Raw genomic sequence first — 48,405 nt, 5'->3', positions numbered from 1 at the left:
CAGGCCCTGAAACTGCTCGCCGACGAGCAGATCATCGAAAGTATTCAGGGCAGCGGCTCTTATGTAAAAAAAGAGGAGCGCGTCAATTACGATATTTATCAGCTCACCGGCTTTTACGAAAAGCTGGCGGATCGTCATGTCGATACGCACAGTGATGTCAAAATATTTGAAGTGGTGAAAGCCGATGCGCGGCTGGCGGCAACATTAGCGGTTGGCGTGGAAGATAAGGTCTGGCACGTTAAGCGCGTGCGTTTCATCAAGCAGAAGCCGGTGAACCTGGAGGAGACATGGATGCCGCTGGCCATGTTTCCCGACCTCACCTGGGAAGTGATGGAGAATTCGAAATACCACTACGTTGAGCAGATCAAAAAGCTGGTTATCGATCGCAGCGAGCAGGAGCTGATGCCGATCATGCCGTCAGAGGAGGCGATCGCCGCGCTGTCGCTCGATCCGGCAAAGCCGATCCTGGAAAAAGTCTCCCGCGGGTTCCTGAAAGACGGACGGGTGTTTGAATACAGCCGCAACGTGTTCAATACCGACGACTACAAGTTCACTCTCGTCGCCAGACGCAGGCAATAAAAAAGGCCGCTTTACAGCGGCCAACCATGTCGAAACGGACATTTTTATACTTCATCGCTCCCCGTTCGGGGAGCAGAGAGGACTTACTTAATGATGGATTTCAGTGCTTCGCCGATATCCGCCAGGCTGCGAACGGTCTTCACGCCTGCGGCTTCCAGCGCAGCAAACTTCTCATCAGCCGTACCTTTACCGCCGGCGATGATCGCGCCCGCGTGGCCCATACGCTTGCCTTTCGGCGCGGTCACGCCCGCGATGTAACCGACAACAGGCTTGGTTACGTGTTCTTTGATATAAGCAGCCGCTTCTTCTTCCGCGCTACCGCCGATCTCACCGATCATCACGATCGCTTCGGTCTGAGGATCTTCCTGGAACAGCTTCAGGATGTCGATGAAGTTAGATCCCGGGATTGGGTCACCGCCGATGCCCACGCAGGTGGACTGGCCGAAGCCGTAGTCGGTGGTCTGCTTAACCGCTTCATAGGTCAGGGTACCGGAACGGGAAACGATGCCCACTTTGCCCGGCTTGTGAATGTGGCCAGGCATGATGCCGATTTTGCATTCGCCCGGAGTGATCACGCCTGGGCAGTTCGGGCCGATCATGCGCACGCCTGCTTCGTCCAGCTTCACCTTCACGGTCAGCATATCCAGGGTCGGGATGCCTTCGGTGATGGTGATGATCAGCTTGATGCCTGCGTCGATCGCTTCCAGAATGGAGTCTTTGCAGAACGGTGCCGGAACGTAGATCACGGTCGCGGTTGCGCCCGTCGCTTCTACCGCTTCACGCACGGTGTTGAACACCGGCAGGCCCAGGTGCGTGGTGCCGCCTTTACCTGGCGTTACGCCGCCAACCATCTGCGTGCCGTAGGCAATCGCCTGTTCGGAGTGGAAAGTCCCCTGGCTACCGGTGAAGCCCTGGCAGATAACCTTGGTATCTTTATTAATTAAAACTGACATTATTTCCCCTCCACTGCGGCAACAACCTGCTGAGCTGCATCCGTCAGACTTTTCGCTGCAATAATATTCAGGCCGCTGTCAGCCAGTTTTTTCGCGCCGAGTTCAGCGTTGTTACCTTCCAGACGCACAACCACCGGAACGTTAACACCCACTTCTTCTACCGCACCGATGATGCCGTCAGCAATCAGGTCGCAACGGACGATGCCGCCGAAGATGTTAACCAGTACCGCTTTAACGTTGTCGTCAGAGAGGATGATTTTGAACGCTTCGGTTACGCGCTCTTTGGTTGCGCCACCGCCCACGTCAAGGAAGTTCGCCGGCTCACCGCCGTGCAGCTTAACGATGTCCATGGTGCCCATCGCCAGGCCCGCACCGTTAACCATGCAGCCGATGTTGCCATCCAGCGCCACGTAGTTCAGCTCCCACTGAGCAGCCTGTGCTTCACGCGGGTCTTCCTGGGACTGGTCGCGCATTTCACGCAGATCCGGCTGGCGGAACAGCGCGTTGCCGTCAGCGCCCAGCTTGCCGTCGAGGCAGATCAGGTCGCCCTGGGTGGTGATCACCAGCGGGTTGATCTCGATCAGCGCCAGATCGCGCTCAAGGAAGATAGTCGCCAGGCCCATGAAGATCTTGGTGAACTGCTGAACCAGTTTGCCTTCCAGACCCAGCTTGAACGCCAGCTCGCGACCCTGATAAGGCATTGGGCCCGCCAGCGGATCGATAGCCACTTTGTGGATCAGGTGTGGGGTCTCTTCCGCCACTTTTTCAATTTCCACGCCGCCTTCGGTAGACGCCATGAACACCACGCGACGGGAGCTACGGTCAACCACCGCGCCCAGGTACAGCTCTTTCGCGATGTCGGTCGCCGCTTCGACCAGGATCTGGTTAACCGGCTGGCCGTTCGCATCTGTCTGGTAGGTCACCAGACGCTTGCCGAGCCAATGTTCAGCAAACGCACGAATCTCTTCTTTGCTCTTAACAACCTTCACACCGCCCGCTTTACCACGGCCACCAGCGTGAACCTGACATTTAACTACCCACGGGCCGGAACCGATTTTAGATGCGGCTTCTTCTGCTTCACGCGGGGTAGTACAGGCATAACCCACCGGAGCCGGTAAGCCATACCGGGCAAACAGCTGTTTGGCCTGATATTCATGTAAGTTCATGTGTTCTATCCATCCTTCAGGGTAATCGTTATCTTCAAACCTGTAGACCGGCGCAGCGTGTGCCGGTCCACGGGGCAGGTGATGCTAAATCGTTACTAGACGTCCAGCAGCAGACGCGTTGGATCTTCCAGCAGCTCTTTAATAGCTACCAGGAAGCCCACGGACTCGCGGCCGTCGATCAGGCGGTGGTCGTAAGAGAGCGCCAGGTACATCATCGGCAGGATCTCAACTTTACCGTCAACCGCCATCGGGCGATCTTTAATGGCATGCATACCCAGGATCGCGCTCTGCGGCGGGTTAATGATCGGGGTAGACATCAGCGAGCCGAATACGCCGCCGTTGGTAATGGTGAAGTTACCGCCGGTCAGATCGTCTACGGTCAGCTTGCCGTCGCGGCCTTTCACGGCCAGCTCTTTGATTTTCTTCTCGATGTCAGCCATACCCAGGGTATCCACATCACGCAGAACCGGGGTCACCAGGCCGCGTGGGGTAGAAACCGCCATGCTGACGTCGAAGTAGTTGTGGTAAACCACGTCATCGCCATCGATAGACGCGTTCACTTCCGGGTAGCGTTTCAGCGCTTCAACCACCGCCTTCACGTAGAAGGACATAAAGCCCAGACGGATACCGTGACGTTTTTCAAACGCGTCACCGTACTGCTTACGCAGGTCCATAATTGGCTTCATGTTCACTTCGTTGAAGGTGGTCAGCATCGCGGTGGAGTTTTTCGCTTCCAGCAGACGCTCGGCGACGCGCTTGCGCAGGCGGGTCATCGGTACGCGTTTTTCGCTGCGGGCCCCCAGAGCAGGCTGAGCTGCCGGCGCGGCCACAGGGGCTTTCGCTTCCGCCTGAGCAGGCGCTTTCGCCAGGTGCTTGTCGATGTCTTCGCGGGTCAGGCGGCCACCCACACCGGTGCCTTTGATGGCTGCCGGGTCAAGGCTGTGTTCAGCCAGCAGGCGACGGATCGCCGGGCTGAGGGCGTCGTTAGACTGTTCTTCCAGAGAAGCCTGCTGGCGCTGAGCCGGCGTAGAGGCTTTCTCTTCAGACTTCGCGCTGGACTCTTTGCCCGCGCTGTTGCCTTCACGCAGGCGCCCCAGGATCTGACGAGAGGTGACGGTGGTGCCTTCATCTTCCAGCACCGCGTCCAGAACGCCATCCGCCGAAGCCGGTACTTCCAGTACCACTTTGTCAGTTTCGATTTCTACCAGCACTTCATCGCGCTTAACGGCATCGCCTGGTTTTTTGTGCCAGGTAGCGACGGTCGCATCTGCTACGGATTCAGGCAGGTCGGGAACAAGAATATCTACGCTACTCATTATGTATCCTTTAATTAATCGACGTTCAGCGCGTCATTGACCAGATCTTGTTGCTGCTTCTGGTGAACGGACATATACCCTACCGCCGGAGAGGCGGAGGCCGGGCGACCTGCATAGCGCAGGGCTGACCCAAATGGAATCACTTCACGGAAATGATGCTGGCTGCAGTACCATGCGCCCTGGTTGAGCGGCTCTTCCTGGCACCAGACAAAATCATGTACGTGAGCGTACTGTTTCAGCACTTCCTGCATCGCCTGATGCGGGAACGGATAAAGCTGTTCGATACGCACGATGGCGACATCTTTCTGATCGTTCTTGCGGCGCTGTTCCAGCAGGTCGTAATAAACCTTACCAGAACACATCACCACACGCTTCACGGCCTGCGGATCCAGCTCGTCAATTTCACCGATGGCTGGCAGGAAGGTGCCGTTCGCCAGCTCTTCCAGGCTGGAGACCGCCAGCGGGTGACGCAGCAGGGATTTCGGCGACATCACCACCAGCGGACGGCGCATACCGCGCAGCGCCTGACGACGCAGCATGTGGTACACCTGAGCCGGGGTGGACGGCACGCAGACCTGCATGTTCTGCTCGGCGCAGAGTTGCAGATAACGTTCCAGACGCGCGGAGGAGTGCTCCGGACCCTGGCCTTCATAACCGTGCGGCAGGAGCATCACCAGGCCACACATGCGGCCCCACTTCTGCTCGCCGGAGGAGATGAACTGGTCGATAACGACCTGCGCACCGTTGGCGAAGTCGCCGAACTGCGCTTCCCAGATGGTCAGGGTGCGCGGTTCCGCAGTGGCGTAGCCGTATTCGAATGCCAGGACCGCTTCTTCAGACAGCACGGAGTCCCAGACCTTGAACTGGCCCTGACCGTTATGCACGTGCTGCAGCGGAGTGTAGGTTGAACCGTTAGACTGGTTGTGAACCACTGCGTGACGGTGGAAGAAGGTCCCACGGCCCGCATCTTCACCGGACAGACGAACAGGGATCCCTTCGTCAACCAGCGTTGCGTAGGCCAGCGTTTCCGCCCCGCCCCAGTCGAACAGCTTCTCGCCTGCCGCCATGGACTGACGGTCGGCGTAGATTTTCGCCACGCGAGACTGCATCTCGATAGCGTCCGGCACGGTGCTGATGCGTTTAGCCAGCTCCTGCAGGCGCTTCATCTCAACCTTGTTCGGGTAGCTCTCATCCCACTCGTGGTTGAGGTACGGCGACCAGGTAAAGGAGTGCATGTTCATCGGACGCAGCTCTTTCACCACGCATTCACCCGCGTCCAGCGCATCGCGGTAGAGGTTGACCATTTCGGTCGCATCTTCCAGCGTCGCCACCTTGTCGCTTTCCAGCTTGTCAGCATAGATTTTGCGCGGGGTCGGGTGTTTTTTGATTTTCTGGTACATCAGCGGCTGGGTTGCACTTGGCTCATCCGCTTCGTTGTGGCCGTGACGGCGGTAGCAGAAGAGGTCAATGAACACATCGCGCTTAAAGGTATTACGGAAGTCCAGCGCCAGACGGGTCACGAAAGCCACGGCTTCCGGGTCATCCGCGTTAACGTGGAAGATCGGCGCCTGTACCATCTTACCGATGTCGGTGCAGTACGGGGTAGAACGGGCATCCAGCGGGTTAGAGGTGGTGAAGCCCACCTGGTTGTTGATCACGATGCGAACGGTACCGCCCACTTCATAACCACGCGCTTTCGACATGTTCAGGGTTTCCTGAACCACGCCCTGCCCTGTGACCGCCGCATCACCGTGAATGGTGATTGGCAGCACTTTATTGCTGCTCGGCTCGTCCAGACGATCCAGACGCGCGCGCACGGAACCGATAACCACCGGGCTGACGATTTCCAGGTGTGACGGGTTAAACGCCAGCGCCAGGTGAACCAGACCGCCTTCGGTTTCGATATCTGACGAGAAGCCCATGTGGTACTTCACGTCGCCGGTGCCGAGGTGTTCTTTATGTTTGCCCGCGAATTCGTCGAACAGGTCCTGCGGTTTTTTACCCAGCACGTTGACCAGCACGTTCAGACGACCACGGTGCGCCATGCCGAGCACCACTTCACGGGTGCCGCTCTTGCCTGCGTGGCGAATCAGCTCTTTCAGCATCGGCACCAGCGCGTCGCCGCCTTCCAGCGAGAAGCGTTTTGCGCCCGGGAACTTCGCGCCCAGATAGCGCTCAAGCCCTTCCGCTGCGGTCAGTTCGCTGAGGAAGCGTTTCTTCTCGTCGGCCGAGAAGGTCGCGTGGCCCGCTACGGATTCGATGCGCTGCTGGATCCAGCGTTTCTCTTCGGTAGAGGTAATGTGCATATATTCCGCGCCGATGGAGCCGCAGTAGGTTTGCTTGAGCGCGTCAATCAGATCGCCCAGCTTCATCGTGTCTTTGCCGATGGCAAAGGAACCTACGTTAAAGCTTTCCTGGAAATCGGCCTCGGTCAGATCGTGATACGCCGGATCGAGATCGGCCACACGGTCTTGTTTCCACAGTCCCAGCGGATCGAGATTCGCATGCTGGTGACCGCGGAAGCGATAAGCGTTGATAAGCTGCAGGACTTTAACCTGCTTCGCATTGGTGTCAGGGTCGGAAATCGCAGAAGAGTAACGTGAGGCATCCTTCGCCAGACGACGGAAATAATCACGTGTTTTGGAATGGAATTGATCCGGTTTGACCCCTGTACCAGGCAACTGCTGGAACATGGAACGCCAGTTTGCGTCCACTGAGTCAGGATCGGTTAAGAAGTCTTCATAGAGCTGTTCTATCCAGCTCTGGTTGGCACCAGAGAGGTAAGAAGAGTCCAGCCAGGCTTTCATTGCGCCGTTCTGCATCGTGATCCCTTAAGCATTTTTATGCTTACTTTCGCCGTAGAAACTACCACGCACACCGCGTGTACGTGCCGGGGTTCACCTGCGAGCTCTTTTCATTTGGCCCGCGAAGGAACCTTTAGAAACTGTCTAGACTTCAGGGCAGTTTTTAAAGGTTTCTGCAATTTATTCCCTCTCCCTTTGGGAGAGGGTTAGGGTGAGGGGAACAGCGCTCCCCTCTCACTACTTACGCACTGCGCTGCAGCAGCATCGACTTAATATGGCCGATGGCGCGCGTCGGGTTCAGCCCCTTCGGACACACACTGACGCAGTTCATGATGCTATGGCAGCGGAATACGCTGAAAGCGTCACTTAATCCTTCCAGACGGCTGTCGGTTTCGGTGTCGCGGCTGTCGATAAGGAAGCGATAGGCAGCCAGCAGACCCGCAGGGCCGATAAACTTGTCCGGGTTCCACCAGAACGACGGGCAGGACGTTGAACAGCATGCGCAGAGAATACACTCGTACAGACCATCGAGTTTTTCACGCTGCTCAGGAGACTGTAAGTGCTCGCGAGCGGGTGGATTTTGCCCATTATTCAATAAGTAAGGCTTAATCTTCTCATATTGTGCATAGAATTGCCCCATGTCTACCACCAAATCACGCACGACCGGCAGGCCTGGCAGAGGACGGATAACAATTTTCTGACCAGGACGCTGCAGCGCTGAAATTGGCGTGATGCAGGCCAGGCCGTTTTTGCCGTTCATGTTCACACCGTCAGAGCCACATACCCCTTCACGGCAGGAGCGGCGGAACGACAGCGTAGGATCTTTCTCTTTCAGCTGGATTAAGGCATCCAGCAGCATCATGTCACGACCTTCTTCCGCTTCGAGGGTGTAGTCCTGCATGCGCGGAGCGTCATCAACATCCGGGTTATAACGATAAACTGAGAATTCGAGTTTCATTATCCTGTCTCCGCATTAGTAAGTACGAATCTTCGGCGGGAACGCCGGACGCAGTTTCGGTTCCATGTTGACGTTACGACGCGTCATGGTTTCCGACTCTGGCAGATACAGGGAATGGCACAGCCAGTTTTCATCGTCACGATCCGGGAAGTCGAAGCGGCTATGGGCGCCACGGCTTTCGGTACGGAAGTTTGCCGACATCGCGGTTGCGAATGCGGTTTCCATCAGGTTATCCAGCTCCAGGCACTCAACGCGCTGGGTGTTGAACTCGCTGGAGGTGTCGTCCAGACGGGCATTTTTCAGACGCTCGCGGATCGCCTTCAGCTGCTCAAGGCCTTTGGCCATCGCATCGCCTTCGCGGAATACCGAGAAGTTGTGCTGCATGCACTCCTGCAGCGCTTTACGAATTTCCACCGGATCTTCGCCGTTACGGTTACCGTTCCAGCGGTTGAGGCGTTCAAGAGAGGCGTCGATTTCGTCGTCGGTTGCATCACGCAGCGCGCCCTGCTCGGCAATGGACTCCTGCAGATGCAGACCCACCGCACGACCAAATACCACCAGGTCCAGCAGCGAGTTGCCGCCCAGACGGTTGGCGCCGTGTACGGATACGCAGGCGATTTCGCCTACCGCGAACAGGCCAGGAATGACCACGTCTTCGCCCTGCTCGTTCACGGTCAGCGCCTGACCGGTCACTTTGGTCGGAATACCGCCCATCATATAGTGGCAGGTTGGGATAACCGGGATCGGCTCTTTCACCGGATCGACGTGCGCAAAAGTACGGGACAGTTCCAGGATGCCCGGCAGACGGGATTCCAGCACTTCTTTACCCAGATGGTCGAGCTTCAGCTTCGCGTGTGGACCCCATGGGCCATCGCAGCCGCGGCCTTCACGGATTTCGATCATGATGGAACGCGCCACCACGTCACGACCCGCCAGGTCTTTCGCATTCGGGGCATAACGCTCCATGAAGCGCTCGCCGTGTTTGTTCAGCAGGTAGCCACCTTCACCGCGGCAGCCTTCGGTGACCAGCACGCCCGCACCGGCGATACCGGTTGGGTGGAACTGCCACATCTCCATGTCCTGCACCGGTACGCCGGCGCGAATAGCCATACCGACACCGTCACCGGTGTTGATATGGGCGTTGGTGGTGGATTGGTAAATACGGCCTGCACCGCCGGTCGCCAGCACGGTCGCGCGGGCTTTGAAGTAAACCACTTCACCGGTTTCGATGCACAGTGCAGTACAGCCAACAATTGCGCCATCGGCGTTTTTCACCAGATCCAGCGCATACCACTCGGAGAAGATGGTGGTGTGGTTTTTCAGGTTCTGCTGATACAGGGTGTGCAGCAGCGCGTGACCAGTACGGTCAGCCGCCGCCGCGGTACGTGCCGCCTGCTCGCCGCCGAAGTTTTTCGACTGGCCGCCAAACGGACGCTGATAGATGGTGCCATTTTCCAGACGGGAGAACGGCAGACCCATATGGTCCAGCTCCAGAATCGCTTCCGGGCCGGTTTTACACATATATTCGATGGCATCCTGGTCGCCGATGTAATCGGAACCTTTTACCGTGTCGTACATGTGCCATTCCCAGTTATCTTCATGGGAGTTACCCAGCGCAACGGTAATACCGCCCTGCGCGGACACAGTGTGGGAACGGGTCGGGAACACTTTAGAGAGCAGCGCACAGGTCTGGCCGCTCTGGGAAATTTGCAGTGCGGCGCGCATACCTGCGCCACCCGCACCAATCACAACAGCATCAAATTCTCTGACTGGCAGTTTCATTACACACCCCACACCACAACAAATCCATAAATGACGTAAACCAGCAGCGCAACAACAATAATCAGTTGCAGCGGAAGGCGAATCGCCAGCGGTTTAACGTAATCGGTCAATACCTGCCACATGCCGATCCAGGCATGAATAAGGATGGAGAACAGGGCCAGCAGGGTGAACACTTTGGTGAAGGCCGATCCGAAGAAACCACTCCAGATTTCCCACGTCAGCGTGCCGCTGGTCGCGAAGAAACCGATCATATAGATGATGTAAAGCGTGAGAACGATGGCGGTAGCACGGACCAGAATGAAGTCATGTACGCCGTTGCGTCCTAATGCGGAGGCGTTGCTTACCATACGAGAACTCCTGCGAGAAGTGAAAGCACGACAGTGATCACAAATGAAATGTTCGCGGTACGTTTCCCGGCCTCGAACGTCTCTTCCAGATAGCCAAAGTCCATCAGCATGTGGCGTACGCCGCCAACAACGTGATAGGCCAGCGCGGTGAGAATGCCCCACATGATAAATTTCACGAAGAAGCTATTCATGATGGCCGAGGCCTGGAGGAATCCTTCAGGGGAAGAGAGGCTGGTGCCCAGTAACCACAGCAAAATACCGACCGCCACAAACGTAATCACACCAGAAACACGGTGCAGAATGGACGCTATTGCTGTTACGGGGAACCGGATCGTTTTGAGATCCAGATTGACAGGTCTTTGTTTTTTCACATTTCTTATCATGAATAACGCCCACATGCTGTTCTTATTGTTTCCTTCCTCCGGACTGCGATGCGGGTCAAGCAGCGTTCCTTTTCTATAACTGCGCGTCATGCAAAACATTGCTTCCAAATGCTAAAACGACACGTTACAACGCTGGGTGGCTCGGGATTGCAGGGTGTTCCGGAGACCTGGCGGCAGTATAGGCCGTTCACAAAATCATTACAATTAACCTACATACAGTTTGTTGGGTTTTCTCTGGAACAGTGATCAGGGTCACGATAACAACATCTTTTTAATTTTTAATCATCTGATTTGACAAATGTTAAACAATATTGTTACAAACGTCATCAGAAAAGGCATATAATGCGCAAAAGTTATGAGGTCTCTCTTTCACCTGACAAATAGTTATGTAACAGTGTGATGGTATTGACCGAAGTTATCAGGACAGTTATTAGTGATATACAGGTTTGAATAATTCGGACTGCAAAAACGCTGATTTGCTGTTGTTTCACTGATATTTCATTCGTTTACCTGCAAGGCGCCATAGCTCTGTACCCTGGTTACTCCTCGTGAGCTGAGCGGTAAGCCAAATAACAATCTGGTAACGGTGATTAACAGCTGAAGGCAAATCCGGTAAAAGCAGTCTTAAGCATAAGGCGCTAAGGAGACCGTAAATGGCTGATACAAAGGCAAAACTCACCCTAAATGGTGATGATGCTATTGAACTGGATGTGCTAAAAGGCACGCTCGGTCAGGATGTTATTGATATCCGTACGCTGGGTTCCAAAGGAGTATTTACCTTTGACCCTGGATTTACCTCTACCGCATCTTGCGAATCCAAAATCACCTACATTGACGGTGACGAAGGTATCCTGCTCCATCGCGGCTTCCCCATCGATCAGTTAGCCACCGAATCCAACTATCTGGAAGTGTGCTACATCCTGCTGAACGGCGAAAAGCCGACGCAGGCGCAGTACGATGAATTCAAAACCACCGTAACCCGTCACACCATGATCCATGAGCAGATTACCCGTCTGTTCCATGCGTTCCGTCGTGACTCTCACCCAATGGCGGTGATGTGCGGGATTACCGGTGCGCTGGCGGCGTTCTACCACGACTCACTTGACGTGAATAACCCGCGTCACCGTGATATCGCGGCGTTCCGCCTGCTGTCCAAAATGCCGACCATGGCGGCGATGTGCTACAAATACTCCATCGGCCAGCCGTTTGTGTACCCACGTAACGACCTCTCCTACGCCGGCAACTTCCTGCGCATGATGTTCTCCACACCGTGCGAAGAGTATGAAGTGAATCCGGTGCTGGAACGTGCGATGGACCGTATTTTGATCCTGCACGCTGACCACGAGCAGAACGCCTCTACCTCTACTGTCCGTACCGCAGGCTCTTCAGGCGCGAACCCGTTCGCCTGTATCGCTGCGGGCATCGCCTCCCTGTGGGGACCGGCGCACGGCGGCGCGAACGAAGCGGCGCTGAAGATGCTGGAAGAGATCAGCACCGTTGAGCACATTCCAGAGTTCGTGCGTCGCGCGAAAGACAAGAATGACTCCTTCCGCCTGATGGGCTTCGGTCACCGTGTTTACAAAAACTACGACCCGCGCGCAACCGTTATGCGTGAGACCTGCCACGAAGTGCTGAAAGAGCTGGGCACCAAAGACGATCTGCTGGAAGTGGCGATGGAGCTGGAACACATCGCGCTGAACGACCCGTACTTCATCGAGAAGAAACTCTACCCGAACGTCGATTTCTACTCTGGCATTATTCTGAAAGCGATGGGCATTCCGTCTTCCATGTTCACCGTGATCTTCGCCATGGCGCGTACCGTGGGCTGGATTGCGCACTGGAACGAAATGCACAGCGAAGGCATGAAAATCGCCCGTCCTCGTCAGCTGTACACCGGCTACGAGCAGCGTGATTTTAAGTCTGACCTGAAGCGCTAAAAAACGTTGGGTGCGGCCTGATGCCCTCACCCCGGCCCTCTCCCACAGGGAGAGGGTGAAAACCTAAAAAACGGTAACCCTTGGGTTACCGTTTTACTTTTATTTCTGGCAGTGCGGGCACCAGTAAAAGGGTCTTGAAGAGAGCATCATCCTGTCAATAATCCCGCCGCACCGTTCACACTTTTTCCCCGCCCGATGAAACACTTTGAACCGGAATAACGCCCCGTGATGCTTGTTTTCATCTACGATGCCGCGCGTATTGTACGACAGCCGCGGGATGTCCAGCAGCGCGTGGGACAGCACCTCCAGCCGTTCATCGCTCAGCTGAGAGGCTTTGTGCTGCGGCGCCAGCCCGACTTCCCAGAGAATTTCCACCCGTAGGTAGTTGCCCAGCCCGGCCAGAAAGGACTGGTCAAGGAACAGGCCGGAAAACTGCCGGTTGCGGAACGTGGGCGATAACAGTCGGGCCTTCACATCGCTCGCCGTCAGGCGCATGTCCAGCACGTCCGGCCCGACGCGCTGTAAGAACGGATGCGTCAGCAGCTGCTCCGGCGTTAACATTTCGATATCAGAGGCGCTGTAGAGCAGGATCGCCTTATCCGCCGTTTGTAACCGGACGCGCAGCACGCGCGTCGTTTGCGGTTGCTCGTCCGCATCGACGACGCGCCACACACCGTAGAGCTGGTTATGGCTATATAACGTCAGGTTATGGGAAAAATGCGTGAGCAACGCTTTGCCGCGCGTTTCAATATGGGTCACCGTCTGTCCCACCAGCTCTGTTTCAAACGGCTTAAGTTGAGGAAAGGCAAACCAGACATCGGTCAGGGGTTTGCCCTTTATCGCCGCCTCCAGGCTATCCGCCGCGCGGCGGATCTCCGGACCTTCAGGCATGTCATTGTCCTTTTATAATCAATCTGCGCTGACGAGAATGCCCTCTTCAGAGAACGCCGCCCGCAGGCGTCGCGCAAACTGGAGCGCATGCTCCCCGTCGCCGTGTAAACACACCGTATCGGCCTGAACATTTGCGGATGTTCCATCCACGGCGGTCACCCGCCCGAAGCGCACCATCGCCAGCGTCTGCGCCAGCGCTTTATTTTCGTCAGTAATCAGCGCACCGGCCTGCGTGCGCGGCACCAGGCTGCCGTCCGGCATGTATCCCCGATCGGCAAAGACTTCCTGCCGCGTCGTCAGCCCCAGCCGTTCTCCGGCACGAATAAGCTCGCTACCCGCCAGGCCAACCAGAATCAGCTGCGGATTGCAGTCCCGCACCGCGCGGGAAATCGCCTCCGCCAGCGCCGGATCTTTCGCTGCCTGGTTATAGAGCATGCCGTGCGGTTTGACGTGACGCAGCACGCCATGCTCAGCGCGCGCTATCGCCTCCAGCGCGCCGATTTGGTAGAGCACCTGAGCGTAGACCGTCTCAGGGGGCAGATCCATCGCCGTACGGCCAAAGTTCTCCCGGTCCGGGAAGCTCGGGTGAGCGCCAATCGCCACGCCGTTTTTAATGGCATTACGCACGCTCTCCAGCATGGTTTGCGCATCGCCCGCGTGAAAACCGCAGGCGATATTGACCGAGGAGACCAGGGTCATCAGTTCCGCATCGGCGCTGCTGCCCTCCCCCAGATCGGCGTTTAAATCAATCTTTACCATCAAGCCTCCACGCCAGCTGTTCGAGATAGCGCTGCCGATCCTGCCGCGCCTTTAGCGCCTCCTCCAGCGTACACTGCACAAAATGTATCGGCTGACCGAGAGGGATTTGCGCCAGATGGTAGCGATCCGCTTCGATAATGCAGGCAATACGCGGATAGCCGCCGGTAGTTTGCGCGTCGTTCATCAGTACGATGGGCTGCCCGTTGCCCGGCACCTGAATCACCCCCGGCAGCAGCCCGTGGGAAAGCAGCTCCCGGTCAGTCGTGCGGGTCAGCGGCTGCCCCTGAAGCCGGTAACCCATACGGTTACTCTGCGGGCTGATTTTCCACGGCGAACGCCAGAAAGACTCTTTCGAGGCTTCATCAAACTCCTGATATTCTGGTCCCGGCAAGGCGCGGATCACGTTCCCCCACAACAGCTGCTTCACGCCCTGCGTGGTGGTGAAATGGCGCGCTGATGGCTTAATCGCAAGACGATCGCCGTCGCGCAGCAGCCGTCCTTCATGGCCGCCCATTCCCGCTTTCTGGTCGGTGCTGGACGACCCCAACACCTCCGGCACGTCGATGCCCCCCGCCACGGCAAGATAGCTGCGCACGCCGTGCAGAGGACGCTTAAGCGTCAGACGCTGCCCGGCTTTCGCCCGCAATCGCCAGCCGGTCCACACCGCTTTGCCGTCCAGCGTCGCGTCACAGCCCGCGCCGGTTAAGGCGAACCAGGTCTCCTCACCAAATTCAATAACGCACTGACCCAGCGTAATTTCTAACGCCGCCGTGCTGCCCGCGTTGCCTACCAGCAGGTTGGCAATCTCCAGCGAAGGACGATCGAGCGCACCGCAGTAGCTCACGCCGGACTGGCGCATGCCAAAGCGTCCGGCATCCTGAACGGAGGTATAAAGCCCCGCGCGAATAAGCGTTAACATACCCCCTCCTTCTGCGGGATAAAGCGCAGGGTATCACCCGGACGCAGGAGGATCGGTGCCTCCTGCCCCGGTTTAAATAGTGGCATAGAGGTGTGCCCGATAAGCTGCCAGCCGCCCGGTGAAGTAAGCGGATAAATTCCGGTTTGTTCACCGCCAATTGCCACCGTTCCTGCGGGTACGCTCAGGCGCGGCTCAGCCCGACGCGGGGTATGCAGCCGGGGAGATAATCCGCCCAGATACGGAAAGCCCGGCTGAAAACCCAGAAACCAGACGACGTAATCCACCGAGCTGTGCAGCTCCACAACCTGCTTTACTGTTAATCCACAGTGTTCGGCCACCACGCCCAGGTCAGGGCCACCTTTGCCGCCATAGACAACCGGGATCTCAATCGTCCGCGATTCTGGCTCCAGCGCCTCGCTCTCTTCCCACCAGCGCTGCAGACGCTCAATGGCATCCAGCGCCCCGGTGTGCGGATCGCGTAGCACCACGGTGATATTATTCATACCCGGAATAGCTTCAACCACGCCGGGTAGCTCGGGCAGCCGCTGAGCCAGGCGCCAGATACGCTTTTGCGTGGCAAGCGTCACGGGAGGCTCAAGCTCCAGAACTACCGCGGTTTCACCCAGAAGATAACAACGCGCTCGCTGCACTTAACTACCTCTCATCAGGCCGGATTAGGAATATCAATAAAGGTCACATCCAGATCGGTATTTTCCGTCAGCCACTCGCTGAGGGCGCGAATACCGCCGCGCTCGGTAGCGTGGTGGCCTGCCGCGTAAAAATGCAGCCCCTGCTCGCGGGCAGAGTGAACCGTCTGCTCGGAGACTTCGCCGGTAATAAACGCATCAACACCAAAGCGCGCGGCGCTGTCGATAAAGCCCTGGCCGCCGCCGGTACACCACGCCACGCGCTTCACGGTATCCGGCCCGGTATCTCCGCACCAAAGCGGACGACGCCCCAGCCGCGCTTCGATCCACGATGCCAGCTCCAGCCCCGGTACCGGCATCGACAGTTCGCCCCACGGCACCAGCGGCTCGATTTCACCCATCACGGTAATCCCTAACAACTGTGCCAGCTGGACGTTATTTCCCAGTTCAGGATGCGCATCCAGCGGCAGATGGTAACCGTACAGGTTGATATCATTCGACAGCAGCGTTTTGAGGCGGTTGCGCTTCATGCCGCGGATAATCGGCGATTCGTTTTTCCAGAAGTAACCGTGATGGACAATCACCGCGTCGGCTTCCTGACGCACCGCCTCATCCAGCAGCGCCTGGCTTGCCGTCACGCCGGTGATGATTTTCTGCACCGTTTCGCGCCCTTCGACCTGCAGGCCATTCGGGCCATAGTCGCTAAAGGAGGCGGTATTAAGTTTTTCGTTAATCAGGCGTTCCAGTTCACTGTTTTTCATCATCATTCTCTCAAACTTTTCGGGCGGCTTCGTACGCCGCCAGCGTGGCGACGCGCGCCTGTTTATGATCGACAATCGGGCGGGGATAACCGAGCTTTACGCCCTGTTTATCCGCCCATGCCCACGGGTCATGGATCGCTTTTTCAGGAACGTTCCTGAGCGCGGGCAACCAGCGGCGAATAAAGTCGCCGTTGGCATCAAATTTTTGCCCCTGAGTGGTCGGATTAAAAATCCTGAAATAGGGTGCCGCATCAGTGCCGGTAGAGGCCGCCCACTGCCAGCCACCGTTATTCGCGGCCAGATCGCCATCGATCAGCTGAGAAATAAAATAGCGCTCTCCGATTCGCCAGTCGATAAGCAGATCTTTCACCAGGAAGCTCGCGGTAATCATTCGCAGACGATTGTGCATCCACCCGGTTTCATTTAGCTGGCGCATAGCGGCGTCCACAATCGGATAGCCCGTCTCCCCTTTTTGCCAGGCCTGTAAAAGTGCCTCATCGTGCTGCCATTTTACGCTATTGGTCCACGGAATGAACGGACGATGCTTACAGAGATTGGGATGGTACGTCATCAGATGGCGGTAGAATTCACGCCAGATAAGTTCGTTCAGCCACACCGAGCCCGCACCACCGTCCAGCGCCTGCGGCTGTTCGGCCAGAAGACGATGCAAACACTGGCGAGGAGAGAGCACGCCCAGCGCCAGGCAGGCCGATAACCGGCTTGTCCCTTCAATTGCCGGGAAATCCCTGCGCGCGTCGTATTCTCCCGCGCCCTGCTTGCAAAACTGGCGCAGCTTCGCAATAGCGGCCTTCTCACTGGCAGGGAACAGAAGTTCATCAAATGCCCGCTGGGGATAGTTGAACGTTAATTCGGGGAGATCGGTTATAGCCTCTCCTCTGGCGGCGGGCGCGGGTACACACTCCGGCAGCGCCTCTTTCAGGCGCTTAACAAAAGCATTTTTAAACGGCGTAAACACTTTATACATTTCGTGACCGCCGGTCATAACGCTGCCCGGTGCCAGCATCACGCTGTCATCAAATCCCTCACATACCACCTCTCCCAGCATTTTCTCCAGCTGGCGGTCCCGCTGCTGTTCGTTCAGTTCGTACTGGTAGTTATAAAAAAGATGCGTGACGCCGTTCTGCTGGCATATCTCCTGCAGCATATGAAGCTGCGCGGTAAAATCGCTGACCTCTTTGTAGATCAGCGGAATGCCTTTCTCGGCAAGCGAGTGCTGCAGTTCGTTCAGGTGTGATTTGAGGTAAGCCGCCTGCCGTGGAGCCATATCATGCTGCTGCCACTGCTCAGGCGTGGCGATAAATAGCGCCAGTACGCTGGCGTCATCAGAGCGGCAGGCTGCCGCGAGAGCGATGTTGTCATGTACGCGCAAATCCGCGCGAAACCAAACCAGATGGGTGGGCATAAAACTCCAGGCTATTGTCCATTATGTCCATAAGGGCATGCCGTACAAGGAAAAAGCATGCATTGAACTACTTTGCCATGAAGTGTAGACGGGATGAAATAAAAAAGGCCGCCCGGGGCGGCCTTAACGCTACTTGTCCTGCGCTATCGTGGTTAAAGCGACAAACGCATTAGGTTCATCACTCTTTACAACGAGTACGCTGGCGACAATGAACGCGATGCATATATAGCGTTTCACTATGCGGTCCCTGCTGCTAACCGCTCCACCGTTCACCACCGGTGATAAATCGGTGGACACAAGCTCTGTGTGGAGCCTGACTTACGGTTGTTGTAACACCTCTCCCGGGACCGGTGCCCATTTGCGAGATGGCGGAAAGGGACGCAGCATGGTAAACATCACGTGAGCAAAACGTAACCCATTGAACCTGATATTAAGAATATATTTAGGATTGAGGCAGTTGCTTATTCAACCAGCAAACGTATGCTTATAAGCCTCTGTGTGAGAGCTTGAAAAAACCACCCAACGGACCGCGAATCCCGAGGGACAAAAAAACCGCCATATTGTTATTGGCGGTTTTTTTATGGCTACGCGTCAGCGTTGTATCAATAGAAATCGCAGGTCGCTTTCTCTGCCTGATCCATCCACACCGGCTTCTCGCTGGTTTTCGCCCAGACGCGGTGCAGATAGCTGTAAAAACGCGCGCGATCTTTCCAGAACAGCATCACCGGCAGGGCCAGCACGCCAGCCACTACGGCGAAAGTGCGACGCATGAACACTATATGAGCCGGATACTCTTTATAAAGATCCATATTTTTCTCCCCTGTAGTTGGCCGGAAACCTTCTCCGGAAAATGTGAAATCTGTGACCTGGATAAAATAATATCGCTTTGCGTGTAATTTTACTACTCATCCGACCACTTATTTTTATTCATTTAGCGAATATTTACATTCGCGCCGTAATTAAGTTACAAAAAAGTTAATGATTTACTTATCAATAGTTAAATTGTGGGATTTGCCATTTTTATACTTTTTTTACACCCACCCTTCTGATTTTTGCGAAATCTTTGCGCCATAAATCCTACCGTTAGCACAACAACAAAAGTCACCCGGAGGTGGATTGTGAGTGCAGGTCTTATTGCCGGCATCGTGCTGGTGTTCCTGTTATTGGGTTATCTGGTCTATGCCCTGATTAACGCGGAGGCATTCTGATGGCTGCTCAGGCGTTTTTGCTTATTGCCAGCTTCTTAGTGGTATTGTTCGTTTTGGCAAGACCACTGGGCTCGGGACTGGCGCGATTGATCAACAACGTCCCCCTGCCCGGCACGGGAAGCGTTGAAAAAGGGATCTGGCGCGTACTGGGGATAGTCGATCGGGAGATGAACTGGCGTGAATATCTGATCGCCATTCTGCTGCTGAATATCGTTGGACTCATTGCGCTTTTTGCCATGCTGATGCTGCAGGGCATCCTGCCGCTGAATCCGCAACAGTTACCGGGCCTGTCCTGGCACCTGGCGCTGAACACGGCGGTCAGTTTTGTCACTAACACCAACTGGCAGTCCTATGCCGGTGAAACCACGCTGAGCTATTTCAGCCAGATGGCTGGATTAACCGTGCAGAATTTCCTCTCTGCCGCCAGCGGTATCGCGGTAATTTTCGCGCTGACGCGCGCGTTTGCACGTCAGAAAATCGGTACCCTGGGTAACGCCTGGGTGGATCTGACGCGCATTACGCTGTGGATCCTGCTGCCGATTGCGCTGCTCATCGCGCTGTTCTTTATTCAGCAGGGCACCCTGCAAAACCTGCTGCCTTACGCCCCGTATACTTCGCTTGAAGGAGCAAAACAGATCCTGCCGATGGGACCAGTGGCGTCGCAGGAAGCCATCAAGATGCTCGGCACCAACGGCGGCGGCTTCTTCAACGCCAACTCGTCGCATCCGTTTGAAAACCCTACCGCCCTGACCAATTTTGTGCAGATGCTGGCGATCTTCCTGATCCCCGCCGCGCTCTGTTTCGCCTTTGGTGATGTGGTCAACGATCGCCGTCAGGGCCGCACTCTGCTCTGGACGATGTCGCTTATCTTTGTGGTCTGCGTAGCGCTGGTGATGTGGGCTGAATGGAGCGGCAACCCCCATTTCATGCAGCTGGGGGCTGACAACAATATCAACATGGAAGGTAAAGAGAGCCGCTTTGGCATTCTCGCCAGCAGCCTGTATGCGGTGGTCACCACGGCGGCCTCGTGCGGGGCGGTAAACGCCATGCATGACTCTTTCACCGCGCTGGGCGGCATGATCCCGATGTGGCTGATGCAGATTGGCGAAGTGGTGTTTGGCGGCGTGGGCTCCGGTCTTTACGGCATGCTGCTGTTCGTGCTGCTGGCGGTGTTTATTGCCGGTCTGATGATTGGCCGCACCCCGGAATACCTCGGTAAAAAAATCGACGTTCGCGAGATGAAATTAACCGCGCTGGCGATTCTGGTCACCCCGGCGCTTGTGCTGCTCGGCACCGCGCTGGCCCTGATGACCGAAGCAGGACGTAGCGGCATCTTTAACCCGGGCATTCACGGCTTTAGCGAAGTGCTGTATGCCGTCTCCTCGGCCGCCAACAACAACGGTAGCGCCTTTGCAGGCTTAAGCGCCAACTCTCCGTTCTGGAACTGTCTGCTGGCGTTCTGCATGTTCGTGGGCCGCTTCGGGATCATTGTGCCGGTTATGGCGATTGCCGGATCGCTGGTGAATAAAAAAATCCAACCGACCACCACCGGGACGTTACCGACCCACGGCGCGCTGTTTATCGGCCTGCTGACGGGCACCGTGTTGCTGGTCGGCGCCCTGACCTTTATCCCCGCCCTCGCGTTAGGCCCGGTCGCGGAAACTCTCTCTTTACGCTGATTTTGCGGAGTATTTGTCATGAGTCGTAAACAACTGGCCCTGCTCGAACCGACGTTAGTTCGTCAGGCGCTTATGGATGCGGTCAAAAAGCTGAGCCCGCGCGTGCAATGGCACAACCCGGTGATGTTTATCGTCTGGGCCGGCAGCGTCCTGACCACCGCACTGGCGATTGCCATGGGGACGGGTCACATGCCGGGAAACGCGATGTTCACCGGGGCCATCAGCCTGTGGCTGTGGTTTACCGTGCTATTCGCCAACTTTGCCGAAGCGCTGGCGGAAGGCCGGAGTAAAGCGCAGGCCAACAGCCTGAAAGGGGTGAAAAAAACGGCGTTTGCGCGGAAATTACGTGAACCAAAATACGGCGCGCAGATGGACCACGTTCCGGCGGATGAACTACGTAAAGGTGATGTGGTGCTGGTGGAAGCTGGCGACATCATCCCGTGCGACGGAGAAGTCATTGAAGGTGGCGCATCGGTAGATGAAAGCGCCATTACCGGGGAATCCGCACCTGTGATCCGTGAATCCGGCGGTGATTTTGCCTCCGTAACGGGTGGGACGCGCATTCTTTCCGACTGGCTGGTGATCCAGTGCAGCGTCAACCCGGGCGAAACCTTCCTCGACCGGATGATCGCCATGGTGGAAGGCGCTCAGCGCCGTAAAACACCGAACGAAATTGCCCTGACCATCCTGCTGATAGCTTTGACCATCGTCTTCCTGCTGGCAACCGCGACGCTGTGGCCATTTTCCGCCTATGGCGGCACTCCGGTCACCATCACCGTGCTGGTGGCGCTGCTGGTCTGCCTGATCCCCACCACCATCGGCGGCCTGCTGTCGGCCATCGGCGTGGCCGGCATGAGCCGTATGCTCGGTGCTAACGTTATCGCCACCAGCGGGCGCGCGGTTGAAGCCGCCGGTGACGTGGATGTCTTGCTGCTGGATAAAACCGGGACCATTACCCTCGGTAACCGCCAGGCGTCGGATTTCTTACCCGCCCCGGGCGTGGATGAAAAAACGCTGGCGGATGCGGCACAGCTCTCCTCGCTTGCCGATGAAACCCCGGAAGGCCGAAGCATTGTCGTTCTCGCCAAGCAGCGCTTTAACCTGCGCCAGCGCGACGTTCAGAGCCTGCATGCCACCTTCGTGCCGTTTACGGCGCAAACCCGAATGAGCGGGATTAACATTCAGGATCGCATGATCCGTAAAGGCTCTGTTGACGCCATCCGTCGCCACATTGAGGCCAACAATGGCCACTTCCCGCCTGAAGTGGACAACCTGGTCGAAAGCGTAGCCCGTCAGGGGGCCACGCCGCTGGTGGTGGCAGAAGGCGCGAACGTGCTGGGCGTAATTGCCCTGAAAGATATCGTCAAAGGCGGCATTAAAGAGCGCTTTGCCCAGCTGCGTAAAATGGGCATTAAAACGGTGATGATCACCGGGGATAACCGTCTTACCGCCGCGGCGATTGCCGCCGAAGCGGGCGTGGATGATTTCCTTTCCGAAGCCACGCCGGAAGCGAAACTGGCGTTGATTCGTCAGTATCAGGCGGAAGGTCGTCTGGTGGCGATGACGGGCGACGGTACCAACGATGCCCCAGCCCTGGCGCAGGCCGACGTGGCGGTGGCGATGAACTCCGGTACCCAGGCGGCAAAAGAGGCGGGCAACATGGTCGACCTCGACTCTAACCCGACCAAGCTGATTGAGGTGGTGCACATCGGCAAACAGATGCTGATGACGCGCGGTTCGCTGACCACCTTCAGTATCGCCAACGACGTGGCGAAGTATTTTGCCATTATCCCGGCGGCCTTTGCGGCCACCTATCCGCAGCTCAATGCGCTGAACGTGATGCACCTGCACTCTCCGGCATCGGCCATTCTGAGCGCGGTGATTTTCAACGCCCTGATCATTGTCTTTCTTATTCCGCTGGCGCTGAAGGGCGTGAGCTATAAGCCGCTGACCGCCGCCGCCATGCTGCGCCGCAACCTGTGGATTTACGGCCTGGGCGGGCTGGTAGTGCCTTTCATCGGTATCAAGGCTATCGACCTGCTGTTGACCCTGTTCGGGCTGGTTTAAAAGGTGAATCAAATGACGATGTTACGCCCCGCTATACTTTTGTTTATTCTGCTGTCTCTCATTACCGGCGGGCTGTACCCGCTGGTAACCACCGCGCTGGGCCAGTGGTGGTTTAAGGATCAGGCCAACGGCTCGCTGATTATACAAAACGGCGAAAACCGCGGTTCACGCCTGATTGGTCAGAACTTTACGGATGCTCGCTACTTCCAGGGACGCCCTTCCGCCACTGCCGAAAGCCCGTATAATCCGATGGCATCCGGCGGCAGTAACCTGGCGGGCAGCAACCCGGAGCTGGACAAAGCCGTCGCTGAACGCGTGGCAACCCTGCGTGCCGCCAATCCTCAGGCCAGCCGCGAGGTGCCCGTAGAGCTGGTGACCGCCTCGGCCAGCGGGCTGGACTACAGCCTGACGCCGGCAGCGGTGGCCTGGCAGATCCCGCGCGTCGCCGCCGCCCGTCAGTTGACCGTCGAACAGGTGAGCAAGCTGGTGGCAGAGCACACGCAAAAGCCGCTGGTCAGCTTCATCGGCATGCCCGTGGTAAATATTGTTGAGCTGAATCTGGCGCTGGACGCGCTAAGGAAAAACTAAATGACCGACGAGCCCATGCGCCCGGATCCGGACAGGCTGCTTGAACAGACGGCTGAAGCCCATCGCGGCAAACTGAAAATTTTCTTTGGCGCCTGCGCGGGCGTCGGGAAAACCTTCGCCATGCTGACGGAAGCCCAGCGGCTTCGGGCGCAGGGGCTCGATATTCTGATCGGCGTGGTCGAAACCCACGGACGCAAAGAGACGGCGTCGCTGCTGAAGGGGCTGGCTACCCAGCCGCCCCGCCGCATCAGCCACCGTGGTCGTTTAGTTACGGAGTTTGATATTGATGCCGCTCTCGCCCGCCGTCCCGCCCTTATCCTGATGGACGAACTGGCGCATAGCAATGCGCCAGGCTCACGCCATCCCAAACGCTGGCAGGATGTTGAAGAGCTGCTCGAGGCCGGCATTGATGTGTTCACAACGGTTAACGTTCAGCATCTTGAAAGCCTGAACGACGTAGTCAGCGGCGTGACCGGCATTCAGGTGCGCGAGACGGTGCCCGACCCGTTCTTTGATTCTGCCGATGAGGTGGTACTGGTTGACCTGCCTCCTGACGATTTGCGCCAGCGCCTGCACGAAGGCAAGGTTTATATTGCCGGCCAGGCCGAGCGCGCCATCGAACATTTCTTCCGCAAAGGTAACCTGATTGCCCTGCGCGAGCTGGCCCTGCGTCGTACTGCCGATCGCGTTGACGATCAGATGCGCGCCTGGCGTGACCTGCAAGGACAGGAGCGCGTCTGGCACACGCGGGATGCTATTCTGCTGTGCGTGGGCCACGGCAGCGGCAATGAAAAACTGGTCCGCACCGCTGCGCGCCTGGCGGCCAAATTTGGCAGCGTCTGGCATGCGGTGTATGTCGAAACGCCGCAGCTGCACGCTCTGCCCGAAAACCAGCGCCGCGCGATCCTGAGCTCGCTGCGCCTGGCGCAGGAGCTGGGTGCCGAAACCGCTACCCTTTCCGATCCGCAGGAAGATAAAGCCATTCTGCGCTACGCGCGCGAGCATAACCTGGGGAAAATTGTCATTGGCCGCCGCCAGCATCGCCGCTGGTTTAGCCGCGAATCCTTTGCCGACAAACTGGCCCGCCGCGCGCCGGATCTGGACCTGGTGATCGTGGCGCTGGATGATAAACCTGCTCCCCTCCCCAGCCGCGCGCCGGACAGCCGGGCCTTCAGCGAGAAATGGCGCATTCAGCTCCGCGGCTGTTTTGTCGCCGTCGTGCTCTGCGCCCTGATCACTATAATCGCCAGCAAATGGCTGATTGCCTTCGACGCGGCCAACCTGGTGATGATCTACCTGCTGGGCGTGGTAGTGGTGGCGCTCTTTTACGGACGCTGGCCGTCGGTACTGGCGACGGTTATTAACGTCATCAGCTTCGATCTGTTCTTTATTGCCCCACGCGGAACGCTCGCCGTCTCGGACGTACAGTACATCCTCACCTTCGCCGTGATGCTTACCGTCGGGCTGGTGATAGGGAACTTAACGGCTGGCGTGCGCTACCAGGCGCGTATCGCCCGCTATCGCGAACAGCGCACGCGGCATCTTTATGAGATGTCGAAATCGCTGGCGGTAGGCCGCACGCCGCTGGATATTGTGCAGACCAGCGAGCAGTTTATTCGCTCGACCTTTCATGCCAGCAACCTGATTTTACTCCCGGACGATCACGGCAAGCTGCGCCCGCTGACGTCGGCCTCGGGCATGACGCCCTGGGACGAAGCCATCGCCCGCTGGAGCTTTGATAAAGGGCTACCGGCGGGTGCAGGAACCGACACCCTGCCCGGCGTGCCCTATCAAATTCTGCCCCTGCGCAGCGCCGATAAAAACCTGGGGCTGGTTATCGTGGAGCCCTCTAATCTGCGCCAGCTGATGATCCCCGAACAGCAGCGACTGCTGGAGACCTTTACGCTGCTGGTTGCCAGCGCGCTGGAACGGCTGGCCCTCACCGCCAGCGAAGAGCAGGCCCGGCTGGCAAGCGAGCGCGAAAGCATTCGTAACTCGCTGCTGGCGGCGCTATCACACGACCTGCGCACACCTCTTACCGTCCTGTTTGGCCAGTCGGAAATCCTGACGCTGGACCTGGCAGCGGAAGGTTCAAAACACGCCATGCAGGCCAGCGAAATCCGTCAGCACGTGCTCAATACCACGCGTCTGGTGAATAACCTGCTCGATATGGCGCGGATCCAGTCAGGCGGTTTTAACCTCAAAAAAGAGTGGCTTACGCTTGAAGAGGTGGTGGGCAGCGCGCTGAAAATGCTCGAACCCGGCCTCGGTGGGCGGCATATTGCGCTGAACATGCCCGAGCCCCTGACGTTAATTCACGTCGACGGTCCGCTGTTTGAACGAGTGTTAATTAATCTGCTGGAAAACGCCGGCAAATATGCGGGTCCCAGCGCCCGGATTGGTGTGGATGCGACGGTGGACGACGACACGCTTCGTCTTGACGTCTGGGATACCGGGCCGGGCATTCCTGCCGGACAGGAGATGGCTATTTTCGAAAAATTCGCACGCGGCAATAAGGAGTCTGCCATCCCGGGCGTGGGGCTGGGGCTGGCGATTTGTCAGGCAATAATTGATGTTCATGGCGGAACCATTTTCGCGGAGAATCGTCCGGAAGGCGGCGCGCGTTTTTGTGTTACACTTCCTCTGGAAACCCCGCCGGAACTGAATGAATTACCAGAGGATTTGTGATCAACGTTCTGATTGTTGAAGATGAGATCGCCATTAGCCGGTTTCTGCGCGCAGCGCTGGAAGGCGATGGTCTGCGCGTTCATGATGCGGGTACGCTTCAGCGGGGGTTAATTGAAGCCGCAACCCGCAAGCCGGACCTGGTGATCCTCGATCTTGGCCTGCCGGACGGTGACGGCATCGATTTTATCCGCGAGGTACGTCAGTGGAGCCAGATGCCGATTCTGGTGCTCTCCGCCCGTACTGAAGAGACGGATAAAATCGCCGCGCTGGATGCCGGGGCGGACGACTATCTGATAAAACCTTTTGGTATCGGCGAGCTACAGGCTCGCCTGCGCGTGGCCCTGCGCCGCCACAGCGCAACCACGCCTGCTGACCCAACCTACACGTTTGGGGATATCCGGGTTGATCTGGCCGCGCGGCGTATTGTGCGCGGTGAAGAAGAAATCCATCTCACGCCAATCGAGTTTCGCCTGCTCGCCGTGCTGCTTAATAATCACGGCAAGGTTCTTACCCAGCGCCAGCTGTTAAGTCAGGTGTGGGGACCCAACGCGGTGGAGCATAGTCACTATTTACGCATATATATGGGACATCTTCGCCAGAAACTTGAAGTTGACCCCGCGCGCCCCCGTCATTTATTAACTGAAACCGGTATCGGTTATCGGTTTATGCTTTGAATAACTATTCAATTTATTTTTAAATAAAAACGAAACCTCTCAGAAAATATTTCACAAATATCCCAACCGTTATTTTTTTGATTATTTACGCTCGCATCAAACATTCACAACACAATCTATTAACGTGACACTAACAATTCAGAATTTTGATCTGCATTATTCATCAAAAACGACTAATTATTTCTGAAATGATCGGTTAATGGTGATCTGCTTCACGGTTAATCGCCTTTGCCTGGATAAAATGACCATGCTTTCAATTACTGAAAGGAAAATGAAACATGGAAAACAACAATCGCTTAATGCCCCATATAAGGCGGACAACGCATATTATGATGTTTGCCCACCGAAACTGCTTTGACTTTCATCTCTTTAATGCCCGGTAGTCCTTCGACTTCTGGCGCACTCGCTTACAGGTTATCCTGAAACACCTTAACTTACAGGCAATTGCCTGTGAACTCGTGCGCTCATTCATCTTGATTCAGACTAATCCGCACCGGGCGAACTGAATTTCAATCATCAAAAAAGCAATTCACTGATTTTAATCAGCGGCTACCCATTGCTTTTTTTCCGGAAAATTATCGATTTCTTTCTTGCAAGAAATCGAGGGACGCTTATTACCTAAAATAAAGAGAGAAAGATGAAAAATTTAAAAATCGCAGCCAGCCGTGCATGTCCGGACTGCTTTACTACCCAGCGTGAAGTGGTGGATGTCCGCGCTTCTGATTATATTGATGTTGCAGCCATTGTTCTGGCGGTCACGGATATTGCCAGCGGTATCCTGGAAGAAATAGAAGCTACCGGTTTTGGCATTCCCGTATTTGTGGCGACGCACAAAGAAGAGATCATCCCGACAGATTATTTATCGCGCATTCACGGCGTATTTGAGCATTCAGACACCAGCAAAGACTTTTATGGACGCCAGCTGGAAGCGGCCGCGCAGAAGTATGAAACCCAGCTGCGCCCGCCGTTTTTCCGCGCCCTTGTCGACTACGTGAAGCAGGGCAACAGCGCGTTTGACTGCCCGGGGCATCAGGGCGGGCAGTTTTTCCGCCGTCATCCTGCCGGCAATCAGTTTGTCGATTTCTTTGGCGAGACGTTGTTCCGCTCCGATCTGTGCAACGCCGACGTGGCGATGGGGGATCTGCTGATCCACGAAGGCGCACCGTGCATTGCCCAGCAGCATGCGGCAAAAGTCTTTAACGCCGATAAGACCTACTTCGTGCTGAATGGCACCTCGTCGTCCAACAAAGTGGTGCTTAACGCCCTGCTCACCCCAGGCGATCTGGTGCTGTTCGACCGTAATAACCACAAGTCTAACCACCACGGTGCCCTCCTCCAGGCTGGCGCAACGCCGGTCTATCTGGAAACCGCGCGCAACCCGTACGGCTTTATCGGCGGCATTGACGCGCACTGCTTTGAGGAGAGCTACCTGCGTGAACGGGTGGCAGAGGTGGCGCCTGGCCGTGCACGCGATGCGCGTCCGTTCCGTCTGGCGGTGATCCAGCTGGGCACCTACGATGGCACCATCTACAACGCCCGTCAGGTGGTAGATAAGATTGGGCACCTGTGTGATTACATCCTGTTTGACTCGGCCTGGGTGGGTTACGAGCAGTTTATTCCGATGATGGCCGACTGCTCGCCGCTGCTGCTGGAGCTGAACGAGAACGATCCGGGGATCCTGGTCACCCAGTCCGTGCATAAACAGCAGGCTGGCTTCTCGCAGACCTCGCAAATTCACAAGAAGGACAGCCACATCAAAGGCCAGCAGCGCTATGTTCCACATAAGCGGCTCAACAATGCCTTTATGATGCACGCCTCCACCAGCCCGTTTTATCCGCTGTTTGCCGCGCTGGACATTAACGCCCGCATGCATGAGGGGCAAAGCGGCCTCAACATGTGGATGGACTGCGTGGTGACGGGCATTGAGGCGCGCAAGCTGATCCTGGAGAACTGCCGATTTATTCGTCCATTTGTGCCCGAGACGGTGGATGGCCGCGCGTGGGAAAGCTGGGACACGGCAGAGATTGCAACCGATCTGCGCTTCTTCCATTTCGTACCGGGTGAACGCTGGCACGCCTTTGAAGGCTACGCTGAGCATCAGTATTTTATCGACCCGTGCAAGCTGCTGCTGACCACGCCGGGCATTAACACCCGCACCGGGGAGTATGACGACTTCGGTGTGCCCGCCACCATTCTCGCCAACTTCCTGCGTGAAAACGGCATCGTGCCGGAAAAATGCGATCTCAACTCGATCCTGTTCCTGCTCACCCCTGCGGAGGACATGGGCAAGCTGCAGCAGCTGGTCGCCCAGCTGGTGCGCTTCGAAAAACTGCTTGAGAGCGATGTGCCGCTGAAAGACGTCCTGCCCTCCCTCTACAAACAGCATCCGGAACGTTACGCGGGTTACACCCTGCGCCAGATCTGCCAGGAGATGCACGACCTGTACGCCCGTCACAACGTGAAGCAGCTGCAAAAAGAGATGTTCCGCAAGTCTCACTTCCCGCGGGTGATGATGAACCCGCAGGACGCGAACTACGCCTACCTGCGCGGAGAAGTGGAGCTGGTCTCCCTGCGCGACGCGGAAGGCCGCATCGCCGCCGAAGGCGCTCTCCCTTACCCACCGGGGGTACTGTGCGTGGTTCCAGGGGAAGTCTGGGGCGGTTCCGTGCTGCGCTACTTTGCCGCGCTGGAAGAAGGCATCAACCTGCTGCCGGGCTTCGCACCGGAGCTGCAGGGCGTGTACGTCGAGGAGTGTGACGGTCGCAAACAGGTTCGCTGCTACGTCATCAAACAATCCGCTGCTCAGCCATCGCTGCTGAAAGGAGAAAAATTATGAGCAAGTCCAATAAGATGGGCGTGGTGCAGCTGACTATCCTCACCATGGTTAACATGATGGGCTCCGGGATTATCATGCTGCCCACCAAGCTTGCCGAAGTGGGGACCATCTCTATCATCTCCTGGCTGGTGACGGCTGTCGGCTCGATGGCGCTGGCGTGGGCGTTTGCCAAGTGCGGGATGTTCAGCCGCAAGTCAGGCGGCATGGGCGGCTATGCCGAGTACGCCTTCGGCAAGTCCGGCAACTTTATGGCGAACTATACCTATGGGGTGTCGCTGCTGATCGCCAACGTGGCGATTGCCATCTCCGCCGTGGGCTACGGTACGGAGCTGTTTGGCGCGACGCTCAGCCCGGTGCAAATTGGGCTGGCGACGATCGGCGTGCTGTGGATCTGTACCGTCGCCAACTTTGGCGGCGCGCGCATCACCGGACAGCTCAGCAGCATTACCGTCTGGGGCGTGATCATCCCGGTGGTCGGTCTGTGCATCATCGGCTGGTTCTGGTTTAGCCCGACGCTGTACGCCAACTCCTGGAACCCGCACCATGTGCCGTTCTTCACCGCCGTGGGCTCGTCTATCGCCATGACGCTCTGGGCTTTCCTGGGCCTGGAATCCGCCTGCGCAAATGCGGAAGTGGTGGAAAACCCGGAGAAGAACGTGCCGATTGCGGTTCTCGGCGGGACGCTGGGCGCGGCGGTGATCTATATCGTTTCAACCAACGTGATAGCGGGGATCGTGCCAAACATGGATCTGGCTAACTCCACGGCACCGTTCGGACTGGCCTTTGCGCAGATGTTCACCCCGGAAGTCGGGAAAGTGATCATGGGGTTGATGGTGATGTCCTGCTGCGGATCGCTGCTTGGCTGGCAGTTCACCATTGCACAGGTTTTTAAATCTTCGGCAGATGAAGGATATTTCCCGAAAATCTTCTCCCGCGTGACCAAAGCCGATGCGCCGGTGCAGGGGATGCTGGCAATTGTCATCTTCCAGAGCGGATTATCGCTAATGACCATCAGCCCGTCGCTGAACAGCCAGTTCAACGTGCTGGTCAACCTGGCGGTGGTGACGAACATCATCCCGTATATTCTGTCGATGGCGGCGCTGGCGATCATTCAGAAGGTGGCGAAGGTGGATCCGCACAAAGCGCGAGTAGCGAATATCGTGGCGCTGGTTGGGGCGATATACAGCTTCTATGCGCTCTACTCGTCCGGCCAGGAGGCGATGCTGTACGGGGCGATAGTGACCTTCATGGGCTGGACGCTGTACGGTCTGGTGTCGCCGAGATTTGAATTGAAGAACAAACATAGCTAAAAAAAAGCCCGGTGGCGCTAACGCTTACCGGGCCTACGATCGCTGTTGTATGCCGGGCAAACGCAGTGCCGCCCGGCATACAAACCGCAGTTATGCGTTTTTCAGCACTTCGCTGACAATCTCTACCGCTTCTTTCTCAATCTGCTGGCGATGCTCAGCGCCGAGGAAGCTTTCGCAATAGATCTTGTACGCATCTTCCGTACCGGACGGACGCGCGGCGAACCAGCCATTTTCGGTCATCACTTTCAGGCCGCCGATAGACGCACCGTTACCGGGTGCCGCCGTCAGACGCGCGGTGATCGGATCGCCTGCCAGGGTGCTTGCGCTGACCATCTCCGGAGAGAGTTTGGACAAAGCCGCTTTTTGCGCAGAGGTCGCGCCAGCCTGAATACGGTTATAGCTTGGTGCACCAAAGCGTGCAGCCAGCTCGTTGTAGTGTTCCTGCGGATTCTTGCCGGTAACCGCGGTAATCTCCGCCGCCAGCAGGCACATGATGATGCCGTCTTTATCGGTTGACCACGGGGTGCCGTCGAAACGCAGGAAGGACGCGCCTGCGCTCTCTTCGCCGCCGAAGCCAAAGCTGCCGTCGTGCAGACCGTCAACGAACCACTTGAAGCCTACCGGCACTTCCACCAGCTTGCGGCCCAGCGCGTCCACCACGCGGTCGATCATCGCAGAAGAGACCAGCGTTTTACCGACAGCCACCTCTTTGCCCCACTGCGGACGGTGCTGGAACAGGTAGTTGATCGCAACAGCCAGATAGTGGTTCGGATTCATCAGCCCGGCAGGGGTGACGATGCCGTGACGGTCATAGTCCGGGTCGTTAGCAAACGCCAGGTCGAATTTATCGCGCAGCGCCAGCAGGCCCGCCATCGCGCATTCGGAGGAGCAGTCCATACGGATCGCGCCGTCTTTGTCCAGGTGCATAAAGCGGAAGGTCTGATCGACGTGATCGTTCACGATGGTCAGATCCAGCTTGTAGTGCTCGGCGATGCGCTTCCAGTACTCAATACCGGAGCCGCCCAGCGGATCCACGCCCAGCTTCAGGCCAGCTTTCTGAATCGCCGCCATATCGACGATATCCGCCAGCCCTTCCACAAACGGCTGAACCAGATCCTGCTCTTTCACGTGGCCGGAGGCCATCGCCTCATCAAGAGAAATACGTTTAACGCCTTTCAGACCGTCGGCCAGCAGCGCGTTTGCACGATCTTCCACCACTTTGGTGACGTTAGTGTCAGCCGGGCCGCCGTTAGGCGGGTTGTATTTGATACCACCGTCTTCCGGCGGGTTGTGGGATGGCGTGATGACGATACCGTCAGCCTGCGCGCCACCTTTTTTGTTGTGCACAAGGATCGCGTTTGATACCGCCGGTGTTGGAGTAAACCCATTGTTCTCCTGAACAATCACGTCCACACCGTTCGCCGCCAGCACTTCCAGCACGGAAATAAACGCCGGTTCAGACAGCGCATGGGTATCTTTGCCCACGTAGCACGGACCGGTAACGCCGTTTTTAGCGCGCTCTTCCGCAATGGCCTGAGCAATGGCCAGAATGTGCGGTTCGTTAAAGCTGTGGCGCGCCGCGCTGCCGCGGTGACCAGATGTACCAAACTTCACTGCGTGTTCTGCGTTGCCCACGACCGGTTTCAGCACGTAATACTGCGCGGTCAGCTGAGCGACGTTAATCAAATCGCTTTGTTGTGCAGGTTGGCCTGCACGGCTGTGATTTGCCATTACCGGGTCCTTATGATGCAAGGGTTAAATTGTACCGCAAACCTTTTCAATCAATTCCGCCGGGAACTGCATGGACTGCATGATGTGTTCAATCATGCTGCACTTGCGGCCCGTATTGGTATTGGTGATCACCCAGTACGGAGTGCCAGGGACATGTTTAGGTTTGGTTTGATTGCCATTTTGCAGCAGCGTCTGCTCGTCGCCCGCGAAATAGACGCGGGTACGGCCGTGCAGCGACTCGGTCGCTTCAGCAAACGCTTTGTTATCCAGGGAGTAAAGTGTAGACAGCACCAGCATAAAACGGTTAACCGCCTTTTTCTGCTCCGCATATTCGTCGGAGAGCAGCAGTTCGCGCATCGCGCGCACTTTATCTTTTACCGGCGTCACGGCAGGTTTTGCTTGTGCAGCAACGCTCGGCTGAGACACGACATCTTTGGTAACTGGGGTGGCAGGCTGTGAAGCGGCGGAAATTTTAAGCATGCGCCGTAAAATGTCGGACGCGCTCTCCCCGATATGCCGCGTCTGGCTGGCAATATACTGATAGAGTTCGTCATCAACTTCGATTGTTTTCATCTTAATCCAGTGCGATATCTTATCTGAATACAAGTCATTGGGATTATAAGGTCAAATCCCAACAGCGGATAGCGTCAAACCAGGTTGGCGGCAAAAGTCAGATTAAACTGGAACCTTGCAGCCGGGCGGCAGAATGGTCAACATGATACCCTAACCTGACATACGTAAAAAAAGAACTTTGCCATGAAATTGAATACCCGAGCGCAAACTGCACAATCGCCGAACAATAATTCCCCCATCGTGCTGGTTCATGGACTTTTTGGCAGCCTGGATAACCTGGGCGTGCTGGCCCGCGATTTGGTTACCGATCACGATATTTTACAGGTCGATATGCGCAACCACGGGCTTTCCGGCCGCTCAGACGAGATGACCTATGCGGCAATGGCGCACGATCTGCTGGATACGCTGGACGCGCACAACCTGCAGAAGGTGACCCTCATCGGGCATTCAATGGGCGGTAAAGCGGTTATGGCGCTCACCGCGCTGGCGCCAGAGCGAATTTCCGGGCTTGTCGTGATTGACGTTGCGCCTGTGGATTACGACGTTCGCCGTCACGATGAGATTTTCGCGGCGATCAATGCCGTAACCGAAGCTGGCGTTTCCACTCGTCAGCAGGCTGCAGCGGTTATGCGTGAGCATCTTGATGAAGAAGGCGTGGTGCAGTTCCTTTTGAAGTCGTTTGTTGACGGGCAGTGGCGTTTTAACGTGCCGGTGCTGTGGGACCAGTACAACAATATCGTGGGCTGGGAAACCGTTCCCGCCTGGCCGCATCCTGCCCTCTTTATTCGCGGCGGTAACTCTCCTTATATTACCGACGCGTACCGCGACACGCTGCTGGCACAATTCCCGCAGGCGCGCGCCCACGTCATTGCCGGTGCCGGACACTGGGTGCATGCGGAAAAACCGGATGCTGTACTGCGCGCCATTCGCCGCTATCTCGCTGATACTGCAAATTGATTAAAAAGAGAGCGACTGGAAGATGACGGGCTTCCAGTCGTTGGCGTGCCGTTTTTGGTGATGTATGATGGCGCGCTTATCGCCCGGGCTTTAGCAGGGCGGCGTGTTTCCCCCGAAGTCTCATAATCATGGCCAAAGAACAAACGGACCGTACGACACTAGATCTGTTCGCGAATGAGCGTCGACCGGGACGACCGAAAACGAATCCGCTTTCGCGCGATGAACAGCTGCGTATCAATAAACGCAATCAGCTTAAACGCGATAAAAATCGTGGGCTTAAGCGTGTCGAACTGAAGCTCAACGCCGACGCGGTCGATGCGCTTAACGAGCTGGCAGAGGCGCGTAATATCAGCCGCAGCGAGCTTATTGAAGAGATGCTCATCGCCCAACTTGAGACGCTGCGCAGCCAGGCATAAGTCTGAAAAACCCCTTTATCGCCCTTTTCATGTAGCACAGAGTGCAGTCCTGCGCGATAGCGGTTTCCGCAGGGTTGCCAGTTCTGCTATTATTGCCCTTATCCGTGGCCGAATTGCGCCACCATACCATTAAGTTTCAAGAGGTTATTTTACTCATGGCAATCATCGGCATTTTCTTCGGCAGTGATACCGGCAATACCGAAAATATCGCAAAAAACATTCAGAAACAGCTCGGTAAAGACGTTGCTGATGTGCATGACATCGCCAAGAGCAGCAAAGAAGATCTCGAGGGCTATGACATTCTGCTGCTGGGTATTCCAACCTGGTACTATGGTGAAGCCCAGTGCGACTGGGACGATTTCTTCCCGACGCTGGAAGAGGTGGACTTCAACGGCAAGCTGGTTGCCCTGTTCGGTTGTGGCGATCAGGAAGATTACGCCGAGTACTTCTGTGATGCGCTGGGGACGATTCGCGACATCATTGAGCCTAATGGCGCGGTTATTGTGGGCCACTGGCCGACTGCCGGTTACCACTTCGAAGCCTCTAAAGGCCTGGCCGATGACGATCATTTTGTCGGACTTGCCATTGACGAAGACCGTCAGCCAGAACTGACCGCAGAGCGTGTAGAGAAGTGGGTTAAACAGATCCGCGAAGAACTGCATCTGGACGATATTCTCAACGCCTGATTTTTTACGGCGCAACGCGGGTTGCGCCCCTTTTCCAGGTAAAACCGATTAAATTAATTGCTACAAACTTTTAACTTTTTCGCCCAGACCTGTACAATGTCTCCCTGGCAAAATGTGGTTTCCATTGAGCAAGTTTGTAGGTGATACCACGTTTTTATAAGCATACTTTGCCTGAGACTTGCAGTTTTCATTTAGGCATGGCAGTTCTATAATGAGACGCATTATCCCAGGTGCATTTTCTGTCACTTCCCAGAGAAGTGAATCGTTTAGCAACAGGACAGATTCCGCATGACTGACAACAATACCGCATTAAAGAAGGCTGGCCTGAAAGTAACGCTTCCTCGGTTAAAAATCCTGGAAGTGCTTCAGGGTCCAGACAATCACCATGTCAGTGCGGAAGACCTTTATAAACGTCTTATCGACATGGGTGAAGAGATTGGGCTGGCCACTGTATATCGCGTGCTGAACCAGTTTGATGACGCGGGCATTGTTACCCGTCATAATTTCGAAGGCGGTAAATCTGTATTCGAACTGACCCAGCAGCATCACCACGATCACCTGATCTGCCTCGATTGCGGCAAGGTCATTGAATTTAGCGATGATTCCATCGAAGCGCGTCAGCGTGAAATCGCAGCTCGTCATGGCATTCGCCTGACCAACCACAGCCTGTACCTTTACGGTCACTGCGCTGAAGGGGATTGCCGCGAGAATGAACACGCTCACGACACAAAATAAGTTAGCGTTCATACTCTGAGCCAGCCGTAAGGTTGGCTTTTTTTTGCATTAAAAAAGCCCGGTAAGCAAAGTGCCACCGGGCGTAGAGCAACTTATTTGTTGTTATTGCGTATCTCGTTCCAGATTTTATCGCAACGCTTCGCCACTTCCTGATCGTTACCGGTTTTACGTGCCTGGATGCAGGCCTGATAATCCATCACGCGAACATTCTCCTGCGTCGCGAACGCCTCATGCGCTTTCTCTTTCTTTAACACATTTAGCACGCTCTGGCAGGCTTCAATTTTCTCAGGCGATCCTTCCGCGGTATTAATACAGGCGCTATACGCCTCCTTCAGACGGGCGTCCTCTTTCGGTGCCTGAGTCTGAACACACGCCACCAGCCCTGATGCCATCAGCGCGACGATTACGATTTTTTTCATCATATGCAGTCTCCAGATCGGCGGGACTCAGCCCGCCGGTGTGCTCATCAGAAGATGGTGAATGGGGCAATAACCATGAATTTGACGTCACGTTCATCCTGGAAGATGTTGCCGTAACCGCCCGCATAGCTTGGGATATCGGAGTGGTTGTCATACTGCGTAAAGTGCAGCTTGAACATCGTGCCTTTCGCGCGGCCATCCTGCAGGGTGTAGATAGCATCCAGGCTGTAGGAGGACTCTTTCAGGCGATAATTTGGATCGTAGTACGCATCCGGCGTCGCCATGTCTGCTGGTTTTGCATCCCAGGCGTAAGCGTAAGAAGCGCCCACCGCCCAGCCCGGCAGGTTCCAGTTTTTCAGGTCATACATGGCGCCGAAGAAGACCGCTTTCTCGCCGTCGGCGTTGAAGTCTGAGCGGTTATCCCACCAGATATCCAGACGACCGTTGGATGAGGCATAGGTCGGCGTCATACGCTGCAGGAAGTAGCCCTGCTGCCCTTCCGCCTTCACCCATGTCCCTTCCAGGCGCAAATCAACCTGGCCGACCTTGTAGCCAAAGGTTAACGCCTGCAGCCACGCGGTACCGTTATAAATGTCATTTACGCTGCCATCGCTGACCTTATCGCGCGTACCGTAGAACTGGTAGCTGGTGCTCAGCGGACTACCGGCGATATCAAATTTGTAGCTGGCTTTAGCAAAATACTGATCGATATAGCCTTCCGCCTGACCAAATGCGGCTTCCAGAACCAGATCGTTTTTGAAGTCGTACTTCGCGCCCAGCGAGTGGAGGTAATCGACTTTGGTTTTCTTATCGTTCTGGTAGAACTTGTCCATCTCAATGTGCCACGGCGCTTTGTACTCGTTGGTCCACATATAGGAGAAGCTCAACGCACCTGCATCACCGTAGTCAAAGTTAGCCCCGGCTTCTGCCCCCTGATAGGTACCAGGCATAAAGCTCCAGTGCGGCGCTAACAGCGTCTGGCCGGTTGGCTGAATATAGCCCCCACGCGCCCATACCGGGCCGTATTTGAATTTCGCTGCGGCCTTATAAAGGCTGATGCCGCTTTTATCCCCTGACCAGTCTTCGTCATAGGCTTTATTGCTGGAGGAGAAGGCAATTTCGTTCGGGTGGCCGCTGTCGCCATTTTCAGCCATTTCAATCGCCGTAAACGCGGCAATATCCAGACCGAACATATCGGCGGCGTAGCCTGACTGGAAGTCCAGGTTGGCGTTCCAGGTGGAGTGTGAGAGGTTGGTTTTGTATTTATCTTCTGTGACATCTTTACGGTCACGTTCACGCTGCCAGTAATAAATACCGCCAGTGAGGGTAGAATCTTCGATGAAACCTGCTGCTTTTGCCTCTGGTGTCACCACCAGGCCCGACATTGCTGTCACACCGGCAATAGCCAGCGCCAGCGCACTACGTTTGCCACTGAACGTACGCATAGATTATTCCTCTTTGACGAATTAAAACGCCTTAAACGGCGAAAATATAAAAGACCAAAAGGCCAGGGGTAGTTATAAATACCCTCGAATTAACTACCGTCTTTAGGTTATTTTTCGCGACGCGAATTATCAATGCTTTTCATTGGGCAAAAGTCAGGATTATGACGAAGTGCACATAATTGGTAGTGCTTTGTAACATTTGGCCGGATGCGAGGTGTGGCGGGGGTAGAGAAGGTAATTTCGGCGTATCAGATCGTAATAAAACCCGTATTTGTCTTAATTCTCTTTTTTATGAAACAGACAAACTTTTTTTAGAAAAATAAGTAGCACCGTATTGACCAAAAATTTTAGCTGGCCTAATTACGGGCCTACTTTAACGATATGATCATTAAATAAAAAAACGCCGCTATAAGCGGCGTTTGTTTCTCATTGACCAGTGCAACGTTATTATTCGCCGATCTTGGTCCAGGTATCACGCAGACCTACGGTACGGTTAAATACCGGTTTTTCTGCCGTGCTGTAACGGCTGTCCAGGCAGAAGTAACCTTCACGCTCGAACTGGAACGCTTTGCCCGCTTCAGCGGCTTTCAGCGATGGCTCCGCATAACCTTGCTTGATCACCAAAGATTCCGGATTGATGGTCGCCAGGAAGTCTTCCGCCGCACCCGGGTTAGGCACGCTAAACAGACGATCGTACAGACGAATTTCTACCGGCAGCGCGTGGGAAGCGCTCACCCAGTGGATCACGCCTTTCACCTTGCGGCCGTCTGCCGGATCTTTGCTCAGCGTCTCAGCATCGTACGAACAGAAGATGGTGGTAATGTTACCTTCAGCATCTTTCTCTACGCGCTCGGCTTTGATGACGTAGGCGTTACGCAGACGAACTTCTTTACCCAACACCAGACGCTTGTACTGCTTATTAGCTTCTTCACGGAAGTCAGCACGGTCGATCCAGATCTCACCGCTGAACGGCACGTCGCGGCTTCCCATTTCCGGTTTATTCGGATGGTTAGGCATAGAGACCAGCTCGCTTCCACCCTGCGGGTAATTTTCAATAACCAGTTTCACCGGATCGATAACAGCCATCGCGCGCGGGGCGTTTTCGTTAAGATCTTCACGAATGCAGGATTCCAGAGACGCCATTTCGATGGTGTTGTCCTGCTTGGTCACGCCGATACGTTTGCAGAACTCACGAATAGAAGCGGCAGTGTAACCACGACGACGCAGGCCGGAGATGGTCGGCATGCGCGGGTCATCCCAGCCTTCAACGTGCTTGTCGGTCACCAGCAGGTTCAGCTTACGCTTGGACATCACGGTGTATTCCAGATTCAGACGAGAGAACTCGTACTGACGCGGATGCACAGGAATGGTGATGTTATCCAGCACCCAGTCGTACAGACGACGGTTATCCTGGAACTCCAGCGTACACAGCGAGTGCGTAATCCCTTCCAGCGCATCGCTGATGCAGTGGGTGAAGTCGTACATCGGGTAGATGCACCATTTGTTGCCGGTCTGGTGGTGTTCTGCGAACTTAATGCGGTACAGCACCGGATCGCGCATCACGATAAACGGCGACGCCATATCGATTTTGGCACGCAGGCACGCTTTACCTTCTTCGAAGCCACCGGCACGCATTTTTTCAAACAGCGCCAGGTTCTCTTCCACGCTGCGATCGCGGAACGGGCTGTTTTTGCCTGGTGCAGTCAGCGTACCGCGATACTCGCGGATTTCGTCCGCAGACAGCTCATCAACGTAGGCCAGACCTTTGTTGATCAGCTCCACCGCGTAGGCATACAGCTGATCAAAATAGTCAGAGGAGTAGCAGATATCGCCAGACCAGTTGAAGCCCAGCCATTGCACGTCGTTTTTAATGGACTCAACGTATTCGATGTCTTCTTTTACTGGGTTGGTGTCATCGAAACGCAGGTTGCACTGCCCCTGGTAGTCTTGCGCAATGCCAAAGTTCAGGCAGATCGATTTCGCGTGACCAATGTGCAGGTAGCCGTTCGGCTCCGGCGGGAAACGCGTATGTACCGTGGTGTGCTTACCACTGGCCAGATCTTCATCGATGATCTGACGAATAAAGTTACTCGGGCGGGCTTCTGCCTCACTCATCGTGGATTCCTCAAAGCGTAAACAACGTATAACGGCGTATGATCTTATAAGCCGGACGTAGTGACAACCCTTAGTTACGGAAAATACGTATCAGATGAAAATAATGGGGGCGTTTGCTGCAAAAAAAAGCGGCGGAGGATATCCCCCGCCGCTTAAGGCATGACTCTACTCAGGAGCGATTACTTGCCTTTAATCTCATACAGCGGTGTCTGACCCGCAACCACCTGACCTTTCGCCTGGAGTACCAGACCGCTAAAGTCGTCGATGTTGCTGCAAACCACCGGACTAATCATCGAGCGCGCGTTGGCGTTCAGGAAGTCCAGATCCATTTCCAGAATCGGCTGACCTGCCACCACTTCGGCCCCCTCTTCCACCAGGCGAGTAAAGCCCTGACCGTTCAGCGCAACGGTATCGATCCCCATATGGACAACGATCTCCGCGCCTTTTTCGGTTTCGAGGCAGAACGCGTGGTTGGTGTTGAAGATTTTCACGATGGTGCCTGCCGCCGGAGACACAACGGTTTTGTCCGTTGGTTTCACCGCCACGCCGTCACCGACCGCTTTGCTGGCGAACGCTTCATCAGGCACCTGCTCAAGGTCAACCACGTCACCCGTTACCGGAGAGACCAGCGCGGCCACCGTCACGGCGTTCGGCACGGCCTGCGGCTTAGCAACTGGCGCAGCCGTCGACGCAGGTGCGCTATCGGCTGATGCCGCCGCGACCGGGCCACGGGCAACCACTTTCTTCATTTCGTCGCCAATGGATTCCGCTTTGGCGCCTACGATAACCTGGATAGTTTGTTTGTTCAGTTTAACCACGCCCGATGCACCAAGGCGTTTACACATTGCGTCGCTTACGCGCGCCGAGTCACCCACCGTCAGACGCAGACGGGTGATACAGGCGTCAATCGCTTTCAGGTTGTCAGTCCCACCGACGGCAGCGATATAGCTGGTCGCCAGCTGAGTCAGACCCTCTTCGGTATTGCTGTTGGCTTCGTTGGTGACCACTTCGTCTTTGGTATCTTCGCGGCCTGGTGTTTTGAGGTTAAACATACGAATAACCGCAGTGAACAGCACGAAGTAGATGACGAAGAAGACCAGACCCATTACCACCAGCATCCAGACGTTTTTGCTTGCCGCCGGCAGGTTGTACATCAACACGTAGTCGATCGCGCCTGCAGAGAAGGAGAAGCCAGCATGGATGCCCAGCAGGGTCGCCACAAACAGGCTGATACCGGTAAGCACCGCATGCATGAGGTACAGCACTGGCGCCAGGAACATGAACAGGAATTCCAGCGGCTCGGTTACACCGGTCAGGAACGCGGTAATCGCAACGGACAGCAGCATGCCGCCAACCATTGGGCGACGCGCTTTTGGCGCAGCCAGGTACATTGCCAGTGCAGCGCCCGGCAGACCAAACATCATGATTGGGAAGAAGCCAGACATGAACATACCCGCGGTGCCGTCACCCGCATAGAAGCGGTTGATGTCGCCGTGGAATACGGTGCCCGCAGCATTGGTGAACTCACCAATCTGGAACCAGGCGATGGTGTTCAGCACCTGATGCAGACCGGTTGGGATCAGCAGACGGTTGATAAAGCCAAAGATACCTGAGCCCACTGCACCCGCTGAAACAATCCACTCGCCGCCCGCATGGATAGCATGCTGCACCGGCGGCCAGACGTAGCCAAAGATAGCTGCCAGGATCAGACAGAAAAAGCCCGTCGCAATTGGCACAAAACGTTTACCGCCGAAGAAGCTCAGGAAGTCAGGCAGTTTGATACCCGCCCAGCGGTTGTACACGGCACCACCGACCAGACCGGTAATGATACCCGCCAGTACACCCATGTTGATTTCCGGGTTGATGGTTACCATCGCTTTCGTGAGGATGAAGTAACCTACCGCCCCTGCCAGTGCCGCAGCACCGGCGCTGTCTTTTGACCAGCTTGACGCCACGCCGATGGCGAAGATCAGCGCAAGGTTGTCAAAAATGGCGCCGCCTGCCTGGGCAATAAACGGCACGTTAAGAAGATCGGGTTGCCCGAATCGCAGCAGCAACGCTGCAACCGGTAGCACGGCGATAGGGAGCTGCAAAGCCCTACCGAGGCGCTGGAAAAAACCTAAAATATTCATCCTATTCCCCCTACGAGACCCATTATTAAGACTCGCGCATAAACTATGTTTTTATTGTGTCACGAACGATAGATACAGTTGATGATTCACTGGCAGTCTGAGTGTGTGAAAAATTAATTCGTATCGCAAATTAAACACCTATTTTTTGTGATTATTGTCACCAAATATCGTATTCCCTCCTCCCTTTCACTGGCTAACAGCCAAAACTTATTTTATCATTCAAAAAATCAAGACGGATTGATCCGGCCTGAAAGGTTCCAGGTTACGCTTAAGCATCAGGTTCCGATACCCATCCGCCCACTCTTCTACTTAAACTTTGAGGTGAACAATGAGACTGATTCCCCTGGCAACTGCTGAACAAGTCGGTAAATGGGCCGCTCGCCATATCGTTAACCGTATTAATGCCTTCAAGCCTACTGCCGATCGTCCCTTCGTTCTTGGCCTTCCAACCGGTGGTACCCCACTGACCGCGTACAAAGCGCTGGTTGAAATGCATAAAGCGGGCCAGGTTAGCTTTAAACACGTTGTGACCTTCAACATGGACGAATATGTCGGCCTGCCAAAGGAGCATCCTGAAAGCTACCATAGCTTCATGCACCGCAATTTCTTTGATCACGTTGATATCCCAGCTGAAAATATTAACCTGCTGAATGGAAATGCGCCTGATATTGACGCAGAATGCCGTCAGTACGAAGAAAAAATCCGTTCTTACGGTAAAATCCACCTGTTCATGGGTGGCGTGGGCAACGATGGTCATATCGCGTTTAACGAACCAGCCTCTTCTCTGGCTTCCCGTACCCGTATTAAAACGCTGACCCATGACACCCGCGTGGCAAACTCCCGCTTCTTTGACGGTGACGTGAACCAGGTTCCAAAATACGCCCTGACCGTTGGCGTAGGCACCCTGCTGGATGCCGAAGAGGTGATGATTCTGGTACTGGGCGGCGTGAAAGCGCAGGCGCTCCAGGCAGCCGTTGAAGGCAACGTTAACCACATGTGGACCATCAGCTGCCTGCAGCTGCATCCAAAATCAGTCATCGTCTGCGACGAACCGTCCACGATGGAGCTGAAGGTGAAAACGCTGAAATACTTCAACGAGTTAGAAGCTGAGAACATCAAAGGTCTGTAATTGAATAACCGCCTCTTCTGTCAGAGGCGGTCGCTTTTTTTAACCGGGGGTCGATATGTACGCTTTAACCCACGGTCGGATTTATACCGGCCATGAAATTCTGGATGACCATGCGATTGTTATCGCCAATGGCCTGATTGAACGTGTTTGCCCGCTGGCGGAACTGCCGCCGGAGATAGAACAGCGCTCACTCAATGGAGCAGTAATCTCCCCCGGTTTCATCGACGTACAGCTTAACGGCTGCGGCGGTGTGCAGTTCAATGACACCGCCGAGGCGGTGACGGTTGAAACGCTGGAAATCATGCAGAAAGCTAACGAGAAATCAGGCTGCACCAGCTATCTGCCGACGCTCATCACCAGCAGTGATGACCTGATGAAACAGGGTATCCGCGTGATGCGCGAATACCTCGCCAAACACCCGAACCAGGCGCTGGGTCTGCATCTGGAAGGGCCATGGCTGAACATAGTGAAAAAAGGCACGCATAACCCGGATTACGTGCGCAAGCCGGATGCTGAACTGGTCGACTACATGTGTGCCAATGCTGATGTGATCGCTAAAGTGACGCTGGCGCCTGAAATGACCGGTACTGAGGTCATCAGCAAACTGGCTGCCGCCGGGATTGTGGTTTCAGCAGGCCACTCAAACGCCACGCTGAAAGAAGCCAAAGCGGGCTTCCGTGCCGGCATTACCTTTGCGACCCACCTTTACAACGCCATGCCGTATATTACCGGCCGTGAACCGGGTCTGGTCGGGGCGATTCTCGACGAACCAGACGTCTACTGCGGCATTATCGCTGATGGCATGCACGTTGATTACACCAACATTCGCAACGCCAAACGGCTGAAAGGTGACAAGCTCTGCCTGGTCACCGATGCCACCGCGCCAGCAGGTGCAAATATTGAGCAGTTCATTTTTGCTGGTAAAACAATATACTACCGCAATGGACTGTGTGTGGATGAAAACGGTACGCTGAGTGGCTCCTCTTTGACCATGATTGAAGGGGTGCGTAATCTGGTGGAGCATTGTGGGATTGCGCTTGATGAAGTCCTGCGTATGGCCACCCTTTATCCGGCTCGCGCCATCGGCGTGGATAAACAGCTCGGCGGAATTGCACCAGGTATGGTTGCAAACCTGACGGCATTCACACACGATTATAAAATTATTAAGACCATCGTTAATGGTAACGAGGTCGTCACTGAGTAAGTAAAAGTATGACACCAGGCGGACAAGCTCAAATCGGTAATGTCGATCTCGTTAAACAACTTAACAGTGCGGCGGTTTATCGCCTGATTGACCAACATGGTCCAATCTCGCGGATCCAGATAGCCGAACAAAGCCAGCTTGCTCCCGCCAGCGTGACAAAAATTACCCGCCAGCTCATTGAGCGCGGTTTGATCAAAGAAGTCGATCAGCAGGCCTCCACCGGGGGCCGCCGCGCCATCTCCATCATTACCGAAACCCGCAACTTTCAGGCCATTGGCGTCCGGCTTGGTCGTCATGACACCACGCTCACGCTGTACGATCTGAGCAGCAAAGCCATTGCGGAAGAGCACTACCCGCTGCCCGAGCGCACTCAGGAGACGCTGGAACACGCGCTGCTGAATACTATCGCGCACTTTATTGAAAGCTGTCAGCGCAAGATCCGCGAACTGATCGCCATCTCCGTCATTCTGCCTGGCCTGGTCGACCCGGAAAGCGGTGTGATCCGATACATGCCGCATATTCAGGTTGAGAACTGGGCGCTGGTCGACGCGCTGGAAAAACGCTTTAAGGTGACCTGCTTTGTCGGCCATGATATTCGATCTTTAGCGCTGGCTGAGCACTACTTTGGTGCGAGTCAGGACTGTGAAGACTCTATTCTGGTGCGCGTACACCGCGGTACGGGCGCAGGCATTATCTCCAATGGCCGTATTTTTATTGGTCGTAACGGTAACGTTGGCGAGATCGGCCACATCCAGGTTGAACCGCTCGGCGAACGCTGCCACTGCGGCAACTTCGGCTGCCTTGAAACCATCGCCGCCAACACGGCCATCGAGCAGCGCGTTCGCCACCTGCTTGAGCAGGGTTATCAAAGCCGCGTCACGCTGGACGATTGCAAGATAGGCACCATCTGCAAAGCCGCCAATAAAGGCGACGCGCTGGCCTGTGAGGTGATCGAGCAGGTAGGTCGCCATCTGGGGAAAACCATCGCCATCGCCATTAACCTGTTTAACCCGCAGAAAGTGGTGATCGCCGGAGAGATTGTTGAAGCGGAAAAGGTGCTGCTGCCCGCCATCGAAGGCTGTATCAACACCCAGGCGCTGAAAGCATTCCGACAGAACCTCCCGGTGGTTCGTTCGAAGCTTGACCATCGCTCGGCGATTGGCGCGTTTGCGCTGGTCAAGCGCGCCATGCTCAACGGGATCCTGCTCCAGCATTTGCTGGAATCCTGATCGGACCTTATAGTAACGCCTTCTTTTTTTGATGTCGGAATGTCCATGACCATTAAGAATGTAATTTGTGATATCGACGGCGTGCTGATGCACGACAACGTTGCCGTGCCGGGTGCTGCGGAGTTTCTTCACCGCATCATCGACAAAGGAATGCCACTGGTTCTACTCACGAACTACCCTTCCCAAACCGGTCAGGATCTGGCGAACCGCTTTGCCACCGCAGGCGTCGACGTGCCGGACAGCGTGTTTTATACCTCCGCAATGGCAACGGCGGATTTCCTGAAGCGTCAGGAAGGAAAAAAAGCCTACGTGGTCGGTGAAGGCGCGCTGATCCACGAGCTGTATAAAGCAGGCTTTACCATTACCGATGTGAACCCGGACTTTGTGATCGTGGGAGAAACGCGTTCCTTTAACTGGGAGATGATGCATAAAGCAGCCTACTTTGTCGCCAACGGTGCGCGCTTTATCGCCACCAACCCGGATACGCACGGCCGTGGTTTCTATCCGGCCTGCGGCGCGCTGTGCGCCGGTATTGAAAAAATCTCGGGCCGTAAGCCTTTTGTTGTCGGCAAACCGAGCCCGTGGATCATCCGCGCCGCGCTGAATACGATGCAGGCACACTCAGAAGAAACCGTCATTGTTGGCGACAACCTGCGCACCGATATTCTGGCTGGCTTCCAGGCGGGGCTTGAAACCATCCTGGTACTTTCTGGCGTCTCGCAGCTTGATGACATCGATACGATGCCCTTCCGACCAAGCTGGATTTACCCCTCTGTCGACGAAATCGACGTTATTTGATTCTGAACCACGTCCCAGGGCGTGGTTTTTCATTTTCAGCTTATACAAACAAAACACCATCTAACAAAAAACCCTTTTCATTGCATAATCATCAATAAAAGGATGTTTGACGTGCTCTTTTTTCACTATTCCGCAATCGCTATTGCACTTTTTCCGTTTTGGCCCGTAAAACCCTTGCGCCCCTCCCCTCTTTTGCGGCATTTTCATAAGCAAGCAACATCACAATGCAACAGGGTTAACGGAGAAGGTTATGTGTTCAATTTTTGGCGTACTGGATATTAAAACTGACGCGGGCGAACTGCGTAAAAAAGCACTCGAATTGTCCCGCCTGATGCGCCATCGCGGCCCGGACTGGTCAGGCGTTTACGCCAGCGACAAAGCGATTCTGGCTCACGAACGCCTGTCGATTGTTGACGTCAACGCCGGTGCACAGCCGCTGTATAACGAGAAAAAAACGCACGCGCTGGCCGTCAACGGTGAAATTTATAACCATCAGGCGCTGCGCGCCGAGTACGGCGACCGCTACGCCTTCCAGACCGGCTCTGACTGTGAAGTGATCCTGGCGCTGTATCAGGAGAAAGGCCCGGAGTTCCTCGACGAGCTGCAAGGCATGTTTGCCTTCGCGCTGTACGACAGCGAAAAAGACGCTTACCTGATTGGCCGTGACCATATTGGTATTATCCCGCTGTACATGGGGCACGATGAACACGGCAACTTCTACGTTGCTTCAGAGATGAAAGCGCTGGTACCGGTTTGTCGCACCATTAAAGAGTTCCCGGCGGGTAGCTACCTGTGGAGTAAAGACGGTGAAATCCGTTCGTACTACCAGCGCGACTGGTTTGACTATGACGCGGTGAAAGACAACGTGACGGATAAAGCCGAGCTGCGTCAGGCGCTGGAAGATTCCGTGAAAAGCCACCTGATGTCAGACGTGCCTTACGGCGTACTGCTCTCCGGCGGTCTGGACTCCTCCGTGATCTCCGCGATCACCAAGAAATTCGCGGCTCGTCGCGTGGAAGATCAGGAGCGCTCCGAGGCCTGGTGGCCGCAGCTGCACTCCTTTGCCGTGGGCCTGGAAGGGGCACCGGATCTGAAAGCCGCGCAGGAAGTGGCAAACCACCTCGGCACCGTGCACCACGAGATCCATTTCACCGTGCAGGAAGGCCTGGATGCGATCCGCGATGTGATCTATCACATCGAAACCTATGACGTAACCACCATTCGCGCCTCCACGCCGATGTACCTGATGTCGCGCAAGATCAAGGCGATGGGCATCAAGATGGTGCTCTCCGGTGAAGGTTCTGACGAAGTGTTTGGCGGCTACCTGTACTTCCACAAAGCGCCAAACGCAAAAGAGCTTCATGAAGAGACCGTGCGTAAGCTGCAGGCGCTGCATATGTTCGACTGTGCGCGTGCCAACAAAGCGATGTCAGCCTGGGGCGTGGAAGCGCGCGTGCCGTTCCTGGATAAGAAATTCCTCGACGTGGCGATGCGCATCAACCCGCAGGATAAAATGTGCGGCAACGGCAAAATGGAAAAACATATCCTGCGTGAATGTTTTGAATCTTACCTGCCGGCGAGCGTGGCATGGCGTCAGAAAGAGCAGTTCTCTGATGGCGTTGGCTACAGCTGGATCGACACCCTGAAAGAGGTGGCGGCGAAGCAGGTTTCTGACCAGCAGCTGGAAACCGCAAGCTTCCGCTTCCCGTACAACACGCCGGGCTCGAAAGAAGCGTACCTCTACCGTGAGATCTTTGAAGAACTGTTCCCGGTGCCGAGCGCTGCCGAGTGTGTTCCTGGCGGTCCGTCGGTGGCCTGTTCATCCGCAAAAGCCATTGAATGGGATGAATCTTTCAAGGCGATGAACGATCCATCGGGGCGTGCGGTAGGCGTTCACCAGTCCGCCTACAAATAATCACAACGATTTCAAACAGGCCCCTCAGGGGCCTGTTTTTTTTGCCTCACATTTCACCACCAAAAACCGATTAATAACCAATAATTGCCGAATATTCGGTCACGCTGTTCGCAACCTAACCAAACAGTCACATTCCGGCTATTTTCGTTGAAAAAGGTGTTGACGCTGCAAGGGTCTATACGCATAATGCGCCCCGCAACGCCGATAAGGTAACGCGAAAAAAAGATGGCTACGTAGCTCAGTTGG

General features: G+C 55.6%; 41 protein-coding genes and 1 pseudogene. 20 read left to right on the top strand and 22 right to left on the bottom strand.

Annotated elements, in window-relative coordinates; all coding sequences use genetic code 11:
• Positions 1–579, top strand: a 579-nt coding sequence (locus IM265_RS04040) for a GntR family transcriptional regulator (protein WP_226839309.1), incomplete at its 5' end; no start/stop codon positions are given.
• A gap of 83 nt (positions 580–662) precedes the next feature.
• Here IM265_RS04040 and sucD read toward each other — a convergent pair.
• The 8 genes from sucD to sdhC form a co-directional block, all read right to left on the bottom strand.
• Positions 663–1,532 (bottom strand): succinate--CoA ligase subunit alpha, encoded by an 870-nt coding sequence (sucD, locus tag IM265_RS04035; RefSeq protein ID WP_008501094.1) that lies wholly within the window; start codon positions 1,530–1,532, stop codon positions 663–665.
• A complete protein-coding gene (gene sucC / locus IM265_RS04030; RefSeq protein WP_006809579.1) occupies positions 1,532–2,698 on the bottom strand; it encodes an ADP-forming succinate--CoA ligase subunit beta in 1,167 nt (388 codons plus the stop codon). The genes sucD and sucC overlap by 1 nt, the downstream gene beginning before the upstream one ends.
• 95 nt (positions 2,699–2,793) lie before the next feature.
• Entirely contained in the window at positions 2,794–4,014 is a 1,221-nt protein-coding gene (odhB, locus tag IM265_RS04025) for a 2-oxoglutarate dehydrogenase complex dihydrolipoyllysine-residue succinyltransferase (protein ID WP_047367747.1), read from the bottom strand.
• A gap of 14 nt (positions 4,015–4,028) precedes the next feature.
• Positions 4,029–6,836 (bottom strand): 2-oxoglutarate dehydrogenase E1 component, encoded by a 2,808-nt coding sequence (gene sucA, locus IM265_RS04020; RefSeq protein ID WP_028012380.1) that lies wholly within the window; start codon positions 6,834–6,836, stop codon positions 4,029–4,031.
• 223 nt (positions 6,837–7,059) lie between these two features.
• Complete coding sequence (gene sdhB, locus IM265_RS04015; protein WP_008501090.1) at positions 7,060–7,776, bottom strand: succinate dehydrogenase iron-sulfur subunit SdhB; 717 nt, start codon at positions 7,774–7,776, stop codon at positions 7,060–7,062.
• Positions 7,777–7,791: 15 nt separating this feature from the next.
• Complete coding sequence (gene sdhA / locus IM265_RS04010) at positions 7,792–9,558, bottom strand: succinate dehydrogenase flavoprotein subunit (protein WP_041910764.1); 1,767 nt, start codon at positions 9,556–9,558, stop codon at positions 7,792–7,794.
• Positions 9,558–9,905: a succinate dehydrogenase membrane anchor subunit gene (gene sdhD / locus IM265_RS04005; RefSeq protein WP_003858621.1), complete on the bottom strand. Its 348-nt coding sequence runs from the start codon at positions 9,903–9,905 to the stop codon at positions 9,558–9,560. Before sdhD ends, sdhA begins: the two co-directional genes overlap by 1 nt.
• Entirely contained in the window at positions 9,899–10,303 is a 405-nt protein-coding gene (gene sdhC / locus IM265_RS04000) for a succinate dehydrogenase cytochrome b556 subunit (RefSeq protein ID WP_026080740.1), read from the bottom strand. The genes sdhD and sdhC overlap by 7 nt, the downstream gene beginning before the upstream one ends.
• A 638-nt stretch (positions 10,304–10,941) precedes the next feature.
• Here sdhC and IM265_RS03995 point away from each other — a divergent pair.
• Positions 10,942–12,225, top strand: coding sequence for a citrate synthase (locus tag IM265_RS03995; RefSeq protein ID WP_028012378.1), 1,284 nt, complete (start codon positions 10,942–10,944; stop codon positions 12,223–12,225).
• Between the two features lie 99 nt (positions 12,226–12,324).
• Here IM265_RS03995 and nei read toward each other — a convergent pair whose 3' ends face one another.
• The 7 genes from nei to IM265_RS03960 all read right to left on the bottom strand — a co-directional run bounded on the left by nei (position 12,325) and on the right by IM265_RS03960 (position 18,434).
• On the bottom strand, positions 12,325–13,116 hold the full coding sequence (gene nei / locus IM265_RS03990; protein WP_048959990.1) for an endonuclease VIII: 792 nt from the start codon (positions 13,114–13,116) through the stop codon (positions 12,325–12,327).
• 18 nt (positions 13,117–13,134) lie between these two features.
• The gene (gene pxpA, locus IM265_RS03985) at positions 13,135–13,875 is read right to left on the bottom strand and encodes a 5-oxoprolinase subunit PxpA (RefSeq protein ID WP_088205145.1); all 741 of its coding nucleotides are present in this window, start codon (positions 13,873–13,875) and stop codon (positions 13,135–13,137) included.
• A complete protein-coding gene (gene pxpC, locus IM265_RS03980) occupies positions 13,862–14,794 on the bottom strand; it encodes a 5-oxoprolinase subunit PxpC (RefSeq protein WP_028012375.1) in 933 nt (310 codons plus the stop codon). The genes pxpA and pxpC overlap by 14 nt, the downstream gene beginning before the upstream one ends.
• The gene (gene pxpB / locus IM265_RS03975) at positions 14,788–15,444 is read right to left on the bottom strand and encodes a 5-oxoprolinase subunit PxpB (RefSeq protein ID WP_088205146.1); all 657 of its coding nucleotides are present in this window, start codon (positions 15,442–15,444) and stop codon (positions 14,788–14,790) included. Before pxpB ends, pxpC begins: the two co-directional genes overlap by 7 nt.
• Positions 15,445–15,458: 14 nt before the next feature.
• Positions 15,459–16,202, bottom strand: coding sequence for a type 2 GTP cyclohydrolase I (locus IM265_RS03970; protein ID WP_028012373.1), 744 nt, complete (start codon positions 16,200–16,202; stop codon positions 15,459–15,461).
• A gap of 10 nt (positions 16,203–16,212) precedes the next feature.
• Positions 16,213–17,625 (bottom strand): deoxyribodipyrimidine photo-lyase, encoded by a 1,413-nt coding sequence (gene phrB, locus IM265_RS03965; RefSeq protein WP_193031734.1) that lies wholly within the window; start codon positions 17,623–17,625, stop codon positions 16,213–16,215.
• Between the two features lie 602 nt (positions 17,626–18,227).
• Positions 18,228–18,434: a YbfA family protein gene (locus IM265_RS03960; protein ID WP_014069366.1), complete on the bottom strand. Its 207-nt coding sequence runs from the start codon at positions 18,432–18,434 to the stop codon at positions 18,228–18,230.
• 309 nt (positions 18,435–18,743) lie between these two features.
• Here IM265_RS03960 and kdpF point away from each other — a divergent pair, with 309 nt between their 5' ends.
• From kdpF to potE, 9 genes are all read left to right on the top strand, one after another.
• Positions 18,744–18,833, top strand: a complete 90-nt coding sequence (gene kdpF, locus IM265_RS03955; protein ID WP_014069365.1) for a K(+)-transporting ATPase subunit F — start codon at positions 18,744–18,746, stop codon at positions 18,831–18,833.
• On the top strand, positions 18,833–20,512 hold the full coding sequence (gene kdpA / locus IM265_RS03950) for a potassium-transporting ATPase subunit KdpA (RefSeq protein ID WP_193031736.1): 1,680 nt from the start codon (positions 18,833–18,835) through the stop codon (positions 20,510–20,512). The genes kdpF and kdpA overlap by 1 nt, the downstream gene beginning before the upstream one ends.
• An 18-nt stretch (positions 20,513–20,530) precedes the next feature.
• On the top strand, positions 20,531–22,579 hold the full coding sequence (gene kdpB, locus IM265_RS03945) for a potassium-transporting ATPase subunit KdpB (RefSeq protein ID WP_193031738.1): 2,049 nt from the start codon (positions 20,531–20,533) through the stop codon (positions 22,577–22,579).
• Positions 22,580–22,591: 12 nt separating this feature from the next.
• On the top strand, positions 22,592–23,167 hold the full coding sequence (gene kdpC / locus IM265_RS03940) for a potassium-transporting ATPase subunit KdpC (RefSeq protein WP_045261086.1): 576 nt from the start codon (positions 22,592–22,594) through the stop codon (positions 23,165–23,167).
• Positions 23,168–25,855, top strand: a complete 2,688-nt coding sequence (gene kdpD, locus IM265_RS03935) for a two-component system sensor histidine kinase KdpD (protein WP_193031740.1) — start codon at positions 23,168–23,170, stop codon at positions 25,853–25,855.
• Positions 25,852–26,529 (top strand): two-component system response regulator KdpE, encoded by a 678-nt coding sequence (gene kdpE, locus IM265_RS03930; RefSeq protein ID WP_008501074.1) that lies wholly within the window; start codon positions 25,852–25,854, stop codon positions 26,527–26,529. The genes kdpD and kdpE overlap by 4 nt, the downstream gene beginning before the upstream one ends.
• A gap of 278 nt (positions 26,530–26,807) precedes the next feature.
• Entirely contained in the window at positions 26,808–26,912 is a 105-nt protein-coding gene (speFL, locus tag IM265_RS03925; protein WP_003858645.1) for a leader peptide SpeFL, read from the top strand.
• Positions 26,913–27,166: 254 nt separating this feature from the next.
• Complete coding sequence (gene speF / locus IM265_RS03920) at positions 27,167–29,365, top strand: ornithine decarboxylase SpeF (protein WP_193031742.1); 2,199 nt, start codon at positions 27,167–27,169, stop codon at positions 29,363–29,365.
• Entirely contained in the window at positions 29,362–30,675 is a 1,314-nt protein-coding gene (gene potE, locus IM265_RS03915; protein WP_045630860.1) for a putrescine-ornithine antiporter, read from the top strand. The genes speF and potE overlap by 4 nt, the downstream gene beginning before the upstream one ends.
• Positions 30,676–30,765: 90 nt before the next feature.
• Here potE and pgm read toward each other — a convergent pair whose 3' ends face one another.
• Entirely contained in the window at positions 30,766–32,406 is a 1,641-nt protein-coding gene (gene pgm / locus IM265_RS03910; protein ID WP_028012364.1) for a phosphoglucomutase (alpha-D-glucose-1,6-bisphosphate-dependent), read from the bottom strand.
• A 24-nt stretch (positions 32,407–32,430) separates the two neighbouring features.
• Positions 32,431–32,979: a replication initiation negative regulator SeqA gene (gene seqA / locus IM265_RS03905; protein WP_028012363.1), complete on the bottom strand. Its 549-nt coding sequence runs from the start codon at positions 32,977–32,979 to the stop codon at positions 32,431–32,433.
• A gap of 183 nt (positions 32,980–33,162) precedes the next feature.
• Here seqA and ybfF point away from each other — a divergent pair, with 183 nt between their 5' ends.
• The 4 genes from ybfF (at position 33,163) to fur (ending at position 35,773) form a co-directional block, all read left to right on the top strand.
• Positions 33,163–33,936 carry an esterase gene (gene ybfF / locus IM265_RS03900; RefSeq protein WP_193031744.1) on the top strand — a complete coding sequence of 258 codons (774 nt, stop codon included), beginning with the start codon at positions 33,163–33,165 and terminating at the stop codon, positions 33,934–33,936.
• A 128-nt stretch (positions 33,937–34,064) separates the two neighbouring features.
• Positions 34,065–34,352 carry a LexA regulated protein gene (gene ybfE / locus IM265_RS03895; protein ID WP_014883017.1) on the top strand — a complete coding sequence of 96 codons (288 nt, stop codon included), beginning with the start codon at positions 34,065–34,067 and terminating at the stop codon, positions 34,350–34,352.
• Between the two features lie 155 nt (positions 34,353–34,507).
• On the top strand, positions 34,508–35,038 hold the full coding sequence (fldA, locus tag IM265_RS03890) for a flavodoxin FldA (protein WP_008501067.1): 531 nt from the start codon (positions 34,508–34,510) through the stop codon (positions 35,036–35,038).
• Between the two features lie 288 nt (positions 35,039–35,326).
• Positions 35,327–35,773 (top strand): ferric iron uptake transcriptional regulator, encoded by a 447-nt coding sequence (fur, locus tag IM265_RS03885; RefSeq protein WP_028012361.1) that lies wholly within the window; start codon positions 35,327–35,329, stop codon positions 35,771–35,773.
• A 92-nt stretch (positions 35,774–35,865) separates the two neighbouring features.
• On the opposite strand, the gene chiQ is transcribed toward fur, so the two are convergent.
• From chiQ to nagE, 4 genes are all read right to left on the bottom strand, one after another.
• Complete coding sequence (gene chiQ / locus IM265_RS03880; protein ID WP_028012360.1) at positions 35,866–36,192, bottom strand: ChiQ/YbfN family lipoprotein; 327 nt, start codon at positions 36,190–36,192, stop codon at positions 35,866–35,868.
• A gap of 47 nt (positions 36,193–36,239) precedes the next feature.
• A complete protein-coding gene (gene chiP / locus IM265_RS03875; protein ID WP_028012359.1) occupies positions 36,240–37,637 on the bottom strand; it encodes a chitoporin in 1,398 nt (465 codons plus the stop codon).
• 447 nt (positions 37,638–38,084) lie between these two features.
• Positions 38,085–39,752 (bottom strand): glutamine--tRNA ligase, encoded by a 1,668-nt coding sequence (gene glnS, locus IM265_RS03870; RefSeq protein ID WP_041910779.1) that lies wholly within the window; start codon positions 39,750–39,752, stop codon positions 38,085–38,087.
• Between the two features lie 179 nt (positions 39,753–39,931).
• Positions 39,932–41,884 (bottom strand): PTS N-acetyl glucosamine transporter subunit IIABC, encoded by a 1,953-nt coding sequence (gene nagE / locus IM265_RS03865; RefSeq protein ID WP_028012357.1) that lies wholly within the window; start codon positions 41,882–41,884, stop codon positions 39,932–39,934.
• 328 nt (positions 41,885–42,212) lie between these two features.
• Between nagE and nagB the strand changes: the two genes are divergently transcribed.
• The 5 genes from nagB to asnB all read left to right on the top strand — a co-directional run bounded on the left by nagB (position 42,213) and on the right by asnB (position 48,159).
• Positions 42,213–43,013, top strand: a complete 801-nt coding sequence (gene nagB, locus IM265_RS03860) for a glucosamine-6-phosphate deaminase (protein ID WP_028012356.1) — start codon at positions 42,213–42,215, stop codon at positions 43,011–43,013.
• Positions 43,014–43,068: 55 nt separating this feature from the next.
• Entirely contained in the window at positions 43,069–44,217 is a 1,149-nt protein-coding gene (gene nagA / locus IM265_RS03855) for an N-acetylglucosamine-6-phosphate deacetylase (protein WP_028012355.1), read from the top strand.
• An 8-nt stretch (positions 44,218–44,225) separates the two neighbouring features.
• Entirely contained in the window at positions 44,226–45,446 is a 1,221-nt protein-coding gene (locus IM265_RS03850) for an N-acetylglucosamine repressor (RefSeq protein ID WP_028012354.1), read from the top strand.
• 45 nt (positions 45,447–45,491) lie between these two features.
• Entirely contained in the window at positions 45,492–46,244 is a 753-nt protein-coding gene (nagD, locus tag IM265_RS03845; RefSeq protein WP_028012353.1) for a ribonucleotide monophosphatase NagD, read from the top strand.
• 250 nt (positions 46,245–46,494) lie between these two features.
• A complete protein-coding gene (gene asnB / locus IM265_RS03840; protein ID WP_193031746.1) occupies positions 46,495–48,159 on the top strand; it encodes an asparagine synthase B in 1,665 nt (554 codons plus the stop codon).
• A gap of 53 nt (positions 48,160–48,212) precedes the next feature.
• Here asnB and IM265_RS21970 read toward each other — a convergent pair.
• Positions 48,213–48,405, bottom strand: a pseudogene (locus IM265_RS21970) (hypothetical protein); the annotation flags it as partial.

Source organism: Enterobacter cloacae complex sp. P17RS (assembly GCF_014895885.1).
Taxonomy (GTDB): Bacteria; Pseudomonadota; Gammaproteobacteria; order Enterobacterales; family Enterobacteriaceae; genus Enterobacter; species Enterobacter bugandensis.
Note: the sequence above shows the minus strand (reverse complement) of the source record. Positions and strands in the feature narration are given on the sequence as shown.

What these genes read in the sequence shown, in the direction of transcription:
- nagE (WP_028012357.1), bottom strand. Translation starts at nt 41,884, where the DNA reads ATGAATATTTTAGGTTTTTTCCAGCGCCTCGGTAGGGCTTTGCAGCTC.
- fur (WP_028012361.1), top strand. Translation starts at nt 35,327, where the DNA reads ATGACTGACAACAATACCGCATTAAAGAAGGCTGGCCTGAAAGTAACG.
- sucD (WP_008501094.1), bottom strand. Translation starts at nt 1,532, where the DNA reads ATGTCAGTTTTAATTAATAAAGATACCAAGGTTATCTGCCAGGGCTTC.
- ybfF (WP_193031744.1), top strand. Translation starts at nt 33,163, where the DNA reads ATGAAATTGAATACCCGAGCGCAAACTGCACAATCGCCGAACAATAAT.
- sdhB (WP_008501090.1), bottom strand. Translation starts at nt 7,776, where the DNA reads ATGAAACTCGAATTCTCAGTTTATCGTTATAACCCGGATGTTGATGAC.
- potE (WP_045630860.1), top strand. Translation starts at nt 29,362, where the DNA reads ATGAGCAAGTCCAATAAGATGGGCGTGGTGCAGCTGACTATCCTCACC.
- IM265_RS03970 (WP_028012373.1), bottom strand. Translation starts at nt 16,202, where the DNA reads ATGAAAAACAGTGAACTGGAACGCCTGATTAACGAAAAACTTAATACC.
- fldA (WP_008501067.1), top strand. Translation starts at nt 34,508, where the DNA reads ATGGCAATCATCGGCATTTTCTTCGGCAGTGATACCGGCAATACCGAA.
- asnB (WP_193031746.1), top strand. Translation starts at nt 46,495, where the DNA reads ATGTGTTCAATTTTTGGCGTACTGGATATTAAAACTGACGCGGGCGAA.
- pxpC (WP_028012375.1), bottom strand. Translation starts at nt 14,794, where the DNA reads ATGTTAACGCTTATTCGCGCGGGGCTTTATACCTCCGTTCAGGATGCC.
- odhB (WP_047367747.1), bottom strand. Translation starts at nt 4,014, where the DNA reads ATGAGTAGCGTAGATATTCTTGTTCCCGACCTGCCTGAATCCGTAGCA.
- nagD (WP_028012353.1), top strand. Translation starts at nt 45,492, where the DNA reads ATGACCATTAAGAATGTAATTTGTGATATCGACGGCGTGCTGATGCAC.
- glnS (WP_041910779.1), bottom strand. Translation starts at nt 39,752, where the DNA reads ATGAGTGAGGCAGAAGCCCGCCCGAGTAACTTTATTCGTCAGATCATC.
- kdpC (WP_045261086.1), top strand. Translation starts at nt 22,592, where the DNA reads ATGACGATGTTACGCCCCGCTATACTTTTGTTTATTCTGCTGTCTCTC.
- ybfE (WP_014883017.1), top strand. Translation starts at nt 34,065, where the DNA reads ATGGCCAAAGAACAAACGGACCGTACGACACTAGATCTGTTCGCGAAT.
- chiQ (WP_028012360.1), bottom strand. Translation starts at nt 36,192, where the DNA reads ATGAAAAAAATCGTAATCGTCGCGCTGATGGCATCAGGGCTGGTGGCG.
- kdpB (WP_193031738.1), top strand. Translation starts at nt 20,531, where the DNA reads ATGAGTCGTAAACAACTGGCCCTGCTCGAACCGACGTTAGTTCGTCAG.
- phrB (WP_193031734.1), bottom strand. Translation starts at nt 17,625, where the DNA reads ATGCCCACCCATCTGGTTTGGTTTCGCGCGGATTTGCGCGTACATGAC.
- pxpA (WP_088205145.1), bottom strand. Translation starts at nt 13,875, where the DNA reads ATGGTAAAGATTGATTTAAACGCCGATCTGGGGGAGGGCAGCAGCGCC.
- kdpD (WP_193031740.1), top strand. Translation starts at nt 23,168, where the DNA reads ATGACCGACGAGCCCATGCGCCCGGATCCGGACAGGCTGCTTGAACAG.
- sdhD (WP_003858621.1), bottom strand. Translation starts at nt 9,905, where the DNA reads ATGGTAAGCAACGCCTCCGCATTAGGACGCAACGGCGTACATGACTTC.
- sdhC (WP_026080740.1), bottom strand. Translation starts at nt 10,303, where the DNA reads ATGTGGGCGTTATTCATGATAAGAAATGTGAAAAAACAAAGACCTGTC.
- IM265_RS03995 (WP_028012378.1), top strand. Translation starts at nt 10,942, where the DNA reads ATGGCTGATACAAAGGCAAAACTCACCCTAAATGGTGATGATGCTATT.
- nei (WP_048959990.1), bottom strand. Translation starts at nt 13,116, where the DNA reads ATGCCTGAAGGTCCGGAGATCCGCCGCGCGGCGGATAGCCTGGAGGCG.
- kdpA (WP_193031736.1), top strand. Translation starts at nt 18,833, where the DNA reads ATGGCTGCTCAGGCGTTTTTGCTTATTGCCAGCTTCTTAGTGGTATTG.
- sdhA (WP_041910764.1), bottom strand. Translation starts at nt 9,558, where the DNA reads ATGAAACTGCCAGTCAGAGAATTTGATGCTGTTGTGATTGGTGCGGGT.
- sucA (WP_028012380.1), bottom strand. Translation starts at nt 6,836, where the DNA reads ATGCAGAACGGCGCAATGAAAGCCTGGCTGGACTCTTCTTACCTCTCT.
- speFL (WP_003858645.1), top strand. Translation starts at nt 26,808, where the DNA reads ATGGAAAACAACAATCGCTTAATGCCCCATATAAGGCGGACAACGCAT.
- speF (WP_193031742.1), top strand. Translation starts at nt 27,167, where the DNA reads ATGAAAAATTTAAAAATCGCAGCCAGCCGTGCATGTCCGGACTGCTTT.
- sucC (WP_006809579.1), bottom strand. Translation starts at nt 2,698, where the DNA reads ATGAACTTACATGAATATCAGGCCAAACAGCTGTTTGCCCGGTATGGC.
- seqA (WP_028012363.1), bottom strand. Translation starts at nt 32,979, where the DNA reads ATGAAAACAATCGAAGTTGATGACGAACTCTATCAGTATATTGCCAGC.
- nagA (WP_028012355.1), top strand. Translation starts at nt 43,069, where the DNA reads ATGTACGCTTTAACCCACGGTCGGATTTATACCGGCCATGAAATTCTG.
- pgm (WP_028012364.1), bottom strand. Translation starts at nt 32,406, where the DNA reads ATGGCAAATCACAGCCGTGCAGGCCAACCTGCACAACAAAGCGATTTG.
- IM265_RS03960 (WP_014069366.1), bottom strand. Translation starts at nt 18,434, where the DNA reads ATGGATCTTTATAAAGAGTATCCGGCTCATATAGTGTTCATGCGTCGC.
- IM265_RS03850 (WP_028012354.1), top strand. Translation starts at nt 44,226, where the DNA reads ATGACACCAGGCGGACAAGCTCAAATCGGTAATGTCGATCTCGTTAAA.
- chiP (WP_028012359.1), bottom strand. Translation starts at nt 37,637, where the DNA reads ATGCGTACGTTCAGTGGCAAACGTAGTGCGCTGGCGCTGGCTATTGCC.
- nagB (WP_028012356.1), top strand. Translation starts at nt 42,213, where the DNA reads ATGAGACTGATTCCCCTGGCAACTGCTGAACAAGTCGGTAAATGGGCC.